This is a genomic window from Pseudomonas sp. WS 5503 (genome assembly GCF_012985385.1).
Lineage (GTDB): Bacteria > Pseudomonadota > Gammaproteobacteria > Pseudomonadales > Pseudomonadaceae > Aquipseudomonas > Aquipseudomonas paracarnis.
This window is the reverse complement of the sequence record NZ_JAAQWI010000001.1, coordinates 902,913-960,583: the sequence shown is the minus strand read 5'-3', so window position 1 is coordinate 960,583 and position 57,671 is coordinate 902,913. Positions and strand designations below refer to the sequence as shown.

Below are 57,671 nucleotides of genomic sequence, written 5' to 3'. Positions count from 1 at the left end.
GAGGGGTTGATCATTGACCAGCAAAGCACCTTTACCCCCAGACCGATGCTGGAGTTAGTCAATGAGATACTTATGGCCGACATCGCCCGGTACCGGACAGGAAAGCCGAATGCCAACAAGCCGATTTACGACGTACTGGCCGAGCGGCGCTATCCGTTCATGTTTCCGTATTACTACCCTCACCACCAATGCCGATTAGGGCTGGCCGAAAAGAAGCTTGAGTTGGGGGAGTTGAACTACCGTATCAGCTTGCAGTTGCCCATCAGCCAACGGGGCTTGAACGATTATGGCGCGGTGCAGAACACTGCAGCGCAAGCGCAACTGTTGATGTCGGGGTTAAGCCCACAGCAACAGCAACTGTTGATCGAACCTTCAATGTTCACCACGTTTTATCTATCGAAGGCTGAGCTGACGGCGGCCTGGGGAGGGCCGGGGACTTCCCATCTGAGCCCGCATTCGGCCATCAGGATTGCTTTACTGATATCCCCACAGTCAAGCCTGAAGTCTGTTGTGCCTCAGGCAGAAACCTTAGTCAACCAAGGGAATTTGACGAGCACGGCAACGATTGAATTCTCGGGGCCTGACGATGCTAAACGAGAGGGTCTTTTCTGGATTAATTCTGGGACGCCGTTATATGCGAACACGGCGAATATATGGACGCCTAATTATCTTCACCCCGCGAATACCTCAACAATCTGCACAGTTATCCGCTGGGGGGGAGAAGAACCGTTTCCGATCGAACCGGGCTATCGAGCCTCATTTACTGTCACCACCACCACGGGCACTACCGCTAGGCCAGTTTCACTGGCGGTACTCAGCTTCACCATTGTCCTGGATGAGTACGTGACATGGACGGCCGAGCAGCAGGAGTTTTTTCAGCGCAGTTACGGTCTCCAAGGTATTGGTCACGTTGACAACCCACTGGTGCAACTCGAGACCTTCATGCAACGGTCGGAGCTGGATGCCGAGCAGGTCGAGGCGCTTTTATCCCAGCGTCAGCATTTCCCCCGCGTGTCTCCCAATTGCCCCAGCGGCAACCCACAATGGACGGGGGGCGCGGGAGTCGGCAAGGCATACCCGCACGCCTCTCACTATGGCGCGTGTTATGTCAACGGTCATGGCAGTGAGCGTTATGACAGTGTTGTGCCTGCTACCGTTGTCTCGACGCGTGCGGACCAGTTCGACAATTCCATGGGCCTCAAGGAAACCACGCTCGGTAGCCGTACGGTCTGGTACCTGACTAAAACGTCCCCTCAACGGTTTGACCGCTTGCAACGCATGATTCGTCTGCAGCGCTGGCTGAAGAAAGACCTGGGTATGGACATGTCCTATGCCGAACTGGACACGCTGCTCATCTGCGCCATCCGCAGTGAGGGTGAACACAACCTGACCATGGACCTGAACAGCAATACCCTGCGGGTCCTGGGTGTTTATCGTTATTTCAGCCGACGTTATGGCATCAAGCCCGAAGAATTTGCGGCGTTCCTCCACGATCTCACGCCTTACGCCACGGGTGACAAGGTGCCGCTGTTTGACCAAGTCTTTAACCCTGCTGCGCTGTTCGATACGCCGTTGGAACTCAATAGAGCCGCCTTTAATATCAGTGGGACAGACGCTGCGAACAAAAAAATCGTCGCACAAATCTGTGCCGCGCTCGGCCTTGAGCCTACAGAGTCATCGCTTTCTCGCTTGGCCAACCAAACGAAGGATTTTGTTGGGCCGTTACTCCGCGACCTTGGCACCCTGTCCTCTCTCTACCGTCAGGCGCGTATTCCGCAAATGTTTGGCTTGTCGCCGGAGGAAGGCTGGGGCTTGGTGGATATGCTGGGGGGGCTGGAGTACCAGCGATTACTCTGTACCGGGCGCCTGCTACAACCCTCATTGTCGTCCCTCAGGCCATGGTCGTTGACTGCGCAGGGCGCCAGCGATATGAGCATCAGGCTGGTGCTGGTGGTTGATGCCGCGCATGAAGATACCTTATTGCGTCTGCTACCAGGTTCAGCCTTGTTTGTGCTGGCGGGGACCGACTTTGCATCAGCAACTGGCACGCGGGTGTTTACCCTGGAGCGGCAGCCCCAGCATTCAGACGAAGAAAACTTCGTGCGCAATCCTGACGGCAGCGCGCTTACGCTTGAACCGTTGAGCGCTGGTGGGACGTTGTCGCTCAGCGGCAAGCGCCTTTCAAGGACAGCTTGGGAGGTAATAACCAGCCAACCGTCTTCAATTCACCACCTGCAAGTAAAGTGCGGCTCGCTGCCTAAAAGACACCTACCGACCGTAGAGGCTTGGGAAGAGGATGCGATGGCGCCCGCGCCTGACGTTCTCGATGTGTTGATGCAGATGGATTGGGCCGTGAATTGGCTCAAGGACAGCAAGCAAAGTGTTACAGGGGTACGCCGCGCGTTGGGCCTGGAGCCTGGAGATTACCTGCCCCCCCAAGGCTTGGTGGACCGCTTGGGCATATTGGCCGCCGCGACGCGAGAGGTATTGATTACCGACGAGCAGATCTCGGCGCTGAATCTGCCTGTTTATGAACGACCCAAGTCCGCTGCCGCACGAGAGCCTATCAAATGGCGCGAAGTGCTGCAGTATTTGCTGGACCCGCAGGGGCTCGTGAGGCCTGTTCCGCTCACAGGTCTCGAAGACCCCCATCAGTACTTGCAAGAAGCGATTAACTATCGAGTGGGGCAGTTGAACCTCTTCCCAGATGAACGTGAGCAGAGCGTGGCGAAGCTTGTCGGCTTGTTACTGGCCGGGCATGACCGCCAACTGCGGCTGATCGAAGGTTTGGCACAAGAAATGATCAACCTGCCGATGGACCGCACCCAAGTTGTACTGCGTTGGGCACAAACCTCGGTACACGCCCTGTTGTCAGCGGTGTTGGGGCTGGCTACTGCAGCCGCCACTGACTCATTGATCAATCAACTCGAGCGTGTATTGCGTCATGGGACAGTGGTGATGGACCTGCGGTTGAGCACCAGTGCCTTGCGTGTGTTTTTGCTTAATCCGCAATGGCTGGGAGTTCCGGGTAGAAATCTGGAGTTGAACCTCAAGAGCTTCTACCTGCTGAGCCGCTACAGTCAGTGGTTTCATGGCCAAAGCCAGGCGGAGGAGGCATTGCTGGGTTATTTCATCGCGGCCAACCCCGGGAAAACAGCGCTCAAAAACAAAACATTGCGCGCTGCAGTCAGCGACCAGGCCGCTTCCGTTTTGGCCAGGCTGTTGGGGTGGCGGCAGGACGACGTGCATGAGCTTTTCCAACTGCTGGCGCAAAAGCGCGCCTGCTCCATGGCCGACATCGACTGGATCCTGCGCAGCCAAGCCACCTGTGCCGCCAGCGGGCTGGCTGCGGCGGACTTGCTCAGGGCCACAGCCCTGCACGGCGACAGTACGGGTGTGGCCTGGCAAGCGGTAGGCAATGCGGTCATGGCTGCCCGGCGCTGAGCGCCTGCGCACTTTTACGATGAATAAGGAGCGAGCATGTCCAGCTCAATCGATAGCCAGCTCAACGAAACCCTGCGCGATGCCCTGGTGGCCTACTATCTGGATGAGGTGGTACCGAACGCAGCGGAGTTTGTCGACGCCCAGTTGGGCGACAAAATCAAGACCGCCAACGACCTCTACCAATACAAGCTGCTGGATGTGCAGGTCAGCCAGGCCGTGCCCACCAGCCCGGTGGCCTCGGCCATCGCCAGTATTCAGCAGTACATCAATGCCGCGCTGATGGGCATGGAGCCGGGCTATGAAACCAAAGTGATGGAAGATCACCTGATCAGGCAGTGGCGCGAGATCGACTGCCAATACCCCATCTGGGCGGCCAACCAGCAGTTGAGCTATTACCCGGAACTGTATATCGACCCCTCGTTGCGCCTGACCAAATCCAAGTATTTCCAGCAACTGGAAAACGACCTCAATCAGAACAAGATCGAGATCGACACCACTCAGGAAGCGGTGCTGTCTTATCTGGCGAGCTTTGAGGAAGTGGCCAACCTGACGATTATCAATGGATACATCAATACCACTGATTTCAAGAATGGCATGTATTACTTTATCGGCAAGTCCCGGGCCGAGAGTGTGTACTACTGGCGCTCGGTGGATATGTCCCAGCGTACTTACATGAACCTCAACGGCACGGATCCCAACCGGCCAAAGTTCGATTATCCGCAGCCGGGGGCGTGGTCAGACTGGCACAAGGCTAACTTGCCGATTTCGGCCAGTGCGATTGAGCGCACCATCAGGCCAGTGTTGTTCAATAACCGCCTGTTTGTATTGTGGGTGGAGTGCGTGGATAACGACCCTGCTCAGATGACGGTTGAAGAAGGTTATCTCCCAGGTGGTACCCCCATACCGCCAGATCCGGGCTCACCGGTTATCAAAGTACACAGTAACCCGATGTTGCGTTTGAACATGGTCTACAAGAAGTACGACGACAGTTGGAGTATGCCGCAAACCGTCATTGAAGCCTGGAGTGGGTCACCGTTGTTCAAGACTATGGACTTGGCGGAGCAGGTTGAGAGCATTGCCGTGGCCGACAGTTCGACGATGCCGGAGTCGATGTTTGTGGCGATGTATATGGGGTATACCGCAGGTAATGCAACGGATGGTGCGGCGGATCAATATGCGTTTCTAAAAACGGCGATGATCGATAAGAACTTTAATGTAACGGCGCTGTTTCCCAATCGTGGGTATGTGCCCAGTATCGGAACTCGAAAGGAGATCAAGGCACCCCATGTCTTGAGGGTGGGAAGGTTATTTGCTCAGGATAATAAAGGGCGGTTTCAGTTCAAAGTGCCTGAGCTTAGTATAGCGCTGAAAAGTGTCGAGTCGCATCGGTCGCATCAAGAGCTGGATAACTGGAATTTTGAAGAGAGGCAGGTTTCGATTGTTAGCCCTTCCCGTGGAGATGATGTTACTTATGATAAGTCTACAGGGGAAGTGTTCTTTAAATCTAAAATATCAGCTGTATTTTCAAAGCCTCCTGATGTGACGTTTTCTATAACGGCTTTTGATTCGGAGACGCAAGATAGATATAAGCTTGAAATGGTTTTGCCCGCAAACCAAACGACGGGCTATGAGACGCTTTTGAACGGTTCTAGAATTCAAGTGTTGAGTGGTTCGCAGTTTAGTGGTGGGGGGAGGTGTAGGGTTAGTTTGATATCTTCTCGTACTAATGGATACGTTGGAAGCGGGTTATTGTCTTATTTCTTGCGTGACACATATGATGCTCATTATTGTACTCTTGGTCTGCCGGATGCAAATGGTTTTATATCAATATCTTCTAAGATTGCTGTGCTGGTGCGTGATTATTTGATGCACACCGGTTTAGTATTAAAAACAGTGCAGACGGATTGGCCTGCTGGATTCCGTCACGCTGAGGTCCAGGAGTTTATAAGGCCCCCTACTTATGTTTTTCAGCACGTTATTCTGCGACCTCTGAATCTGAGTGATCCGATGGCAGCTAATCCTGGCGCGGCGTCACTTTGGCACTCCGGTGGATTCGCAGTAATAAATCCACCCGACACCCATACATTAAAGCTCCCCATTAACCCTGAAACCCTGTTGCCTGACTGGCCGGGAGCCTGGCCCATCGGCTCAAAAAAAATTCCGATTATCCATGGTATCAAGGTGTTCAACGGTACCACCTGGCAGGTTTTGGGACATGCCCTGAAAATGACCTACGTAGAACTGGAGCTTGTCGCGCAAGTCACCACACCGCTGATCGCCCCTCGCATCAACACCCGTGCCAGCCCAACTCTGGGCATCGCCGAATTCATCGATTTCACCAACTCTGGCATCAAGCTAAACGATGCCGGCACCGCTCCACGCCAACCCATCCGCATGAATACATTGTTTGCACGCGAGTTGATCAACCGCGCCAATATCGCCCTGGAAAACCTGCTGTCCTGGGATACTCAGCTCCTTGAAGAGCCCCCTCTCAATCCACCAGCGGCCATTAACCAGATGGATTTTCACGGTGCCAACGGCTTGTATTTCTGGGAGTTGTTCCTGCACCTGCCTTTCATGGTCAGCCACCGTCTGAACCAGGAGCAAAACTTCGAAGGCGCCGAACAGTGGCTGGGCTTTATCTTCGACCCTTCGCGCAAAAAAGACGAGAAGGGCCGTCCGGCCTACTGGAACGTACGGCCTTTGATGGATGACCCGGTAGAAATGGACTACGTGTCGCGCAAACCCGCCGATCCGGACGGTATCGCTAGCAGCCACCCGGTGCGTTATCGCAAGGCGATCTACATGTTCTACATCAAGAACCTGCTGGACCGGGGTGACGCCGCCTACCGGCAACTGACCCCCGACAGCCTCGTAGCGGCCAAGCTGTGGTACGTGCGCGTGCTTGACCTGCTGGGGCCGCGCCCTGATATCAACGTGGTGGACCATTGGCAACCGATCCCCCTGAAAACCCTGAGCGACGCCACCAACTCAAAATTGCGCGAGTTCGAACAGCGCCTGATCCGGCAGGACCAACTACGCGAAGAGAGTGCCGCGGCCAACGATGGCGAGTCGCTCTACCACTTCGCCGAACCGCCGCTGTACCTGCGCACTTTCGCGCCCGACCCTACCCTGCTTGATCTGGATAACAGATACCTGCGCTTGCCCTTCAACCGTGAGTTGGTCCAGAACTGGGATACCGCCGAGGCGCGCCTGGACAACCTGCGCAACAACCGTACGCTGGACGGCAAGCCGCTGATGCTGCCCTTGTTTGCCGCCCCCTTGAACCCGCGCGATCTGCTGGCGGCGTTCGGTCAGGGCGCGGCCTCCGGTGGTGCCGCGCGGTTGTTGGCCCAGGAGGTGCCACCTTATCGCTACAGTGTGATGCACAACCGTGCAAGCAGTGCTGTGGAAACCCTGATCCAATTTGGCAATACGTTGTTGTCATTGATCGAGCGCAAGGAACAGGCGCAACTGCAGGAGCTGCAATACCACCAGGCTTGGGAGTTCGCCCAATTTGCGGTGGACCTTCAGCAGCAGGCACAAAAGATCGACCTTGAGCAGAAAAAAGCGCTGGAGGCGAGTAAGGCACTGGCTCAGGGACGCCTGGATTTCTACCGTAAGTTGGCCGATGAAGTGGTGAATGCCGGTGAAAAAGCTGCTGCAGCGCTGCACTTGGAAGGGCGGGTGTTGGACAACATCAGTCAGGTGGCCAATGCCGTTGGCAGTGGCCTGAAGGCCCCCCCCAATTCGGCTGGCGGCGGCGGCGGGGCTCACGCGGGTTTGACTAATGGTGCCGTTGCCGTAGCGTCCTCCGGGGGATGGCGCCTGGAGGGCGTCGCCGAAATGGTCAGTGCCTATTCTTCAGCCAGGGCCGCGATGCTCCATACCATTGCGGAGGCGACGGACCGCGCTGAAAACTTTCGCCGTCGCCACCAGGAATGGATGCAAGCCGGTGACCAAGCCACGCTGGAAATTGCCCAGATCGAGGCACAAATGCAAGTGCTTGAAGCACAGGCCCGCGCTACCACTCTGCAATTGAACCAGGCCCGCGTCGCCCAGGATCAGGCGTTGGCCAGCTATGATTTTCTGCGTACCCGTTTCAGCAATGCGCAACTCTATCAATGGCTCAACGGCCAGTTCGCGACCTTCTATTACCAGGCCTACGATGCCACCTTGGCGCTGTGCCTGGCCGCTGAAGCCTGTTGGCAATTTGAACTCGCCGACTTCAGCACGCGCTTTATCCAGGCGGGCGTCTGGAAGGACAGCTACCGAGGCTTGAGCGCCGGCGAGGCGTTGAAGTTGTCCTTATTGAAAATGGACTCGGCGTACCTGAGTCGCAATGAACGACGGTTGGAGATCACCAAGACGGTGTCCCTGCGCCAACTCAAGGACAAGGATCCGACCTCCGCCATCAATCAGGACTGGGACACCATCAAGCTTGGCCTGATAGACAACTGCCGCGTCGATTTCCAGCTGACGCAGCCCATGTTCGACAGCAATTACCCTGGGCATAGCGTGCGCCGGATCAAACGTATCAGCGTATCGTTGCCTGTGGTCCTGGGGCCCTACGAAGACATTCACGCCACCTTGACCCAAACCTACAGTGCCGTGCAGATAGGCGACACCCTCAAGGAAAACCTGCGGGCCAGCCAGCAAATCGTTTTGTCTGGCGGGGTGGATGACGATGGGCTGTTCACTTTCAGTTTCGATGATGAGCGTTATTTGCCCTTTGAGGGTACGGGCGCTATTTCAGGCTGGGCGTTGGAATTCACCTCTACTGACGTTGCGGCGCGAAACCGTCTGTTCGAATCGCTGACCGACATCATCCTGAAGCTGCATTACACGGCCAAGGCTGGCTAGGAGCAAGCATGGTGAACCATGACGAGTCGCTGCAAATCGCCGCGCCGTCCCTGCCCAAGGGCGGTGGCGCCATCCAGAGTATAGGCAATGGCCTGGGACCGGTCGGTATCAGCGGTAGTGCATCGTTCGAGTTGCCCTTGCCAATCTCCCCAGGGCGGGGTTTTGCCCCGGACCTGACGCTGGGTTACAGCAGCACCAACGGCAACAGCTCGTTCGGAATAGGCTGGGGCAAGACGCCCAATGCGATCACTCGACGAACGTCCACAGGGGTGCCGGCGTATACCGATGAAGACGTGATCCTGGGGCCGGATGGGGAGCCCTGGATGCCGGAGCGCAACCCGAGGACGGGTACAGAGGTTTCAAGGGTCGAGACGGCCTATAACGGCTTGCCGGTGGGGCCTTACACCGTTGTACGCTACTGGCCTCGCACCGAAGGCGCATTTGCACTGATCGAGCGTTGGTCCGATACCGACGACCCGGGGGGGTTCTGGCTGATTCACAGTGCGGACGGCAATCTGCACCTGTACGGCAAAACCGCTGCTTCACGACGTGCCGACCCGGATGTCGATGCGTGTGTGGGGGAATGGCTGCTCGAAGAAAGCCTCAACCCGCGTGGCGAGCACATTGTCTACCATTATCAGGCCGACGATCACGCAGGTGCCCAGCGTTACTTGAGCAAGGTGCTTTACGGCAATGCGCTCGCCGATGACCAGCTGTATGCGTGGCGCGTTGAGGCTGGGCAAGGTGTGCTATGGCATTTTCATCTGGTGTTCGACCATGGTGAGCGTCCTACTGCCCTCATGACCGCTCCTCCTTATGAGGCCACCCAGGCATGGCCTGGACGCAGCGATCCGTTCTCCAGCTATGCCTATGGTTTTGAGCTCAGGACGCGGCAACTGTGTCGGCAGGTGCTGATGTTCCACTACTTTCCCGATGAGCCAGACATGGGGCCGGCGCCCGTGCTGGTGCGCCGACTACTGCTTGAATATCGGCCATCGCCACTGGGTTATAGCCTGCTGCATGCTGCCCATGAACAAGCCATTGACCGGGCGGGGAAGGTACAGAGTCGGCCACCGTTGGAGTTCATCTATAACGCGTTCGAGCTCGCACCGGATCCACGGCGCTATCAGCCATTTGAAACAATGCCGGGTCTTGACGACGGCCAGCGTTATCAATTTGTCGACCTGTACGGCGAAGGTTTTCCGGGCATTTTGTATTCTGACGATAAAGCCTGGTATTACCGCGCACCTATGCGGGCCAAGGCGGCGAGCCACCCTGACGACGTGGCCTATGACGATTGGCATGAGTTGCCAGAGATTCCGATAGCCGACCGCCTGCAGGCACCCCGACAGTTTTTAAGCGACCTCACTGGTGATGGCTGCCTTGAATGGGTCGTAGCCCAGCCTGGGCTGTGTGGTTTTTTTACCTGCAACCCGGACCGCAGTTGGTCGAGCTTCGCGACCGTGGATGCCTTCCCTCACGAGTTTTTCCATCCTCAGGGGCAATTGGCCAATCTGATGGGGGGCGGCTTGTCTGACTTGGCGATGATCGGCCCGCGCAGCGTACGTTTGTATGCCAACCAGCGGCAAGCGGGGTTTGCCCCCGCCACCCAGGTTAAGCGCAAGGAAGGCGAGGATGATCTGCCGTTGATCAGTAACGCCGCCACCGAGTTGGTCGCCTTCAGTGACGTGCTCGGCAGCGGCCAGCAGCATCTGATCCGCATCCGCCACGACCGGCTTGAATGCTGGCCCAACCTGGGGCGAGGCCGCTTTGGTAAAGGGTTCAGGTTCAGCACGCTGGGTTTTGCTTATGACGAGTTCGATGCATCGCGGGTCTTGCTCGCGGATCTGGACGGCTCCGGTGCCGCAGACCTGATCTACTTGAAAGCCGAGTGCGCGCTGGTGTTCATGAACCGTTGTGGCAACGGCTTTGACGACGCCGTCGAGCTTCCTTGGCCCAAAGACGTTCGCTATGACAGATTTTGCCAGGTGAGTACCGCTGACCTGCAAGGGCTGGGCTGCTCCAGTCTGGTGTTGACGGTGCCGCATATGTCGCCCATGCATTGGCGGTATGACTTTGTCGCAGCCAAACCCTATTTGTTATGTGCAACCAATAACAACCAGGGCGCCGCCGCGAGCGTGAAATATCGCAGTTCGGCCCAGGAGTGGCTGGATGAAAAGCAGCAATTGCTCGCGAGCAATCAACCGGCCGTGTGTCGTTTACCTTTTCCCGTGCCGGTGGTGAGTGAGCAGGTTCAATGTGACGAAATCACGGGTAATCGGCTGACGCAACGGTTCGAATATCGAAAAGGCTTTTACGACGGACAGGTACGAACGTTTCGAGGTTTTGCCCTGCTCCTGGCGACTGATACCGACGCTGCTGCCGAGGCATCACCGGAGTCGGGTTTCAGTGAGCCGGTATTGCGCAAGACCTGGTTTCATGTCGGACAGGTGATCGACCCAGCGTGCGATGAGTATTTCAACGGTGATCGGGCTGCTCACCCCTTGGGAGCAACCTTGCTTAGCCATTATCACGAAGCCGACGGTGTCGATGAACTCGTCGTACCCCAGGCCGATGAGTTGCCTGGCATGCTCCAAGCACTGGCAGGCCAGGTATTGCGTGTGGAAACCTATGGAGGGCGCAACGCAGGTGACGTCCCCTATAGCGTCGAGCAAAACCGCTACCTGGTACGCGTGCTGGATCGGCCAGTAGGCGGTCAATTCGCACCTTACAAGGTGATGCTGGCGTTATCGTTGGAGTCGATCGCCTACCAGTACGAGCAACAGGTCGATGACCCGCAGTGCCAGCACGGGATCAACCTGCGCTGGGATGCCTTTGGCAGCCTGACCCATGGCGTCAGGGTCAGTTATGCCCGGCGCCTGACGGCCCAGGATGATCCGGCCTGCCAGGTGGACCCGAATGAAATCACACCGCAGAAACGCTGGTGGTGTGATGCCCATGATTCGGCGCAGCAGGTTTACTACCTGAGTGAAAGCCTGGCGCGGTTTATTCACCTGACACACCCACAGGGCTGGCGCCTGGCCCTGCCTTTTCAGCAACGTGACAACGCGCTGGTGCTGGGTAAGGGCTCTGGTCCCAACGGCTTGCAACCCGACGCGATCAGCTATGAAGCCTTTATCGCGCAAACCGCCGCAAACCCCTTGAATCCCCAAGCTCAGCGAACACTGGTGGGGCAGTCGGTGCAGCGCTACCGGGACTTGTCCGGGGTTCACCCCTTACCGGATGGAGAGGCCATGTTCCTGGCCTTGGCCGATGAGTTGGAAATTGCCGAGCTGGATGAGACAGCGCTCAAGGCGTACGACTTGCTGCGCAATGACGAGGGTGAAATGCCGTTTGACCTGGAGCAAAAACTCCTGGAGGTCGGGTACCACAAAATGCGCCTGGTTCTGCCGTCCATCGACGGGGCGCAAGCGCCATTGTGGTCGGTCAAGCGCGGTTTCAATACCTACGCCGGCCTCGCGGGTTTCTATAACGTCATCACCGTGCAGCAAACCCGCAGTCATGGTGTGACCCATCTGAGTTACGACCGCTATGGCTGCCTGAATACTCGGGTACGCCTACCTGACGGCTGTGAGACGCGTGTGGATTCGATTGACTATCGCTTGCTGCAACCGGCGCGCATTATCGACCCCAATCAAAACACTCAGGAGGTGCTTTACGGGGCATTCGGCCAGGTGATCGCCACCAGTTTTTTCGGCACCGAACGTGGTCAACCCGTGGGCTTTGCGTCGCTCGATGACTACCGTCCTCCACTCGGCGGCACACCTGGCCAAATCATTGATGCACCGGCCGCGGCGTTGCAGGATGCCGCCACTGCGCACTTTGCCGACCCGTTCAGTTGGATGGGCCGAGTGCCTGACGCCGACCTGCAGGATCGCCAATGGCTGGACGAATGCGTAGCGCAGGGCGACCTGCTACCCAGCGGGCATATTCGTGTGTCGGCCCGTTTGCTCTCGCCATCCCATGCATTGACGCCCGCGCGACAACGCCTGTTGAGCTTGATCCCTCAGGTGCGCCGCGAGCCTGTTCACGCCGTTACCTTGCAGGCTGATCGCTACCCGCTCGATCCGGAAAAACAAATCCGCGTCGCCTTGAGCTGTTGGGACGGTTTCGGTCGCGCCTTGCAGAGCAAGCAAAAGGTCGAGCGCGGTTATGCCTACCATGTACAGGAAGATGGCTCGTTGGCGCTTGACGGCAATTGTCGGCCGGTGACGGTACAGGATGTTGAGCGCTGGCGGGTCAGCGAGCGGGTCGAGTACAACAACAAGGGGCTGATTGTGCGCATCTACAGGCCCTATTTTGCCGATCATCATCGCTACATCAACGATGTCAGCTTCAGGCAACACGGTTACAGCGACCGACAATTCTATGACCCGTTGGGCCGTCCTACTCGTACCGTCCTCGCCAAGGAGGACTACCTGCGGCGTCATACCTACTGGCCTTGGTACAGCATTTACGAGGATGAAAACGACACCTATGAAGAGGTGATGGCGATGAAAGAGGCCCGGGGGAAGACATTGCAATGACCGCCCTTGCGCTGCACCGGCAGACCCCAGGCCTGAGTGTGAGCGACCCTCGCGGGCTGACGGTGCGCACGGTGCGCTATTGGCGTGAGAGTGGGCGGGAGCAGGCGCAGGCAAGGAGCAGTCGTAGTGGCTTCGACGGTGCGGGCCGAGTCGTGGCCGAGTGGGACCCGCGTTTGGTGGAGCGGGCCAACCTGACGCAGGTTTACTCGCTTGGCAGCAAGGTACTGGGCTCCCACAGCGTTGATGCAGGATGGCGTGTCAGCCTGTTCACGCAGGCGGCTGAACAGGTGCAAGCGTGGGACGCTCGCGGTAATGAGCGACAGGTTGAATACGATAGTTTGCTAAGGCCTGTGGCGGTGTTCGAGCAAGCTGCGTGCGTCGAACGTCATCACTACGCCGATGCGTCGCCGCACTATGCCGCGCACAACCAATGCGGCCAGTTGATCCGCCACGACACCCCGGCTGGAACGCAGCATTTCAATGAGTTCGGCTTGACCGGCGCGGTGCTGGAACAGCATCAACACTTTCTGCAAAGCCTGGATATGCCCGATTGGCCACTGCCCCTTGATGAGAGAGATGATTTGCTTGAACAAGCAGCCGGTGCTCGCAGCGCTTTGCTGCTCAACCCGTTGGGCGATGTGCTGGAGCAAACCGATGCGCGGGGCAATCGGCAGCGTTTCACTCACACCATCGACGGCCGATTGCGCGAGGCCTGGCTGCAGCTGAAAAACGCGACCGCCGCGCAGCGGCTGGTACATGACATTCACTACAACGCTCAAGGACAGATAGAACAGCAAACGGCAGGCAACCAGGTCACCAGTCGGTTTGATTACTGCCCGAAAGACGGGCGATTGAACCGTCTGAGCGCTGCCGGGCCTAGCGACGAACCGCTACAGGATTTGCACTACGTCTATGACCCGGTGGGCAATATCCTTAGCCTTGAAGACAAGGCACTGCCGGTGCGCTTCTTTGCCAACCAACGCATCGAGCCGATCAACCGCTATACCTACGACAGTCTTTACCAGTTGATCGAAGCCACCGGCTGGGAGGCCGGCAGCGCTAATCGCGGGCCTGCTCATCTCGAGGATCCGGCTGCCGTGGCTAACTATCGTCAAACCTATCGCTACGACGCTGGCGGCAATTTGCTCGAGCTGATCCACCACGGCCCACAGCAACATGGGCGTGTGTTGACGGCGGCCAAGCACAGTAATCGCTGCCTGCCCGAGGTGGGCGGGAGGCCACCGACCGAAGCGGAGATTGCCGAAGCCTTCGATGCCAACGGCAACCTGTTGATGTTGGACCGGGGCCGAACACTGAGTTGGGATGCACGTAACCAACTGAGCCATGTGCATATGGTGGAGCGCACGTTGCGCCTCAATGACACCGAGCGCTACGTCTACGGTGCCGACGGCATGCGCCAGCGCAAGGTGCGCACAGCACAAACCAACGCCCGCACGGTGATCAGCGAGACGTGCTATTTACCCGGTCTGGAAACCCGCACGATTGATGACGAAAAACTGTATGTCGTCACTGTTCAGGCCGGCCGCACCACGGTGCAGGTGTTGCACTGGGAGGGCGCGGTGCCGCGTCAACTGGCCAATGATCAATACCGCTACAACCTGAACGATCATTTGGGGTCCTGCTCGCTGGAGCTGGACAGTGAAGCGCGGATCATCAGCCGCGAGACTTATCATCCGTTTGGCAGTACGGCGTTCACTGAGAGGGGAGACTCGAGCGAGCAGAGTTATCGCACGTTGCGTTATTCGGGTAAGGAGCGGGATGCGACCGGCCTTTATTATTACGGTCTGCGCTATTACATGCCCAGGTTTCAGCGCTGGATTAACCCGGACCCCGTGGGTGTCAGTGATGGTTTAAATGTATTCGCCTTTCTAGGCGGTAATCCCATTGGTTATCGAGACGCTGTGGGTGAGAAGCGCGAGCCGGTGAATAAAGATATCCACTTGATATGGGTGGGCGAGTCAGCGGAAGCGTTGGCGGCGCATGTCAGCAATATTAATAATACTGTCGAGCAGGCGAGCGGGTATAAAGTTCATCTTTATCTTGAGTCAGGTAACGAGGATGCATTTGCGAATGTCCTACAGGATCTTAAAGCTCATAATGTTGTCTATTTGAGAGAGGAGAAACTCTTCAGGAAATTCAAAAAAAGTCCAGTGGGGGCTATTTATAAAGACTTCAGGTCGGGAGATCCAAAAAACTTTGCGTTTGCGGTGGATACGCTACGGCCCTATTTGGTTCGCAAGAAAGGAGGGCTCTACTCCGATGTCGATGACCAGTATCTCGGTGCTGAGAGTGAAGGGCACGAGCGCCTGGGCGACACGACGCTTTATGCAAGACCCGACGAAATAATCACAAACTCACCTGTTCGGGTGCCTTGGGAAAATAGGGGCTCCAGAAATGCGGTGCTGATAAACAATAGCTCGTTTGCCGCGCATGCTGGAAACAAAACACTGAAGCATATCGAGAAAGAAATGGTCGTGCGTTATAAAGAAGTTGTTAAGTCTGAAGAGTATACGGATGGTCACGGTCGCATCGGAGCCGGGATACTCGAGTTGGAAACACCTGAGCGAATAAAGTTAATGAGTTCGATGGTAGGTCCAAAGGTGTTTAGCTCGATCATAAGAGAATATGATAGTGAGGCTAATGATATCGTTCGTCAGGCTATATTGGTCGAGTCGGGAGGCGACGTTCAGGGCTTTAATGATCGTAGAAATGAAAAGATGCCGCTTAGACGCTTCATTAAGGTAGGTAGTGCAAACTCTTGGAAATAAAATCCCCATGAGCGCTATTAACCACGAACTTCGAACGGAGATGGCCGGTGTGAAATGAATTTTATGTCGGCAATCCTCAAGTAGAGAGACTCAGCCATGCTCAGCTTGAATAGCCATACCCCCACATTGACTGTTACCGATCCGAGAAGTCTACCCGTTCGCTCGGTGAAGTATTTACGATCGACTGCCGGCCAAGCGGCACAGGCACACATCGACCGCACTGCGCATGACGCGGTAGGCAGAGCGACAGCGCGCTGGGACCCGCGTCTGCAGTCGGTGCAAAAAGACGACCCGCAGGTGCCTGCCAACCTGAATATCCTTCACTCGCTTGGCGGCCAAGTATTGTTGATTCAAAGCGTCGATGCGGGTTGGGATGTTCAACTGTTCGGTGAGGCTGGGCAGGGTGTGCAGTTCTGGAATGGGCGCGGTAGTCAACGCCGCGTAGTATTCGATGCGCTACTGCGACCTGTGGCGATTATTGAAAATTCAGCCTGCACCGAGCGCTTTGCATACGGGATGGCTGAGCCGACTGCGGCTGAACGTAATCAATGTGGGCGGGTGGTGCGCCAAGATGACCCGGCCGGTACTCGTCATTTCGACTACTACGGGGTAGGTGGCGAGCCGATAGCGCAAACCCAGCGTTATCTGCAAAGCCTGGATATGCCTGATTGGCCACTGCCCCTTAATGAGCGGGATGATTTGCTTGAGCAAGCAGCCGGTGCTCGCAGTACTTTGCAGTTCAACCCGGTGGGCAATGTGCTGGAGCAAACCGATGCGCAGGGTAATCGGCAGCGTTTCAATCACACCATCGACGGCCGATTGCGCGAGGCCTGGCTGCAGCTGAAAAACGCGACCGCCGCGCAGCGGCTGGTACATGACATTCACTACAACGCTCAAGGACAGATAGAACAGCAAACGGCAGGCAACCAGGTCACCAGTCGGTTTGATTACTGCCCGAAAGACGGGCGATTGAACCGTCTGAGCGCTGCCGGGCCTAGCGACGAACCGCTACAGGATTTGCACTACGTCTATGACCCGGTGGGCAATATCCTTAGCCTTGAAGACAAGGCACTGCCGGTGCGCTTCTTTGCCAACCAACGCATCGAGCCGATCAACCGCTATACCTACGACAGTCTTTACCAGTTGATCGAAGCCACCGGCTGGGAGGCCGGCAGCGCTAATCGCGGGCCTGCTCATCTCGAGGATCCGGCTGCCGTGGCTAACTATCGTCAAACCTATCGTTATGACGCCGCAGGTAATCTGTTGGAGCTGATCCACCACGGCCCACAGCAACATGGGCGTGTGTTGACGGCGGCCAAGCACAGTAATCGCTGCCTGCCCGAGGTGGGCGGGAGGCCACCGACCGAAGCTGAGATTGCCGAAGCCTTCGATGCCAGCGGCAACCTGTTGATGTTGGACCGGGGCCGAACACTGAGTTGGGATGCACGTAACCAACTGAGCCATGTGCATATGGTGGAGCGCACGTTGCGCCTCAATGACACCGAGCGCTACGTCTACGGTGCCGACGGCATGCGCCAGCGCAAGGTGCGCACGACGCAAACCAACGCCCGCACCTTGGTCAGTGAGACCCGATATCTACCAGGGCTGGAAACGCGCGATGGGGATGGCGAGAAACTGCACGTCGTCACCGTCCAGGCCGGCCGCACCACGGTGCAGGTGTTGCATTGGGAAGGCGCGGCGCCGCAGCAACTGGCGAATGATCAATACCGTTACACCCTTAGCGATCATCTGGGCTCTTGTTCGCTGGAACTGGACAGTGAAGCGCGGATCATCACTCGCGAGACGTATCATCCGTTTGGTACGACGGCCTTCACGCAGAAGGGTGATTCGAGCGAAGAGAGTTATCGCACGTTGCGTTATTCGGGCAAGGAGCGGGATGCGACGGGGCTCTACTACTATGGGTTCAGGTACTACGTGCCGTGGTTACAGCGATGGAGTAATCCCGACCCTGCAGGTGAAGTGGATGGGCTTAATCGCTATGAGATGGTGCGCAATAACCCAGTGACGTTCACAGATATCCTTGGGCTTTCACCCACCGTGTGGTTTACCTATGTTGATGGTCAAGAGCGGGCGTTAAGTGATAATGAACTGAGAGCTGCGTTTAGCGATGGGACACCTAAGATCATATTCTCGGGGGATGGCCACGCCAGTCCCTCATTTGCTTACGCCTCGGATATACCTGATGTAATGGCTGCAAACAGAAACGGTGCGCTAAGTTTGTATGTGGAAGCCACTCCAACTGACGCAGCCATTAAGGTTGAAAAATTCATTCCTGAATTTATCGACAAAAATAAAAGCGCGGTGATTGGGTGGGAACCAGAAGAACTCTCGACTTCGATGCTAGAGCTCTTTATCATCGCGATGGAACATTCTGAGTCGAGTGTAATCTCGTCGGGCGCGGTTTTGGATGATGTCGAGATGCTTGGAGCGAAAGTTACCAGCCAGTTATTTATGCAGGCTGAAGAGTTAGCCAAGGAGTTTTCATTGGTTATTTCAGACTTTACAAAGCCGGAAGGTTATCCCGAGAGTACCGTTGAGCGATTAAGAACTATCACCTCGTCGGTTTGGAGGGATGAATTCATTAACCCGTATCTGGCGGAAAAAGTCGGGGTTGAGGCGAGTGCAAATAATGACCGTACATTTATGGTTTCAGTAGGGTTTGCCCACCTGGATGTTCGCTACAATCCGGTTCAGCAGATATTGAACGAAATAAGAGAGACTCATGGCTTTCAACAACGAATCTTTTTTAATCGATCCAACAACCCTATAGTAGTTAAAGCAGAGCAATAATTTTTTAATCAATAAAGGGTGTTTGCACTCAGTAAAAGCGTTCCCGCCACTAGCGATGGATCAGTGGTGTGCTGTCTGCCGACATCATGAGCCCACAAAGTTTTTCCGTAATCTATGGGGGCCGTCAAGCTGTGAAAAGGGCTCCCGAAGAAGACTGAACAGGCACTGCAAAGCCTAAATAAAAAGCCCCCACCCAACCCACTCATAGCTGACATGGATCTTCTGAAAAAGAAGGGATCCTATGAATCACTGAGGCCGTCAAACCTCATCACGAATGCGTCGTGGTAGGCGCAAGGGTCGGCAAGATGAGGGTAAGGGTCAACGTAGGTCATTGCACCCGACGATGTGGGAACCGGTTTGAATAACTTGCCACACAGTTTGCGCAAGGAGGCTTGGTTGATCAACGACGGAACCCAACGTTGCACTTATACAATGTGAGTTTTTTATGAATATTTCAGACGCCGCTGTAAGCCTGTCCACCCCTCTCAGCGTGTCCGCACCAGCGGAGGCCTCCAGCCAGGCAGGACACGTGCAAGCGAGTGCCGCCCCCCTCGAATCGCGCTCGGGGCCGCGTATGCAAAGTATGGGGCTTACGAGCTTGCGGCAAACTGTGCTGCAAGGCCTCGGCGATACAATTCGTTCGCATGTTTTGCCATCCTCAGTACTTCATAGCACCGACAGTTCGAAAGACAAAGCCTATGGGGCCGGGTTGACGTTCGTTGGCGGGATGGCGAAGGTGGCCGGCAGGAAGATGGCAAGCTCAGGTGGCCTTTCCTCGAAAGTCGCAGGTTCGGCGCTGATGTGGGGGGGTAAAGCGGCGGAGAAAATCGGCAAGAACACGTATAAAAATGCTGAACCCAAGGAGGACGGCAATTACAACGCGTTTGCACCGCGTAACTGGGTTCGTTAAAAACAGGCCTGACATCCTGCGAGGAGCTGTCTGTCTGTTTTGATGGTCATTGAACCGAAAAGCCCCCACCCAACCCACTGCGGATAGGGGACGCAATGGGCTGGGCGAGGGCTTCTTGTACGACTGTTTTACTGCGCGATAGTTTTCACCGATACACCACGTTCAACCGGTGTCGAGCGACCGTAGATATCTTCGAAGCGCTCGATATCGTCCTCACCCAAATAGCTGCCCGATTGCACTTCGATGATCTCCAACGGGATCTTGCCCGGGTTGCGCAGGCGGTGCACCGAGGCGATCGGGATGTAGGTGGACTGGTTTTCGCAGAGCAGGAACACGTTGTCGTCACAGGTGACTTCGGCGGTGCCGCTGACCACGATCCAGTGTTCGGCGCGGTGGTGGTGCATCTGCAGCGACAGGCACGCGCCCGGCTTGACCGAGATGTGCTTGACCTGGAAGCGGCCGCCCATGTCCACCGAGTCGTAGGAGCCCCACGGGCGGTAGACTTCGCAGTGGTTCTGGGTCTCGCTGCGGCCTTGCTCGTTGAGGGTGTTGACCATCTGCTTGACGCCCTGGACCTTGTCCTTGTGGGCAATCATCATCGCGTCCTTGGTTTCCACCACCACGATGTTGTCCAGGCCGATCACCGATACCAGTTTGCCGTTGCCATGCACCATGCAGTTGCGGCTGTCCTGGATCACTACATCGCCCTTGCTCACGTTACCGTTGGCGTCTTTATCGTTGACCGCCCACAGCGAGGCCCAGCAGCCCACGTCGCTCCAACCGGCTGCCAGCGGGACTACGCAGGCGCGCTGGGTTTTTTCCATCACGGCGTAGTCGATGGAGTTGTCCGGGCAGCACGCGAACGTGGAGTCGTCAAAGGTCACGGTGTCGGCGGTCTGCTCGCTGCGTTCCAGGGTCAGCACGCAGGTGTCATAGATATCCGGGTCGTGCTTTTTCAGCTCTTCGAGGAAGCGGCTGGCGCGGAACAGGAACATGCCGCTGTTCCAGAAGTAGCCACCGCTTTTGACGAACTCGACCGCACGTTTTTCATCGGGTTTCTCCACGAACTGCTGCACGCGGCTCACGCCTTCAGGCAGCAGCGAGTCGTTGGTGGACTTGATGTAGCCGTAGCCGGTTTCCGGGCGGGTGGCCGGCACGCCGAACAGCACCATCTCGCCACGCTCGGCGGCCACGGTGGCCAGGGCCAGTGCGCGTTGCAGTGCTTTCTGGTCGTCGATCACGTGGTCGGCGGGCAGTACCAGCATCAGCTCGTCACGGCCTTCGTTGACCAGCATCATCGCGGTCAGGGCCACGGCCGGCGCAGTGTTGCGGCCGAAGGGTTCCATCAGGATGCGCTGGCAGTCGAGCTTGCGTGCGCTCAGTTGCTCGTTGACGATGAAACGGTGATCTTTGTTGCAGACCACGATGGGGGCGTCCATGCCTTCGAACACCAGGCGCTCCAGGGTTTGCTGGAACAAGGTGTGCTCGCCGGTCAGGGCCAGGAACTGCTTGGGGAACTGTTTACGGGAAAGCGGCCAAAGACGTGAGCCGCTACCACCGGAAAGGATTACTGGGATCATGGTGTTTCTCCTTGAATCGATATGGGTCAGAGCTACGAAGGTTTGTCGTTTCACTCTTGTTTTTGTCTCGGTCCTGAGTTGAAACCCGGTCAGTGTGGGAGCTGGCTTGCCTGCGATGGCGCCTACAAGACCGCCATCGCAGGCAAGCCAGCTCCCACAAGGGGGCATGTCAACTCAGGGAAATCGTCAGCGGGTCGACACTGGGCGTTTCACCCACACTGGCGACAGGCTCGAGCCCGAGCCGGTGACATACAGCACCGCCGCTTCACCGCGTTCCAACGCAACCGGCTTCACATCGCCGACTTTCTTGTCACCGTCATACAACGCCAGGCTCACTTTCACGGGGTTGATCTCACGTTCGCCACGGCCCTTGGCAGCCACCGACTTGACCACATCGGTCTTGCCATCGGCGGTTTTCAGGGTCAGGGCCTTGTCGCTGAGGTTCTGCACGCGCACCAGGGATTTCTGCTTGTTCTTGAACGGCGGTTCTTCGATCAGTTGCGGCTGGCCGCTGCCACTGTTGACCAGGGTGTAGTAGTGGTCGGCAGCCAGTTTGACCGGCAGGGTCTGGCTGCCGACCTTGGCGCTGTAGTCGCCGCCCGGCATGAAGCTGAAGTCGCTGCTGGCCAGTGGCGCAACGTCGCTGAGGTTGGTGCTGCCGACGGTGGCGCTGACTTCCTGGTTGCTGGCGTTGTAGATACGTACAAAGCTGGAGCCTTTTGGTGCGGTCGGGCCGTACAGGGCGGCATCACCGGCAGCGAAGGCCGACAGGGATACGAAGCTCAAGCCTGCTGCGATAGCCAGGGTTTTAGCGAGACGACGAGGAGTAGTAGTGAAAGTCATTGTGAGTTACCTCTCTTTCAGTTTTGCGCCCGGTCGGGCGTCTCGGATTTAGATGTGTTGATTGCCATGTTCTGTTGGCGCGAACCGGCTTGTTTAAGCTGCGCAACCCAGGCTGGGTCGGCATCACCGATTTCGTTGTTAACGGGCAGATAGCGTTCAGGAAACTCCCAGATCAGCACCTGGGGCGAGCTGTTCTTGAAGTCATCACTTTTGAGATAGCTGAGCATCGGCAGGATCGGGCCATGGCCGTCTTCGGCGTAGCTGACCACGTCGCTGTGCAAGGCTTGCTTGAGCGCACCGACGAAGTTCCAGTTGGGGTTGGCGCTGTAGCTGGTGCCGACCAGTGCCACCGGGGTTTCGCTGTCGCTGAACAGCGCGTCATCACCTTTCTCTTCGGCCAGGTGGGTGACGCGTTTTTCCAGCGGCTCTTTGGGCGGCATCAGGTTTTCGAACAGCGGGTCCAGAGGCAGGAACAAACGCAGGTCGCCTTTATGCGGTTCGGTTTTCTCGGCCTCGGTGACAAAACGCTGCGGCTCGCCGCTCAGTGGGGTCTTGTCGGCAATCGCCTTGGCCAATTGCTTGGCGGCGACTTCGGCACCGTCCGGGGTCCAGTGGGTATCGGTACGCAGGAACACCTGCTTGCCGGCGAGCTTGGCCTGTTGCAGGGGGCCGAGCAGGTCTGGCGCCGGGATGTTGTCTGCCGCCACGCGGGCGTGGAAGTCCTGGTACAGGTTGGCGTGGATGCTCGCCGGTTTCACCTCACCCAAGTGCTCCGGGTACAGGCGTACCTTGGCCGGCACGATCGCCATCACCAGTTGGATGCCCTGGGCCTTGAGCTTCTGGCGTACGCCTTCGACCAGCGCGTAGTTGCCTTGCAGGTTCTGGTCTTCGTTGACGGCGGGGTTGAATTCCTCGTCGCTGTACAACCAGTGATCACGGCCCAGCACCACGCCAGGGCGGCCTTCATTGAACAGCTTGTAGTCCAGCGCTGCCCACAGGTTGGTGCCCAGGCGCTTGATCGGGAACTCGTCGTCGTAGTGAGTCTCGACGGCTTTGGTCCAGCGACCGTTAAGCACCGTGGCATCGGCGTTGGTGCTGAAGCCAAAGAAGCTGCGCAGTGACCAGGCGCCCAGTGCCAGCAGCAGCACCAGGAACAGACTTATGTAGAGGACGCGTAATGAACGGGTCATGGTCGGCTCCCTCAGAATTGGAAGTAAAGGAACGGCGAGAAACTCTGCGCCGACAGTTTGAGAATCGACGCCACGAACAGCAGCAGCACCGCAGCGCGCATGGCGTAGCGTGGCCAGTCAGCCGTCCAGTAGGCCGGTTGCACGGCAGCGTCGCGGCCCACGCTGAAACCGGGCTCGTGGATGCTGCCAGGGTTGTCGCCGGGTACGGCCTTGATCAGGCTCGGGTCGGCTGGCTTGGACTTGTCGGCAGGGCGGTTGGTGTAGAAGTCGCGCAGGCCGAAGAACGCCAGCGTTGCGTAGGCCACCACCAGGGTTGCCACTTGCAGGCCGGTAAGGTTGGCGCGGTTGAGTTCAGACAGCGACCACTCGCCAAAGCTGAACATCGCACCGTACATACGACCGGCAACGTGCAGGTTTTCGGCGCGGAAAATGACCCAGCCCATCACCACCAGCAGGAAGGTAAAGGCCCAGCGCAGCACATTGAAACTGCGCGGCGCGGTGTTCAGGCCGATGGCTTTTTCAATCGCCAGCCACATGCCGTGCCAGGCGCCCCACACGATGTAGGTGATGTTGGCGCCGTGCCACAGGCCACCGAGCAGCATGGTCAGGAACAGGTTGCGGTAAGTGGTCAGGGTGCCTTTGCGGTTGCCGCCCAGGGTGATGTACAGGTAGTCACGCAGCCAGGTGGACAGGCTGATGTGCCAGCGCCGCCAGAACTCGGTGATCGACTGGCTGATGTACGGCTGCTTGAAGTTTTCCATGAAGCGGAAACCCATCATCAAGCCCAAGCCAATGGCCATGTCGCTGTAGCCGGAGAAGTCGAAGTACAGCTGCGCGGTGTAGGCCAGCGCGCCGAGCCAGGCATCGCCTGTAGTGGGGTTTTGCAGGGCGAAGCAATGGTCGGCCACCACCGCCAGGGTGTCGGCAATAAAGACCTTCTTGATGAAACCCTGCATGAACCGCGTGCAGCCCTCGGAGAATTTATCCAGGGTGTGGGTGCGGTTGTTGAACTGGTCGGCCAGGTCACGAAAGCGCAGCACGGGACCGGCGATCAGGTGCGGGAAGATCGCCACGAACGCCGCAAAGTCGATGAGGTTGCGAGTCGCCGGAGTGTCGCCACGGTACACGTCGATGATGTAGCTGATGGACTCGAAGATGTAGAACGAGATCCCGATCGGCAACAGCACGTGGGTGAGGATGAACGGCTCCAGTCCCGCGGACTTCATCATCACATTGATGCTGTCGACGCCGAAGTTGGCGTACTTGAAGTAGCCGAGGATGCACAGGTCGACCGCCACGCCGAGCAACAGCCAGCGCTGCGCCGGCTTGGTGCGCACACCGGCGGCACCGACCTTGAGGCCGATCCAGTAGTTCCACAGCGTGACGGCCGCGAACAGCGCCAGGAAGTCCACTCGCCACCAGGCGTAGAACACGTAGCTGGCAATCAGCAGCAGCAGGTTGCGATAGCGTTGCCCGCTCAAATAGTACAAGCCGAGGAAGATCGGCAAGAACAGAAACAGGAACACATTGGACGAGAAAACCATCCCGATCTCTCCATGTTTAACCAACAGTCAAGGGCCGGAGCCCCCCCAAACCCCCCACGATTTCGGGGGAGGTTGTGATCGTTCCCACGCTCTGCGTGGGAATGCCTCTTGTGACGCTCTGCGTCACGCTTTGGGACGCAGAGCGTCCCGTGCTGCATTCCCACGCAGAGCGTGGGAACGATCAGCGACTAGCTGCCTTTGTTGCCTTTTTCATGCGCCGGGTCGTAGACCTTGGTCAGGTCGCCGCCCAGGCGGAAGGTCTTGAACGGTTGCATGCCATGCTTGCGTTCGATCACGTCCGGGGCGCAGGTGTAGAGGGTGCAGAAGGGCTCAAGCCAGGCAAATTTCATGTCTTCCTTGAGGTCCTTCATGTCCTGCTCTTTGCCGTTCTTCTGCTCGAAGATGTCCGGGTCTTTCACGCCGGCCAGCACCTTGTCGCCCAGGCGTTTGAGCGCGCTGTTGTTTTCCTGGCGCAGGTCCACGCCGTTGACCAAGGCAAAGCTGGCGATCATCGACAGCGGCGGCAGGGCGTAGTTGTGGTACGACAGGGCGCGTTGCTGGCGCTTCAATTCGTTCGGCAGGAAACCCTGGTCATCGACCTGGTTCACGCCGACCTTGTATTCCTTCACCGCCCAATCAAACAGGTCGCGGCGGTTGGTAGCGATGGACGTTGCCATCACCGACCAGGCTGCCCAGTAAGAGTGGTTGTTGGTTTTTTCCAGGGGCAGGTTGTCCCAGTCGCTCACCACCTGGTCGGCCAGCTTGTTGAACCAGGCTTCGATTTGCTGGGCTTCCTGCGGGTGCTTGGCCAGCGGCTGCGACTCGGAGAACTTCAAGCGCACATAGGCCGAGGCCATGCTGCCCAATGCCCATTTGCGCATGGACTTGCCGGTGTGGTTGAAGTCCTTGGACATCAACGCATCGGCCTTGGCCCACGACACCAGCCAGTTGAGCGTGCATTCGAGTTGCTGCGGGCGACCGTCACGCATGAACTGCATCACGCGCTTGCTGGTGTCTTTTTCCAGCTTGGTGATGTCGGCGGTGCTGTCGCGAAAGGCTTTTTCCGACTGCACATTCAGGGTCGAACGGGCCTTGTCGGAGCCTTCGTACTTGCTGCGAAACTGCAATGGCCCGGTGTAGGGCGTTGGCATGCTGTCGCAATCATTCTTGAAGTCGCCGGTCTTGAACGCTTCGATCGGTGCGAAATAGCCCTGGGGCGGGCGCAACGGCGCGGCCGCATTCACGGAGCCGGCAAACACGGCCAGGCCCAGCAGGGTAGGGAGCAATAACTTTTGCATAAGTAACCTCACTTCCCGAGTTGGGCGGTCTGCTGACCACCGCTTGGGAATACGTTGCGTGTGCAAATTTTCGCTTCAACCTTCTGCGCCGCAGCGCCCGCTTCGGGGCCCTGCACTTCCACGGCCAGCAAGTTCTGCGAGGCCCAGTCTTCATCGGTGCGCAGTTCAAAGGCGAAACGCCCGTCTGTATCGGATGTTTCGGGTTTCTCGATCTTGATGTCCTCGTGGCGCCCGTTCATGTACCAGAGGGTGGCTTGCAAGGTTTTCACCGACGGATCGGCGAAGCGGATATCGACCTGATGGTTGGCGTTGCGCAGGTCTTTGTTCGCGCTGTTGACCATCAGTTCGTTTTTGCCCGGTTTGAGCGTGGTGCTGGCCGACATCTGCGCGGTCTTGCCTTCGCAGCCGTTGTCCAGCAGCGCCATCATCTGGCGGTAGATGGTTTCCTGGTCGAGGCGGTACAGCGGCGAGAATTCCCAGATCAGGATCTTCGGTGGGCTCTTCTGGAATTCATCGCTGCCCAGGTACTGCAGCATCGAGCCTTCCAGGCCACCGCCGGGGAAGGCGACGTTGAGGATGTCAGCGCCAATTTCTTCTTCCAGGAAGCCGGCGAAGTTGTAGTTCTTGCCGCTGTGGCTGGTGCCCACCAGGGTGATCTGCGGGTTGCCCGAATCGCCGAACAGGTCGCCGTCACCGGCTTCGCCCTTGGGCTCGGTGGTGAACTGGTCCATGTACTGGATCGCATAGCTGGTGCCGCACAGTTGCCCGGCCATGTTGTGCAGGGTGCCGGTCTTGCCCATGCGGCCCGAGCGCTTGGTCTCGAATTCACGCTTGGGAATCTCGGCATATTCCGGCATCTGCTTGACCTTGGCCGCGACGATTTTCGCGGTGCGCTGGGCGCCGTATGGGGTCCAGTGCTGGTCGCCACGGAAGTAGAAATCGTGGGCCGGCAACTCATCCGGCAGTTGCTCGTTGGTCAGCGGCGACAAGTCTGGCACCACGTAGCCCATCTTGGCGAAACGACCGAGCATGGTCTTGTAGTTGGTCAGGGCCTTGTCGAAATCGTACTTGGCCTTTTCCTCAGGGTTGAGCTTGTTGCGGTTCACCAGGCCACGGGTCGGCTGGTAGACCACCACCAGTTCCACGCCCTTGCTCTTGAACGCATCGTGCAACTGCTGCATGCGCTTGTAGCCGGCCGGGGTGGTGTCGAACTCGGTGCGCAGGTCTTCCTGGGTACGGAACAGCCAGTCGCCCTGGGCTTGCACCAAGGTGGTGAAGTTCTGCTGGTAGCGCGTGGTGTAGTTCTTCGCGTCATGGGCGGCCGGGCACAGGCTGCAGCACGGTTCGGCGGTGAAGGTCGGAGCTTTGACTTCATCGGCGCGTACGCCCTGGCTGGCCGCGAGCAGGCCGAGGGTCAGACCCGAGAGGCTCAGCAGTTTGATCATGTGTGGGTGCATAAGGGTCATCCTCAGTCCTGCAATTCGGTCTGGCGTTCGACGGGGTCGATCAGCACGGCTTTCTGCTGGCGCACCAGCAGGTCGAGAATTTCTTCCTGGCGGTCACCCAGGATGCCGGAGAAGCTGATACCGCTGGATTTGGTCGGCGCCAGCATCGACACGCGATACAGCTCGATACTCAACGGCGAGTCGATAGACAGCGGCCCGCTGCCGTTACCCGCCAGTTCACCGCCAACCACGATCAGCGACACCTTGGCATCGAACGGGTCGAGGGCGATGTCGCGGTCGGTGTCGGTCAAGTCCTTGATGTGGCCATACACGCCGGTTAGCCCGTTGGCCATCGAGGTGTTTTCGTAGAGCTTGATGTTCACGCTGTTACGCACGCGGATCCCGTGGCGACGGTTGCTGATCACCTTGTTGCCCCACAGCAGGTTGTCGCCGCTCTCATAGAGGGTGATGCCGTCGGTGTGGTTGCGGTAGATCTCGTTGTCGGCGATCAGGTTGTTCACGCTGTTACGGTCGATCACTAGGCCCGAAAGCTTGTTGTCATAGCTGCGGTTGTTGAAGATGAAGCTGTCGTTCACTTCCCGGGAAATGATGATGCCGTGCTTCTTCTTGGTGCCGTACACGGTGTTGTCCGCGATGATCAGGCCGTGGGAACGGTCATGGGGGTCAATGCCGTAGACGATGTTGTCTTTGTAGGTATTGCCCTTGATCACAAAGCCTGTGGTCTCGTAGCAGTAGAAGCCGTACCACATGTCCGAGAACTCGGAGTCGATGATCCAACCGGTCGGCTCGGGGCGCTTGAGCACCTTGGCCATGTTCGGCGTGTACTGGGAAATACTCACCCCGTACGACTTACTGTTGGCGTAGCCGAAGCTGGCCATCTTGGTCTTGGAGATATAGGTCTCGGTGCCGCCCCAGGCCAGCAGGAACGGGCGGAATTCCTTGGCCGACTTGAACAGCGCCGGGCCGTTGGTTTTTTCATCCCAGCCGGTGACCTTGGTGTCACGCACGAACAGCTGGCCGTCATTGATCAAAAATGAGCCGGCTTGCTGGGACAGGCGCAGTTCCTGGGTGTTTTTGTCGATATCGAGGATGCCTTTACGGCCCACCACGATCGGCAACTTGGCCAGGAACACGCCCGGCGACGTTTCGCTGAAGTACTGCTTGGGCACCTTGCCCAGCAGGTCCTTGAGGTTCATGTAGCCGTCGTCGACAAAGATCGCCTGGGGAATGCCGTGTTGGCGCACTACCCATTCGGCCATCTTGTTATCGCCGCCGATAAAGTCCTTGAGTGCGTCTTCCTGCATCATGCGGCGGATGCTGATTTTGCCGGCTTTGGCCTTGACGATTTTCTTTTCCATCGCCTGCGCGGTGTAGCCCGACAGGTCGGGCAGCGCCGGCTTGGCCATTTCCAGCGGCGCGGTGGGCGGGCTGGAGATGGTGTAGGTTTTGGCCTGTTGCAGTTCCTTGGCGATGATCGGCGCCTTGGCCGCCGTATCGGCGAACGCTGTGGCGCTGGCCATCAGCATTGCCGCGACGAGTAGGCTTTGAGCATTCATGGCGCAGGCTCCCATCAGAATTTCCAGACCACGTCGACAAACGCGCGGTGCATGTAGGAGTCGACCTGGCTGCCATAGGCATCGCCGGGCTTGAACACACCGGCACGCAAACGCACCAGGGCTGAAGGCTCGTCGATCGACTGGCTCAGCGCGGCTGGCAGCAAGCCTTTCTTGAAGTACTTGGTGACCACCAGGTCCATTTCTTGGCCGAGGTCTTTCTTGCCGTCTTCCAACGGCAGGGAGGTGCTGGAGAGGATCGCGCCGGTGACGTCATCGGTGTTGTTCTGCACCGCGTCGATACCGTTGCTGCCCACTGGCTTGTTGCCGTCCACGCGCCAGAACTTGTGGTACACCAGGCTGGCGTCATAGTCCTCGCGCAGTTGCCAGGAACCGAACAGGCTCATGGACTGCATGTTGTTCATCTCGCCGCGAAACGCTTCACCGAAGCGATGCACGCGGGACTGGGTGCCGGTCCAGTTCGAACGGTTGCTTTGCAGGCCGTTCTGTTCGTACTCGGCACTGGCGCGCGAGTACGCGGCACCCACTTGCCACTGCGGATCCAGGCGCAGGCGCACGCCGATATCGGTGGCCCAGCCGCTCAGGTCATCGCTGCGCTTGGCGCTGGTGGGGCGTGTGCCGTCGGCGTTCAAGGCGTTGACCTTGTCGCGGTCGCCGCGCATGCCGGTGATGCTTGCCCAGTAGTTGACGGTGTTGGTGTTGCGCCAGTTGTAGGCGTCGCTGTTGGCTTTGATGCCCAGCCAGGTCAGGTCGCCGTTTTCGCGCTTGTCCAACGGGTCGTTGGCGACACCCGGTTCGGCGTAGTCGAGCTTGCCGTCGTCATGGGTGTGGTGGCCGCGCACACCGATCCACTGGCCCGGCGTCCACTGGTAGGCAGCGTCGGCGTAGAAGTGCTGGCGGTCCTTGTCGACCGGCGACAGTTCCTTGAGGTCGGTGCGGTATTCGCTGAAACGTTCGGCAGCGCCGACATTGGCCTTGAGCAAGGTGGTGTCAAAGGTCCAATTCAGCGCTTCGATGTTGGTGTCGCGCCATTGGCCGTCGTCATTGCGCAGGCGCTGGCGGCCGAACTTGAGGATCTCGCCGGGGTAGGGCGTGAAGCCGCTGTAGCCGACCCAGAACTCACGCAGGGCCAGATAGTTTTTCTTGGCCTTGCGGTCGTCGTTGCTCGACTGCTGCTCGGTGGTGTCATCGGCCGACTGTTGCAGGGTGTCGGTCTCGATGATATCGCTGGAAACCACTGCCTGGCCCATGGCGTAGGCGCTCCATGCGCCGCTTTCGCCGTAGATCCAGGGGCGCAGGTCGAGGCCGATGCCGTTGACGTCGCCGCCTTTCTGGGTGCCGAGGTCGCGGTCATCTTCAGACTGCGCGGTGGCTTTGACTTCCAGGCCGAAGTTCTTGGCTTCGGTGAGCGCGGCCAGGGTCGGGCACGACCACAGCAGGGCGAAGGTCAGGCCGATACCGGCCTTGACGAATGGGTTGAGCTTCATAGGGATTCCTCGCCGTCTTCTTCTTGCAGGGCGTGCAGTTGCAGCGTGCTTTGGGCCAGGGTGCCGCGGGCGGCCAGTTCCTGTTGCACCAGGCGTTGGCCTTCGGCGCGTTGCTCAGGCGTCAGCGGCGCTTCGAGCTGGGTGGCCAGGTCATTGGCCTCTGGCGTGTCCTGGGCCTTGGCCAGTTGGCTGAAGACATAGGCGTTCAACGGGTCGGGCTTGGTGCCCTTGCCTTGGGAAAACAGTTGGGCAATGGCGAAGTCGGCGCTGTTCTGGCCGTTGCGCGCTGCGGTCAGCAGGTGGTCGAGGGCTTTTTGCGGGTAGACCTTGCCCAGGTAGCCACGGCGGTAAATCTGGCCGAGGTAGTAATCGGCGGCCACTTCACGGCCCACGGCTTTCTCGAAATGCGCCTCGGCAGCCTTGGCATCGGCCGGCACCCACTTGCCTTCGTAGTAGAGCTTGCCCAGCAGCAATTCGGCGCGTGGCTGGTCGGCGGCACGGCCGTTGTCGAGGTACTTCATCATCTGGTCGACATCGCCCAGTTCGGGGAAGTCGTAGAGCAGTTGCGCCAGGCTGACCCAGGACGCCGGGTAGCCAGGGGCGATTTTTTCCAGCAATGCCTGGGCAGTTTTTTCGTCCGGGGTACCGAGGGTGGCATCGCCGAGTACGCGGGCCACGCTGTCGACGCGCTGCGCAGTCACGGTGTCACGGCTTACGCCTGCTTCCATTTGCTTGAGCAGTTCGGCCTGTTGTTCCGGCTGCTGTTTTTTCTGATAGACCGTGGCCAGTTCGACGTAGCAGATATCGGTGGTGTTTAGCGCGGCTTTGCAGATGCGCTCCACATCATCCAGGTGCTGGTCGTAGGTACCCTGGGTGCGATACAGCAGCACCTGGGCCAGGCCGGCCTCCGGGTAACCCGCCGCCTGCCATTGGCTGATCTGCTGTTGGGCATTCACGTTGGGAAAGCTGTGTGGGTATTGCAGGTACAGCATTGCCAGCGGGATCAAGGTATTGCCTTCACCATTGGCAAAGGCTTTTTTCAGCAGGCTTTCGGCTTCATGGTGTTCGGCCTCAGTGGCGCCGGGCTTGGCCGCCAACAGGCGACCCAGGCGTGCCTGGGCACGCGGCGACGTATCTGCCGCCGCACGGTAGGTGGCTTCGGCCTGTTTGATTTGCGCGGGGTCACGGGTGCCGACCTGGATATCGGCCAGGCCCACCTGGGCCTCGCTGTAGCCCAGGTCTGCCAGTTGCTGGTAATTCTGCTGCGCGGTGACGGTGTCGCCGCGCTTGAGGGCTTCGTTGGCCAGGCGCTGGTCGGGCAGGCCGGCGCAACCGGCCAGGCTGATTGCTAGGGCGATCAACGCTACCGAACCAATGTGGGCACTGCCTTTGTGGCGAGGGAGCTTGCTCCCGCTGGGGTGCGCAGCGCCCCCAAAAGCCGGCTCCAGCTGCGCTGTCGAGCGGGAGCAAGCTCCCTCGCCACAGCAAGCCCGCTCCCACAGGGATTGTGGTGTTTTTGAGAGAGTCATCACAGGCATGTCCTCGCTTACAGACCGTGAGCCATGGCTTTGTCGATCAGCCAGTTCAGCGATGGGCCACGGTCGCTGGTGACTTCCACCGGGCGGCCGGCGTAGGTGCTGTCCAGCGGTGCATCAGGCTTGATCTGCACGCGGATGTCGGAGGACAGGTCGGCGCTGTTCAGGCTGGTGCTGCTGACGATGGTGCCGGTGCGAACCTGTTCTTCATCGGCGACCTGAAAGCTCACCGGCGTACCTGGGCGTACATCGCCAAACTGGCGGTAGGTGAAGCGGGCTTCAACGTTAGCCTGGCTGCCACGCGGCACCAGTTGGAAGATCACATCGCCCTTGCTGGCGTACTGGCCGTCGGCGACCAGTTGCTGGGCCACCACGCAATCGCACGGCGAAGTCAGGGTGCCGGTCATTTGCTTGCCGAACAGTTCTTCGACCTTGGCCGGTTGCAACTGGTCTTCGTCCAGGTGGCCCTTGAGCACGTCGAGCATGCTGGTGCTGAATGTCGCCAGCGGCGCGCCCTTGGCTGCTACCGAATCACCCTTGAGCAGGCTTTGCACGGTGCCGTCACGGGGCATGGTCACGTTCATGCCCGGTACGCTGACGAGGCCTGCCTGGGCGTGGCTGACGAAGTACATGCCGTAGAGCGACTTGACCACAAAGCCGAAGGCCGCCAGGCCGACCAAAAAGATCGCCAGGCTGAATGTCACGGCGCGCAGGCGACCGAACGCAGTCATGCCGCTGCCGCCGTCCTTGACCTTGCGTGCCTTGGTGAAGTTGTCGCGTTGCAGGGTCGCGAGTACGTCGCCCATGGTCACGATGTCACCGGACAGGTGCGAGGTGATCAGGTGGCGCAGGGTGGAAATATCCTGGGCATCGAGGTTCTGGAACTGGCAACCGGTGCGGCCGGTCTGGCGGTCGTAGGAGCGAATCTGCAGCTCCACGTCCATGGCCAGGCCGAGGTTATCGATCACGAACTGCAGGCGGCCCTTGTGCACTTGGCCGATGGTGAGCGGCTGGGTGGCGGTGAAAGCCAGGCCGCCGGCGGACAGGTCGATAACCTTTGCTTCGGTCGGCGTGCGGTCGCTGTTGAAGAAGCGCAGCTTGGCCGGGATTTTCACCCGGGCGTGTTGGCGCTGGGCTTCGGATTCGTGGACAACGTTGGCGTTTACTTGGCTATTCATCGGGTGTAATTCCTAGGTTAATTCAGGCTTGGCAGGGTCAGACCATCATCAGCAACACGGCAACGAAGATGCTGCCGGCGGAGAAGGTCATGGTCCGAGACGACCAGGTGTTGAACCAACGTTGAAAGCTGGCCAAATCGCGGGTCAGTTTGGTGTCCTGGCGGGTCCAGGACTGTTGATCAAGGCGGAAGAACACGTAGATCTTCACCAACGCGCCCATGATCTGGTTGTAATAGAGAATCAGCGGGTAGGCCGGGCCGATCTTGTGGCCGGAGCACGACAGCAGCAGGGTGAGGATCAGGCGGGTGATGCCGATCCACAGCAGGTAGGCGAGGATGAACGCGCCGCCGTACTTGAAGGTGGCGATCATGGCCACGGTCAGGCCGAGCAGGGAGGTCCACATCGATACGCGTTGGTCGAACAGCACCACGCTGGTGAACAGGCCGAGGCGACGCACGCCCAGGCCCAAGGCACGGGAGTTCTGGCGCAGGTTGTTGCCGTACCAGCGGAACATCAGCTTGCGGCTGGCCTTGATAAAGCTCTTTTCCGGCGGGTGTTCCACGGTGTTGATGGCGGCGTCCGGCACGTAGAAGGTGTCGTAGCCCAGGCGCATCAGGCTGAACCAGCTGGACTTGTCATCCCCGGTGAGGAACTTGAAGCGGCCCAGGCGCCAGTGTTGCAGCGAGTCGCTTTCCACGTCGGCGATAAAGCCCGGGTCAGTCACTACGCTGGCGCGGAATACCGACATGCGCCCGGTCATGGTCAGCACGCGCTTGGACAGGGCCATGGAGCACATGTTGATGTGGCGTTGGGCGAAGCGCAGTTTGTGCCATTCGCTCATGATGTAGCCGCCGCGCACTTCGCAGAATTCGTTGGTGGTCAGGCCGCCGACATTGCCGAACAGCTGGAACCACGGCACGGTCTTGCGCACTACGCCTTCGGCCAGCACGGTGTCGCCATCGATCACGGCAACCACGGCGCGGTCGTCCGGCAGGTGACGCGAGATGGCGCGAAAACCGAAGGCCAGGCCGTCACGCTTGCCGGTACCGGCGATACGCACGAAGTCGAGCTTGACGTGAGCCGGCGGGTTCATCTTTTCCCAGAGGCTTTTCACCAGCAGCTCATCGGACATTTCCACCAGCGAGCACACCACGGTGGTGGGGAAGCCGCAGTCGATGGCTTCGCGAATCACAGAGCTGTAGACCTGTGCGGTGGTCAGCGCATCGATACGAAAACTGGTGACCATCAGGAACACATGGGACGGGTCGGCGGCCTTGCCCAGCTTGCGCACTTTGCGGCGCAGGTGCGGGTACACCACGTACAGGAACAGCATGCCGCGAAAGAAATGCGTCGCGCCCATCGAGTAGCGCCAGATACCCACGGCACCAATCAGGAAAATAAAATTCTTCGATTGCGAATCGAAGGTGCTGGCTGGCAGAGCCAGAGCTAGAAGCGCTAAAAGCCCCAGAAATAGTAGCCAGCCAGTCGCTTGGTTTAACCGTTGCATATTCGCGTCCGTCACAGAGAAGTCGGGCGGCAAGCCACAAGCTACAAGCCGAAAACCAGCGCTTCTAACTTGCAGCTTGCCGCTTGAAACTAGCCGCTGCTCCTTACCAACAAATACCTTCGGTACGGCCGCTCACGCTGGTGGCCTTGGACATGAAGCCCACCAGGTCGACCACTTGCTTGCCGTGCGGGGCTTCGTGCGCCAGGGCGCGGAACTTCTCGTCACGGTTACCGAGGATGATCACGTCGGAGTTGTTGATCACTTCGTCGAAGTCCGAGTTGAGCAGGGACGACACGTGCGGGATCTTGCCTTCGATGTAGTCCTTGTTCGCGCCGTGCATACGGGCGTACTCGACGTTGCTGTCATAGATGCTCAGGTCGTAGCCCTTGCCGATCAGCATTTCTGCCAGTTCTACCAATGGGCTTTCACGCAGGTCATCGGTACCGGCCTTGAAGCTCAGGCCCAGCAGGGCGACTTTGCGCTTGTCGTGGCTGGAGACGATGTCGAAGGCGTTCTGCACCTGGGATTCGTTGCTGCGCATCAGCGAGTTGAGCAACGGTGCTTCCACGTCCAGGGAGCCGGCGCGGTAGGTCAGGGCACGCACGTCTTTTGGCAGGCACGAACCGCCGAAAGCGAAGCCTGGGCGCATGTAGTACTGGGACAGGTTGAGGGTCTTGTCCTGGCAGACCACTTCCATCACTTCACGACCGTCAACGCCGACGGCCTTGGCGATGTTGCCGATCTCGTTGGCGAAGGTGACTTTGGTGGCGTGCCATACGTTGCAGGTGTACTTGATCATCTCGGCAACGGCGATGTCCTTGCGGATGATCGGCGCGTCGAGTTCTTCGTACAGCGACTGCAGGACGTCGCCGGAGGCTTTGTCGAACTCGCCGATAACGGTCATCGGTGGCAGGTCGTAGTCGGCGATGGCGGTGGATTCACGCAGGAATTCCGGGTTGACCGCGACGCCGAAATCAACACCGGCTTTCTTGCCGGAGCAGTCTTCGAGGATCGGGATTACCACGTTGGCCACGGTGCCCGGCAGTACGGTGCTGCGCACCACGACGGTGTGGCGGGTGGTCTTGTCACGCAGTACAAAACCGATCTCGCGGCATACCGACTCGATGTAGTTCAGTTCCAGGTCGCCGTTCTTCTTGCTCGGCGTACCGACGCAGATCATCGAAAGGTCGGTGTCGCGGATGGCTTCGGCGAAGTTGGTGGTACCGCGCAGTCGACCGGTTGCGATGCCTTGGCTCAACAGTTCGCCCAGACCCGGTTCAACGATGGGGGATTTACCCGCATTGATCAGGTCGATCTTGTCCTTGGAGATGTCTACGCCGACCACTTCATGGCCACGGGCAGACAGGCAACCGGCACACACGGCGCCAACGTAACCCAAACCAAATATGCTGATGCGCATCGCAATTACCTCTATGTTTAAATCATGCCATTAGATGGCCGGAGTTCATGTTTGCAAGCGTCACTGATGCCGCGAAAGTTAGGCGAATAGACGCCGACTTACCGCGTGCAGGCATGTTAAATAGCGAGTGACTAACTATTGCACTCAAGTTGTGCGCAACGTGGCCTTGTTATTGGGGCTTGCCCTGAAATGCAGCCGGTTTTCCATGGCGGAAGGGTCCGGCGCCAGTGCCACAGGGCTTTGATACGGGCGAGAAGCCTTTTGATATCAATGCCTTGGGTGTTAACACTGGCTCATTTAGGTCAGCGCTGCCTTGGCCTTTAGGGGGTTGGCAATGAGTCCTTATCGCCGCCCTCAACTCAATCAGTTGATGATATGACCCTCGAGCCAAAGTGCTTTATGACAACTTGGCTACTTCCATTGGTCGGTATGTAAGTCATCTCTTACGTAAACAGAGAATTTCGTTACCGGTGGTATGAGCGGTGCTTCAGGACGAAGTTCCGGGCCGCTCATCCCCTTTCCGGAAATTTTTTGAAATATTAGAAAAGATGGCACTAGTACTATATTGATAGCACTTGCTATTTAGGCCAGTAGTTGTGGGGAGTTGGTGCGAGAGGATAGTTTTGTGCCACTACCGTTAAAAAAAAGTGGTGCCACTACGAAAAAAACCGACGAGTGTCGAGTGAAGAAATTGTTAGAGATGTGTCTTGATATTTTTTGACGTCAAATAAATGACGAATGGTGGGGTGAAATGCAGGCAAAAAATGTGGGAGCTGGCTTGCCTGCGATAGCGGTGTATCAGCGACATGTGAGTCGGCTGACCCTCCGCTATCGCAGGCAAGCCAGCTCCCACAGTTGATGTTGGTGGCTGTACAGGCCTTATTCCGGTGCGTGATCGCGCAAAAACACCAGGTTATCCGGCTTGGACTGCTCCGCATTGAAGCGATAGCCCTGTACATCGAACTGCTTGAGCTGGGCGGGATCGTTAATGCGTTCTTCAATCACAAACCGGCTCATCATGCCCCGAGCTTTTTTCGCGTAGAAGCTGATGATCTTGTACTGGCCGTTCTTCAGGTCCTTGAACTCGGTATTGATGATCCGCGCGTTCAAGGCCGTGCGCTTGACCGCCGAAAAATACTCATTGGACGCCAGGTTGAGCAGCACATCGTCGCCTTGCTCGGCCAGGGCTTCATTCAACCATTCGCTGATGCGTGTGCCCCAGAACGCGTAAAGGTCCTTGCCGCGGGCGTTGGCCAGCTTGGTGCCCATCTCCAGGCGATACGGCATCATCAGGTCCAGCGGACGCAGCAGGCCGTACAGGCCCGAGAGCATACGCAGATGGTCCTGGGCATAGCTGAAATCGGCCTCGCTGAAAGTCTCGGCATTCAGGCCGGTATACACATCGCCCTTGAACGCCAGCAGCGCCTGCTTGGCGTTGGCCGGAGTGAAGGCCGGCGTCCAACTGCCGAAACGCGCGGCGTTGAGGCCACCGATCTTGTCGGAGACGTGCATCAACTCACTGATTTGCGCCGGGCTCAGTTCGCGCAGTTGCTCGATCAGTTCCTGGGAGTGGTCCAGGTACTGCGGCTGGGTGAAGCGCGCAGTGACCGGCTTGGACTCGAAGTCGAGGGTTTTGGCGGGGGAAATCACCATCAGCATGAAGTTGGCTCCTGGAATCGTGGGGGGATTCTAGGGGGTTGGAGCGTTCGACTCCACCTATCAAGCCGATAGGCCCCGGTTTTTGTAGGAGCGAGCTTGCTCGCGAAAGTCGTCAACGAGAATGCTGGCAGACTGAATAGACGCGGTGCCCGGACGTTTTTCGCGAGCGAGCTCGCTCCTACACAAAAAGGGCGGACCAGTCCGCTATGATGGGCGGTAACTCTGTAGAGGGAGACCTCGTGTGCGATTAGCGCTTTTATTGTCCGCTTGCCTGCTGTGCCTGAATGCCCACGCCGCGCCGGTGGATGTCGCCAGCCTGGACCGTGGTACCTGGCCGGAAAAACTCGCCAGCCCGGCGCTGTTCGATGTGGCTTCGCGTGCGGAGATCCTGATGTTCGCCCACGGCCTGCTCGCCAGCGAAGCCCTGGACGACGCGGCGCTCAAGCAACGCCTGGGGCTGAAGATCATCAACCTGGCCGCCATCGGCGATCTGCGTCGCCAGCTCTGGCAACGGCTGTTGGAGAACTACACATTCGCCCAGCAGAGCTGCGAAGAAGACGCCTCGTTCTGCTACCTGGTGGAAAACATGGACGACCTGCGTGAGCAGGCCGGCAAGTTCGAGGTCAGTGACAACTCTTTCTATATAGGCTGGGCCGCCCCCAGCCGGCACTTCCACGAACGCTATCTGGACGAGTTGTTGCGCAAGGCCGCGCTGTTTCCGCAGATCAGCAGTGAAGTGGCGCGCTTTGGCGATCATGAGCGCAACGGTGATGAACTCAATGACCGGATGTTTTTACTGACCTTCGACGGTGGCCCTGCACCTGTCAGCGGCAATACCGACTGGCTCACCGATTACCTGCGCAAGCAAAAGATGAACGCGACGTTCTTTGTCCTTGGCAGCAGCTTGCAAACCCGTGTGGAGCGCAGTTCCGCCGCCGATGTGCAGGCGCTGTACCAAGGGCAGTGCGTGGGGCTTCAGGGCTGGCAGTACCGCTCCCACAGCCATTGGGTCGACTGGCAAAGCTCCATCACCCGCAGTGCCGGGCTGGTACAGAACCTGATGCCGGAAAACTATGTGCCCTTGTTCCGCCCGCCGTATGGGCAGCGCCGCGCGGACAGCCAGGGATTCTTCCAGCAACAGGGCCTGCAAGTGGCGTTATGGGACATCGACTCCCAGGACGAGCCGGGCAAGCTCAAGGCCGATGAGTCGGCGCAACGGGTGCTGACATTGATGCTGCTGTGGCGCAAAGGCGTGATCGTGTTTCACGACACCCAGGACAAGGCGCGGGTGGCATTGCCGGTGGTGTTGCAGGCTACGGCGCAGAGTGGCTTGGGTTGGCAGGAGTGTCGCGAGGCATTTCGATGAAGTGCCCGGCTTTGCTGGGGGTGGGGTGTTTTCGGGGCGATTTGCTGCGACATTTCGATGCAGGCGGACTTCCGACTTTAACGGGGTACATGGCACTCGGCTAGTGCTATTCGTCATCCTGAAAAATAAACTTCAAAAAAGCGTCAAAGTGCCTTTTCCTGTCATGGGTTTTGCGGTATTACGAAGTCAGACCGCCGAAACCTGCAACACAGGTGGCGTCTTCCAAGACTCCGCATGTGGGCATTGCACTTGACGTCCCTCAGGTGCACTCGGTGGTCGAATCGAGGCGCAGCACCGCCCAGGTATTGCGTCGAATGGCTCCCACAAAGGTGACCGAGTATGGATGATCATGGACGTAACCCTTCTTCCGACCAGCCAATCCTTTATGTGCTTGATACCAACGTATTGATCCACGATCCAAACGCACTGCTGAACTTCGAAGAACACCACGTCGCCATCCCAATGATCGTGCTTGAGGAGCTCGACAAACTCAAAAGCGGCCACCACAGCGTTGCCGCCGAATGCCGCCAGGCCATCCGTCTGATCGACAAGACCCTGGGTGAAGCTTCGCCCGAGGACGTTGAAGTCGGCGTGCCCATCCAGCGTGGCAAGAGCGGGCCCAAGGGTTTGCTGTCGATCCTGATGAGCAAGCGCAGCGAGCCCAACAGCCTGCTGCCGGAAAACCTGAACGACAACAAAATCATCAACCAATTGATTGACCTGCACGCCCGCGACAAGGACCTGCGCGTGGTGCTGGTGACCAAAGACATCAATATGCGCCTCAAGGCACGAGCGTGTGGGATCGCTGCCGAGGACTACAGCACCGACCAACTGGTCGACGACGTGTCGATGCTCTCGCGTGGTTATCACATGATGACCGGCTCGTTCTGGGACCGTGTCAGCAAGGTCGAAACCCGTCAGGACCACGGCCGCACCTGGCACCAGGTACAGCTGATCGACAACCTGCCGGCCGTGCATATCAATGAGTTCATTGTCGACGAACAGGGCTTCGTGGGCTGGATCAAAGAGATCCAGGTCGACAAGCTGCTGATTCTCGACCTGCATCAGGAACCCCTGTTGCACCAGGAAGCCTGGGGCCTGAAACCGCGTGATATCTACCAGAGCCTGGCGCTGTATGCGCTACTTGACCCGGACATTCACCTGGTCAACCTGACGGGCGCCGCAGGTTCGGGGAAAACCATCCTCGCCCTGGCCGCCGCCATCGAACAGACCATGGTGACCAAACGCTATCGCCGCATCATCGCCACCCGCAGCGTGCAGGGCCTGGACCAGGAAATCGGTTTCCTGCCCGGTACCGAGGCGGAAAAAATGGAGCCGTGGCTGGGGGCTATTACCGACAACCTCGAAGCCTTGCACATGGATGACGAAAACACCCATGGCAGCGTCGACTACATCCTCAGCAAAGTGCCGTTGCAGTTCAAATCCCTCAACTACATCCGAGGTCGCAGCTTCCAGCAGAGCCTGATTCTGATTGATGAATGCCAGAACCTTACGCCGCACCAGATGAAAACCATCATCACCCGTGCCGGCGCCGGTTCCAAAGTGGTGTGCCTGGGCAACCTGGCGCAGATCGACACCCCTTACCTGTCCGCGACCAGCTCCGGGCTGACTTACCTGACGGAACGCTTCAAAGACTTCCCGAACGGCGTGCACATTGCGCTGCAAGGGGTACCGCGTTCGATTCTGGCTGAATACGCCGAGTCCCATCTGTAACTGCAGCGAACCTGCGACGAAAAGCCCCGGATTTTTCACGAAGTCCGGGGTTTTTGTTTTGTGCGACATTTGCCTGCGTTAACGCGTCCCGGGTGCTTGTGGTCTCTGTAATTATTTTGTTACATTTTTTCTTGCGATAAAAACCATAAGAACACTGCAAGACCCCGTCGGAACACCACCTCCTTGATTCGACGAACGTTTAGAAAACCTGTCCAGGGTTTTCACCGTGACCCTGCCTATTACAAAAGCCCGAAACACCGCTCATTGATGACGCACATATCCAAAGGGAAAGGAAAATGGACGTAGCAGGTAATGGCTTCATTGTGTCGCAACGCAATCGCACCCCCCGTTTCAAGACCACACCCCTCACACCCATAGCACTCGGCCTGGCCTTATGGCTGGGCCACGGTTCCGTGGCCAGGGCAGACGACAACCCCTACACCCCGCAGGTATTGGAATCGGCGTTCAGGACAGCCGTCGCCTCATTCGGTCCTGAGACTGCCGTGTACAAAAACCTCAGGTTTGCCTACGCGGATATTGTCGATCTTGCGGCCAAGGACTTCGCGGCCCAGTCCGGCAAGTTCGATTCGGCCCTCAAGCAAAACTATGAGCTGCAACCCGAGAACCTGACCATTGGCGCCATGCTCGGCGACACCCGTCGGCCACTGGACTACGCTTCGCGCCTGGATTACTACCGCAGCCGGCTGTTCAGCAACAGCGGCCGCTACACCACCAATATTCTGGACTTCTCCAAGGCCATTATCGCCAACCTGCCGGCCGCCAAGCCTTTCACCTACGTCGAGCCGGGCGTGAGCAGCAACCTGAGCGGGCAATTGAACGCAGGCCAGTCCTGGGCTGGCGCAACCCGTGACTGGAGTGCCAACGCGCAAACCTGGAAGACCCCGGAAGCTCAGGTCAATTCCGGCCTGGACCGCACCAACGCGTATTACGCCTATGCCTTGGGCATCACCGGCAAGGGGGTGAATGTCGGCGTACTCGACTCGGGCATCCTCACCGAACACTCCGAGTTCCAGGGCAAAAATGCCCAGGGCCAGGACCGGGTGCAGGCGGTGACCTCCACGGGCGAGTACTACGCCACCCATCCGCGCTACCGCCTTGAAGTACCCAGCGGCGAGTTCAAGCAGGGGGAGCCTTTCAGTATCCCTGGGGAATACGACCCGGAGTTCAACGACGGGCATGGCACGGAAATGTCCGGGGTGCTGGCTGCCAACCGCAACGGCACTGGTATGCACGGCATTGCCTTCGACGCCAATCTTTTTGTCGCCAACACTGGCGGCAGCGACAACGACCGCTACCAAGGCTCCAACGACCTCGACTACAACGCATTCATGGCCAGCTACAACGCCCTGGCGGCGAAGAACGTAGCGATCGTCAACCAAAGTTGGGGGCAGAGCTCGCGCGATGACGTGGAGAACCACTTCGGCAACGTCGGCGACAGCGCCGCGCAAAACCTGCAGGACATGACCGCCGCCTATCGCCCATTCTGGGACAAGGCCCACGCCGGGCACAAAACCTGGATGGACGCCATGGCCGATGCGGCCCGGCAAAACACGTTCATCCAGATCATCTCGGCGGGCAACGACAGCCACGGTGCCAACCCGGACACCAATGCGAACCTGCCGTTTTTCAAGCCGGATATCGAAGGCAGGTTCCTCTCCATCACGGGCTACGACGAAACTAGCGCCCAGGTCTACAACCGTTGCGGTACCTCCAAGTGGTGGTGCGTGATGGGCGTGTCGGGCATTCCGTCTGCCGGCCCCGAGGGCGAAATTATCCCGAATGCCAACGGCACCTCGGCCGCCGCGCCGAGCGTTTCCGGAGCCCTGGCGTTGGTTATGCAGCGCTTCCCCTATATGACGCCCAGCCAGGCGCGGGACGTGTTGCTGACCACCTCCAGCCTGCAGGCGCCGGATGGCCCGGACACGCCGGTTGGCGAGCTGACCGGAGGCCGCACCTATGACAACCTGCAACCGGTGCATGATGCCGCGCCGGGTGCCCCGCAAGTACCAGGTGTGGTCAGTGGCTGGGGCTTGCCCAACCTGCAAAAAGCTATGCAAGGGCCGGGGCAGTTCCTCGGTGCGGTAGCAGTGGCGTTGCCCAGCGGTACCCGCGATATCTGGGCCAACCCGATTTCCGATGAGGCCATTCGCGCCCGTCGCGTAGAAGACGCTGCCGAACAGGCGACCTGGGCCGCCACCAAGCAGCAAAAAGGCTGGCTCAATGGCCTGCCCGCCAATGCCTCGGCCGACGATCAGTTTGAATACGACATCGGTCATGCCCGGGAGCAGGCAACACTCACCCGCGGCCAGGACGTGCTCACCGGCAGCACCTACGTCGGTAGCCTGGTCAAGTCCGGGGATGGCGAGTTGGTGCTGGAAGGCCAGAACAGCTATTCGGGCAGTACCTGGGTACGCGGAGGCAAATTGTCGGTGGACGGCGCATTGACCTCTGCCGTGACGGTAGATAGCAGTGCCGTGGGCACGCGTAATGCCGATAACCGCGTGATGACCACACTGGGCGGCACCCTGGCCGGCAACGGCACGGTGGGCGCCTTGACCGTCAACAACGGTGGGCGAGTGGCCCCGGGGCATTCGATTGGCACATTGCGCACCGGCGACGTCACATTCAACCCGGGTTCGGTGTATGTCGTCGAAGTCGGGGCCGATGGCCGCAGCGACCAGTTGCAGAGCAGCGGGGTGGCGACCCTCAATGGCGGTGTGGTGAGCGTGTCCCTGGAGAACAGCCCCAACCTGTTGACCGCCACCGAGGCGCGCAGCTTGCTGGGCCAGCAGTTCAATATCCTCAGCGCCAGTCAAGGTATCCAGGGGCAGTTTGCAGCGTTCGCCCCCAACTACCTGTTTATTGGCACTGCGCTCAACTATCAACCGAATCAGTTGACCCTGGCGATAGCTCGCAACCAGACGACCTTCGCCAGTGTCGCGCAAACCCGCAACGAGCGTGCGGTGGCGACGGTGGCCGAGACATTGGGCACTGGCAGCCCGGTCTACGAAAGCCTGCTGTCATCGGATTCCGCCGCCCAGGCGCGGGAGGGCTTCAAGCAACTTTCAGGGCAATTGCATTCGGACGTGGCCGCAGCGCAAATGGCCGACAGCCGCTACCTGCGTGAAGCGGTCAACGCTCGCCTGCAACAGGCGCAGGCACTGGACTCCAACGCGCAGATCGACAGCCGTGACAACGGCGGCTGGGTACAGCTACTCGGTGGACGCAACAACGTCAGTGGTGACAACAACGCCAGCGGTTACTCCTCGTCCACCAGCGGCGTACTGCTGGGCCTGGACACCGAGGTGAACGACGGCTGGCGCGTGGGCGCGGCGACCGGTTATACCCAAAGCCACCTCAACGGCCAGTCGGCGTCGGCGGACAGCGACAACTATCACCTGTCGGTCTATGGTGGCAAACGCTTCGAGGCGATTGCCCTGCGCCTGGGAGGTGCCAGCACCTGGCACCGCCTGGACACTTCGCGACGGGTGGCCTATGCCAATCAGTCGGACCATGCCAAGGCCGACTACAACGCGCGTACCGACCAAGTGTTTGCCGAGATCGGTTACACCCAATGGACCGTGTTTGAACCCTTCGCCAACCTCACGTACCTGAACTATCAAAGCGACTCGTTCAAGGAAAAAGGCGTTGCCGCAGCCTTGCATGCCAGCCAGCAAAGCCAGGACGCGACACTCTCCACCCTGGGCGTGCGTGGCCATACCCAGCTGCCGCTCACGTCCACCTCGGCGGTGACCCTGCGCGGTGAGCTGGGTTGGGAGCACCAGTTTGGTGATACCGATCGTGAAGCTTCTCTGAAGTTTGCCGGCAGTGACACGGCCTTCGCCGTCAACAGCGTGCCTGTGGCCAGGGATGGCGCGGTGATCAAGGCCAGTGCGCAAATGGCGTTGACCAAGGACACCCTGGTGTCGTTGAACTACAGCGGTTTGCTCTCCAACCGGGGTAACAACAACGGGATCAATGCCGGGTTTACCTTCCGGTTCTAACCTTGAATGTAGGAGCGAGCTTGCTCGCGAAAAACGTCAACGATAACGCGTGCACCCTGGGTAAACGCGGCGCCTGAGAGTTTTTCGCGTTCAAGCTCGCTCCTACAGGATGGGATAAACAGCCCTGCGCAAATTTTGACCCACAGGTTTACAATCGCTGCTCCTGATCAGGAGTATCCCTGTGCTGACTCATCTCGATTCCCAAGGTCGCGCCCATATGGTCGACGTCACCGAAAAAGCCGTGACGTTCCGTGAGGCGGTGGCCGAAGCGCGGGTGCGCATGTTGCCCGCCACTTTGCAAATGATTGTTGACGGCGCCCACCCCAAGGGCGACGTGTTTGCCGTGGCCCGCATTGCCGGGATTCAGGCGGCGAAAAAAACCAGCGACTTGATCCCCCTATGCCATCCGTTGATGCTGACCGGCGTCAAGGTGGAGCTGCGCGCCGACGGCGTGGACGCTGTGCATATCCTCGCGCGCTGCAAGCTCTCCGGCCAGACCGGCGTTGAGATGGAAGCCCTGACTGCCGCCAGCGTCGCGGCACTGACGATCTACGACATGTGCAAGGCGGTGGACCGCGGCATGACCATTGAGAGTATTCGCCTGCTGGAAAAGCTGGGCGGTAAGAGCGGGCATTTCAAGGCGGATGAACAATGAGTATCAACGTACTGTTTTTTGCGCGCTACGCCGAAGCGGTGGGTTTCGATTCGCTGGAGATGGAAGGTGAGTTTGCCAGCGTTGATGCCGTGCGCCTCGCGCTGGCTGCTGACCCGGAATTCGCCGTGCTCAACGAAGCGAGCCTGATGTGTGCGCGCAACGAGGAGTTGTGCAGCCTGGACGAGCCGGTGCAAGCCGGCGATGAAGTCGCCTTCTTCCCACCCGTGACCGGAGGCTGACCATGGCCATTCGTGTGCAGGTCGAAGCCTTTGATCCCGGTGCCGAAGTCAACGCCATGCACGCGGCCAACGTGGGCGTGGGCGCGGTGGTGAGCTTTGTCGGCTATGTACGCGACTTCAATGACGGGCGCGAGGTGTCGGGGATGTTTTTGGAACACTACCCCGGCATGACCGAGAAGGCCCTGGCCAAGATCGCCGTTGAGGCTGAGCAGCGCTGGCCGTTGCTCAAGCTGGAGGTGCTGCACCGTATCGGCGCGCTGGAACCGGGCGAGCCGATTGTGTTTGTCGGCGCGGCCAGTGCGCATCGGCAGGCAGCGTTTGATGCCTGTGCATTTGTGATGGATTACTTGAAGACGCGGGCGCCGTTCTGGAAGAAGGAAAACACCAGTGAGGGGCCGCGTTGGGTAGAAGGGCGCAGCAGTGACCACGCCGCAGCGGATCGCTGGAAGTAGCCAGCCAGACGCTGAAACCCATGTGGGAGCTGGCTTGCCTGCGATAGCATCACCTCGGCGTGACTGAAAAACCGAGGTGTCTGCATCGCAGGCAAGCCAGCTCCCACACAAGCCCGCTCCCACATTTTTTATCGCATTCCCGTATCAGGGGCGTTTGCGTTCTACAGCCCGCAACAAATGCGTCGGCGGCGTTTCACAGCTGATCTTGCGCCCCAGCAACGCCTCGATGGACGGCAACTGGTACGAGTCATCCTCGCCCGCAAAGCTGATGGACACACCCGCAGCCCCAGCACGCCCGGTACGGCCGATGCGGTGCACGTAGTCGTCCGGTACTTCCGGCAGGGTGAAGTTGATCACGTGGCTGATGCCGTCGATATGAATACCGCGACCGGCTACATCGGTAGCCACCAGCACACGGATCTTGCCTTCGCGGAAGCCTTCCAGGGTCTTGATGCGCTTGTGCTGCGGCACATCCCCCGACAGTTGCGCGGCGTTGACGCCGTCGCGCACCAGGCGTTCTTCGATGCGGCGCACTTCGTCCTTGCGGTTGGCGAATACCATCACGCGCTCCCAACCGTTGTCGTTGACCAGGTTGTAGAGCAGCTTGTACTTGTCGGCACCGGCGACGGCGTAGATATGCTGCTCGACGTTTTCGCTGGCAACGTTGAGTGCTTCGATCTCGACGATGGATGGGTCGGTGGTCCACTGCTTGGCGAGGTTCATCACGTCTTCGGTGAAAGTCGCGGAGAACAGCAGGGTCTGGCGCTCGGTTTTCGGCGGCGTCTGACGAATGATCTGGCGTACTTGCGGGATAAAGCCCATGTCGAGCATGCGGTCGGCTTCGTCCAGCACCATCACTTCGACCATGTCCAGGTGCACGTCGCCACGCTGATTGAAGTCGAGCAGGCGGCCCGGGGTGGCGACGAGGATGTCGCAATGACGGGCTTCGAGGTGCTTGAGTTGCTTGTCGAAGTCCATGCCGCCCACAAACGTCATCACGTTGAGGCCGGTGTACTTGGTCAGGTCGGCGGCGTCCTTGGCGATCTGCACCACCAGCTCCCGGGTCGGGGCGATGATCAGCGCGCGCGGTTCACCCATGTAGCGTTCCTTGGGCGGCGGCGTTTGCAACAGCTGGGTGATGATCGAGATCAGGAACGCGGCGGTCTTGCCGGTGCCGGTCTGGGCACGGCCGATGGCGTCTTTGCCCGCGAGGGTGAAGCCCAGCACTTGCGCCTGGATGGGCGTGCAGTACGGGAAACCCAGGTCCTGGATGGCGTGCATCAGTTCCGGGGCCAGTTTGAAATCGTGGAAGCGGGTTTTGCCTTCCTGGGGTTCGACGACGAAGTCTTCGAGTTTCCAGGGGGTCACGGGCGGTTTGGGCGCACGTTCGCGACGGGGCTTGGCCACAGGCGCCGGGGCGGGTGCGGCAGGCTTTACCTGTTCAGGCGGCGTCACCGTGGTTTTGTTCGGTGAGGCGGCGGGCGCGTTCCGGCCGGGCTGTTGACCGTCATTGCGGTTGCCGGGCTTGGGGGCAGGAGCACTGGGAACAGGCGCGAGCGGCTCAGCCTCGCTTTTGCCGAACATCTTCTTGAGTGCTTTGAGCACGGTCATCTCATTAATTGATTAAGGAATGTACGCCGGCCAGTGTAATGCAAGAATCGGGCGCGGCGTAGTGCGTCTGTCATACGGCTACATAAACACGGGATTCAGCGTAGGCGTTCAGTCAGCCAGGTGCCTATATCGTGTATCTCTTGGGGTAACACTTCGTGGCCCATTGGGTATTCCTGCCATGTCACGGTGACACCACGGCCCTTCAAATGCTCGTAGGCGCTGCGGCCCATGGCGTTCTGCACCACATCGTCGTACTGGCCATGCAGGCAGAGCGTGGGAATGCGTTGCTGGCTGGCGGATAATTCCAGGTCATTATCGAAGGTTGGCGCATAGGTGGAGAGGGCGATCACACCGCCCAAGGGCCCCTCCCATTTCTTGAACGCGGTGTGGAAAACCACCGCGCCACCTTGAGAAAAACCGGCGAGGAAAATTCGCGAGGTGTCTATTCCGGTTCTCTGTTGCGCCTCAATCAGGTCTGTGACCATTTTTGCCGACGCTTCCAGTTCTTCCAGGCTGATCGAACGGGCCGGGCTCATGGCCTTGATGTCGTACCAGCTCGGCATCTCGTAGCCACCGTTAATCGTCACCGGACGCGTGGGCGCCTGGGGCAAAACGAAGCGGGTGGTCAGCAGGGTTTCCTGCAGGGCTTCGGCCACCGGCAGGAAGTCGTAGCGATCGGCGCCCAGGCCATGCAACCAGATAACGCAGGCGTCTGCGGGCTTGGCGGGCTGAAGAATCAAGGGTTCGGTCATGTCTGCTCCATAGATGTGCGGGCGCTCCGATGAGGTGCGTCGGAACGGTGCGCGACAGGTTGATCTGTTAAGAGAATGTCGCAAGGTTGAATCTTTTGCCATCGAAGCGCAGTTACAGCCACTCGGCCAAGACTCTGGTACGCGCCTTGCTATGTGTAGCTCGATGTCAGAACTCTCCCAGGGCGGTAACACTATCAGTGACTGCCGCTCGTGGGAAAGCAACTGGAATTACCGCAAAAACCTCATGCTGCTTGGCCCCAAAAAAAACCAACACGGGTCGATATCGCCTCATAAGGGTGCGCTGAGGTTGGAGCTCCGACACAACAAGAGCAATTGGAGGTTTGTAATGAAGGTATTGAAATCCACCCTGGCCATCGTCTCTGCGGCGGCTGTACTGGGTGTCAGTGGTTTTGCCCAGGCGGGCGCCACCCTGGACGCCGTGCAGAAGAAAGGCTTTGTGCAGTGCGGTGTGAGTGACGGCCTGCCGGGTTTCTCGGTGCCGGATGCCAGCGGCAAGATCCTCGGGATCGACGCTGACTATTGCCGCGCTGTGGCGGCTGCCGTATTTGGCGATGCCACCAAGGTCAAGTTCAGCCAGTTGAACGCCAAGGAGCGTTTCACCGCGCTTCAGTCAGGCGAAGTCGACATCTTGTCGCGCAACACCACCATGACCAGCTCCCGCGATGCGGGCATGGGCCTGAAATTCCCGGGCTTCATTACCTACTACGACGGCATCGGCTTTCTGGTGAACAACAAGCTGGGCGTCAAGAGCGCCAAGGAACTGGACGGTGCAACCATCTGCATCCAGGCCGGTACCACCACCGAGCTGAACGTTTCCGACTATTTCCGCGCCAACAACCTCAAATACACCCCGATCACCTTCGACACCTCCGATGAAAGCGCCAAGTCGCTGGAGTCCGGGCGTTGCGACGTGCTGACGTCCGACAAATCCCAGCTGTTCGCCCAGCGCAGCAAGCTGGCTTCGCCGAAAGACTACGTGGTGCTGCCGGAAACCATTTCCAAGGAGCCCCTGGGCCCGGTCGTGCGTAACGGTGATGATGAGTGGCTGGCCATCGTGCGCTGGGTGGGCTACGCCATGCTCAACGCTGAAGAGGCCGGTGTGACCTCCAAGAACGTCGAAGCTGAAGCCAAGGCCACCAAGAACCCGGACGTTGCGCGTCTGCTCGGTGCCGACGGCGAATACGGTAAAGACCTGAAAGTGAAGAAGGACTGGGTGGTACAGATCGTCAAGCAAGTGGGTAACTACGGCGAGATGTTCGAGCGCAACCTGGGCAAGAGCACGCCGCTGGAAATCGACCGTGGCCTGAACGCCCTGTGGAACAACGGCGGCATTCAATACGCACCCCCTGTGCGCTGATCGCTGATGGTTCTGTCACCCGGTAGGCCAACTGCCGGGTGATGTTCTGTTCCATTATTTTCGGGGCACTTCATGCAAAATCAAATCGGCGCACACAAGCAGAAGCTCAGCTTCAGCGACCCCAAAGTGCGTGCGTGGCTGTTCCAGATCATTACGATCGTGGCGGTGGTCTCGCTGGGCTGGTACCTGTTCCATAACACCCAGACCAACCTGCAACACCGGGGCATCACCTCGGGTTTCGACTTTCTTGAGCGCAGTGCCGGTTTCGGCATCGCGCAGCACTTGATCGACTACACCGAATCGGACAGCTATGCCCGGGTGTTTGTCATTGGCCTGCTCAACACTTTGCTGGTGACCGTCATCGGTGTGGTGCTGGCAACCCTGCTCGGCTTCATCATCGGCGTGGCACGCTTGTCGCCCAACTGGATGATCAACAAGCTGGCGACGGTGTACGTGGAGGTATTCCGCAACATTCCGCCGCTGTTGCAAATCCTGTTCTGGTACTTCGCGGTGTTCCTGACCATGCCAGGGCCGCGCAACAGCCATAACTTCGGTGACACCTTCTTTGTCAGCAGCCGTGGCTTGAACATGCCGGCAGCGCTGGCGTCCGACGGGTTCTGGCCGTTTGTCACCAGCCTGGTGGTCGCTATCGTTGCCATCGTGCTGATGACCCGCTGGGCCAACAAGCGCTTTGAAGCGACGGGGGTTCCTTTCCATAAATTCTGGGCGGGCCTGGCGCTGCTGGTGGTGATCCCGGCGTTATGCGTGTTGATCTTCGGTACGCCATTGCATTGGGAAATGCCCAAGCTTGCGGGCTTCAACTTTGTCGGTGGCTGGGTACTGATCCCAGAGCTGTTGGCGTTGACCTTGGCGCTGACGGTGTACACGGCGGCATTTATTGCCGAGATCGTGCGCTCGGGCATCAAGTCCGTCAGCCATGGCCAGACCGAAGCGGCACGTTCACTGGGCCTGCGCCCGGGGCCGACGCTGCGCAAGGTCATCATCCCGCAAGCGTTGCGCGTGATCATTCCGCCGCTGACCAGCCAATACCTGAACCTGGCGAAAAACTCGTCGTTGGCCGCCGGTATCGGTTATCCGGAAATGGTTTCGCTGTTTGCCGGCACGGTGCTCAACCAGACCGGCCAAGCCATTGAAGTCATTGCCATCACCATGAGCGTGTACCTGGCGATCAGCATCAGCATTTCTCTGCTGATGAACTGGTACAACAAGCGCATTGCGCTGATCGAGCGGTGAGGACACACCCATGACTACGCATACGTTCAAACCTGATATGCCGCCGCCGAGCAAAGTCTTCGGGCCGGTGGCCTGGATGCGCGCCAACTTGTTCTCGAGCTGGCTCAATACACTGCTGACCCTGCTGGCGATCTACCTTGTGTACCTGGTGGTGCCACCGATCCTGCACTGGGCCATCCTCGATGCCAACTGGGTGGGCACCACCCGCGCCGACTGCACCAAGGAGGGCGCCTGCTGGGTGTTTATCCAACAGCGCTTCGGGCAGTTCATGTATGGCTACTACCCCGTCGACCTGCGCTGGCGCGTGGACATGACGGTGTGGCTGGCCATCGTGGGCGTGGCGCCGTTATTCATCTCGCGTTTCCCACGCAAGGCGATCTATGGCCTGGGCTTTTTGGTGCTGTACCCGATCATTGCCTACTGCTTGCTGCATGGCGGCGTGTTCGGGCTGAGCAACGTGGCGACCAGCCAATGGGGCGGCTTGATGCTGACCCTGGTTATCGCCACGGTGGGCATCGCCGGCGCCTTGCCGCTGGGCATTGTGCTGGCGCTGGGGCGGCGTTCGAACATGCCGGCCATTCGGGTGGTCTGCGTGACCTTCATCGAGTTCTGGCGCGGCGTGCCGTTGATCACCGTGCTGTTCATGTCTTCGGTAATGCTGCCGCTGTTCCTGCCTGAAGGCATGAACTTCGACAAGCTGCTGCGGGCGCTGATCGGTGTGATCCTGTTCCAGTCGGCCTATGTGGCCGAAGTGGTGCGCGGTGGTTTGCAGGCGATTCCCAAGGGCCAATATGAAGCCGCTGCGGCGATGGGTTTGGGCTACTGGCGCAGCATGGGCCTGGTGATCCTGCCGCAAGCCTTGAAGATGGTGATCCCTGGGATCGTCAACACCTTCATTGCCCTGTTCAAGGACACCAGCCTTGTGATCATCATCGGCCTGTTCGACCTGCTCAACAGCGTCAAGCAAGCCGCCGCCGACCCCAAATGGCTGGGCATGGCTACCGAAGGCTATGTGTTCGCCGCCCTGGTGTTCTGGATTTTCTGTTTTGGTATGTCGCGCTATTCCATGCATCTGGAACGCAAGCTCGACACTGGCCACAAGCGTTAGGAGTTTTTTGATGAGCGAAGCAATCAAACAGCCTGTGAGCCCTGAAGGCATTATCCAGATGCAGGGCGTCAACAAGTGGTACGGCCAGTTCCACGTGTTGAAAGACATCAACCTCAACGTCAAGCAGGGCGAGCGTATCGTGCTGTGCGGCCCGTCGGGCTCGGGCAAGTCCACCACCATCCGCTGCCTCAACCGCCTGGAAGAGCACCAGCAAGGCCGCATTGTGGTCGATGGTGTGGAACTGACCAATGACCTCAAGCAGATCGAAGCGATCCGCCGCGAAGTCGGTATGGTGTTCCAGCACTTCAATCTGTTCCCGCATTTGACCATCCTGCAAAACTGCACGCTGGCGCCGATGTGGGTGCGCAAGATGCCCAAGCGCAAGGCCGAGGAAATCGCCATGCACTACCTGGAGCGTGTGCGCATTCCGGAGCAGGCCCACAAGTTTCCCGGGCAGCTTTCAGGTGGACAGCAACAGCGTGTGGCGATTGCCCGCGCGCTGTGCATGAAGCCCAAAATCATGTTGTTCGATGAGCCGACATCGGCGCTGGACCCGGAGATGGTCAAAGAGGTACTGGACACCATGATCGGCCTGGCCGAAGACGGCATGACCATGTTGTGCGTGACCCACGAAATGGGCTTTGCCCGCACAGTGGCCAATCGCGTGATCTTCATGGACAAGGGCGAGATCGTCGAGCAGGCGGCGCCGAATGACTTCTTTGATAACCCGCAGAATGAGCGGACCAAGTTGTTCTTGAGCCAGATACTGCATTGATGGAAGGTTAAAAAACAAACCCGGCCTGGAGCCGGGTTTGTTTTTTGCCTGTTGATCTGCATCAGGATGCTTGTGCCGCACGTTGTTGCTCATCTTTTGCTATGAGCAGGCGATTGAGGTCTTCTCCGACATTGAGCGCCTCGATCTCGGCCAGCAGATGCGGATGCTTATCCAGTAGGCGCATGAGTGTAAATAATGGTTCAGGAGGGAAAACCTCAGCCCTTTCGTAGCGAGAAAATGAGTTTTGCCCGCGCACAGTCAACAGCTTCACTGCCTCCTTCTGAGTGAGGTGCAGTTTGCGACGGATTCGCTTCATTTCAGCCGCGATGACTTTTCTGCCATCAATCAATAATTGGTCACTGGCATCGGAATAACGCTCTGCGCTGTCATCGTCATGATCGAATTCGATTTCCTTACAAACCTGGCATTCCCAGCCCGCGATGTTTGGAATGTCGCGCATCATGCCGCGTGTGTTGATGGTGAAGGTGCGACCTGCGAAATACTGCATTCCATCATGGGTTCCGCAATTCACGCATTGTTGGGTTTTCATAAGGTTTTCTCCTTGAAGGAGATTACGGGAGCTTCGCCGCCTGGGCTGTGAGTCACCTTGATGTAAATCTCCGTACTGTACATCTTGATCAGATAGACGTCCTGCCATATCCGGTGGTCTACATAGGTGTCATCGATTTGTACAACATTCGCGTTTCAAGGGCGCAGACCGCCAACCGCATCTGGCCGATGCTCAATTCAAGTTGACGAGCGCTCTCCCGCGCAGTTGCCGTAAAGGCTCTGTGGCCCAGCCGGATGACTTGCGCCTTGATCAAGGCCAGATCGTAATGAGGTGTGTACTTTTCCATAAGACACCTGAGTCCAATAATTACCCTCTGAGGGTGATTTTACCAATCGAAAATACTGCTCTTTTCCCTGCCTAAAAACCCTAGTGCGTTGCCTTTGTAGGCGACTCCTAATAGGCTGTAGGAAAATTCATCCTATGATTGGACGAAAGCGTAAAGCCCATGACAGACATCGCCCCGCTGATCAAACGCTCCCTGGTTGACCAGGCGCTGGAACAACTACGTCTGCGCATTGCCCAGGGTGTGTGGGCCGTTGGCGAACGCCTGCCCACCGAGCCCGAACTGTGCGCCGAGCTGGGGATCAGCCGTAACACCGTGCGCGAAGCCATGCGCGTGTTGGCATTCTCCGGGTTGATCGAAATCCGTCAGGGCGACGGCAGTTATCTGCGCTCGATGACCGACCCGTTGGGCACGATGCGTGCGTTGTCTCATTGCACCCTGGGGCAGGCGCAGGAGACGCGGCAGATTCTGGAAGTGGAAGCCATCGGCCTTGCTGCGCAACGCCGTACTGCAAGTGACCTGCGAGCATTGCGCACAGCGCTGGATACCAGCGCCGCGCTGTATCAGGGCGACCTCGAGGCCTATATCAGCGCTGACCTGGCGTTTCACCAACGCTTGGTGGACGCCGCACACAACCCGGCCTTGAGCGAGCTGTATCAGTATTTCTCCGCCATCGTCGGCGCGCAGTTGCGTCAGACCCTGAACCTTTCACCGCGTCGCCAGGCCGTGTTCGACTTGCACGTTGCCCTGCTTGACGCCGTGGAGCAGCAAGACCCCGAACGTGCCAAATCCCTCTGCCGGCAGTTGATCAATGAACCCTGAAACCCAACGCACGCCCGAACTTGAAGAGTTGTTGATTGACGCCGAGGCCGATGACGACGAGGTGCAGCACAGCCACCCGCGGGTGAGCCGGCCCTGGTTGCTGTTGCTGGGCCTGATCCTGGTGGCGCTCAACTTGCGCCCGGCCTTGTCGAGCCTGTCGCCGCTGTTGGCCGACGTCTCCAGCAGCCTGGGCCTGTCGGCCGCCCAAGCCGGTTTACTGACCACCCTGCCGGTGTTGTGCCTGGGCCTGTTCGCGCCCATGGCGCCGATCCTGGCCCGACGCTTTGGGGCTGAGCGGGTGGTGTTCGGCATCTTGCTGACCCTGGCTGGCGGGATCATCCTGCGCAGTTCATTCGGGGAAGTGGGCCTGTTTGTCGGCAGCCTGATCGCCGGCGCCAGCATTGGCATCATCGGCGTATTGCTGCCGGGTATCGTCAAGCGCGACTTCGCCGCACGCGCGGGCGCCATGACCGGCGTCTACACCATGGCCCTGTGCCTGGGCGCCGCATTGGCGGCAGGGGCCACGGTACCCTTGAGTCATTACTTCGGCGACAGTTGGCCCCTTGGCCTGGGGTTCTGGATTCTGCCAGCGCTATTGGCGGCGTTGTTCTGGTTGCCGCAAGTCGGGCAGAAGCACGGCGCCCATCGCGTCGCCTACCGCGTGAAGGGGCTACTGCGTGACCCGCTGGCCTGGCAAGTGACCTTGTACATGGGCCTGCAATCGTCCCTGGCCTACATCGTGTTCGGCTGGTTGCCGTCGATCCTGATCGGCCGTGGCCTGAGTGCCACAGAGGCGGGATTGGCGTTGTCCGGCTCGATCATTGTGCAGTTGTTCAGTTCCCTGGCCGCGCCATGGCTGGCTACCCGTGGCAAGGACCAGCGCCTGGCGATCGTGGTGGTGATGCTGCTGACCCTCGGCGGCCTGTTTGGCTGCCTGTATGCGCCGCTGGACGGTTTGTGGGGTTGGGCGATTCTGCTCGGTCTGGGGCAGGGCGGTACCTTCAGCCTGGCGCTGACCTTGATTGTGCTGCGCTCGCGTGACTCTCACGTAGCCGCCAACCTGTCGAGCATGGCCCAGGGGATCGGTTATACCCTGGCGTCCCTTGGCCCTTTCGCTGTGGGCGTGGTGCATGACTGGACCGGCGGCTGGACGGCCATCGGCTGGATCTTCGCAGTGATCGGCCTCGGCGCCATCGTGGCGGGCCTGGGCGCCGGACGTGCGCGCTACGTGCGCGTCACCTGTGAGAAGGTCTAGAGATAAACCACTTCCAGCGTGGCCGAACCGTCAATCGGGGTTTGCGTGCTCAAGTCCAGATTCTTGCGAGCATTGATCACGGTCTGCACCGTGACGTGGCTGCCTATTATGCCAATGGCGGTGGGGCCGCTGACGCTGCCCTCGATCGACGTAAAGCCCAGGTAGCTGCGGGAACCGATGTCGATGGGGTTGAGGTTGGACGTGCGCCATGCCAGGCCCCCGGTGGTGGATTCGGTGCCGTAGAGCTGCCCGTTGTTGCTGGCCTGGGTCTGCCGAGGATCGAAGGTCATGGAGTAGACGCCCAGGGGCGTGCCGTTGCTGTCGAATCCCAGCCCGTAGTAAATCTCGCTTTCGACCAGGGTCGAGTCGCTGCGGTTGTCTTGCATGCGCAGGGCATAACGTACCGGGCCGGTACACGCCATGCCGAAGAACAGGGTCTTGGCGGGTAGACGGGTGCGAGTTTCCAGGTTCAAGTCTTGTTGAGATATTTTGCCGTAGTCAATCAGGCCGCCGTTTGACAGTTGCGGCAGGCACGCGGCGGGCGTGACCAGCCCCTGGACGCTGAGGTCCACCGTCGAGGCCGCCAGCGCCGCCTGGGTGCTGGTCAATAATAGAAGGCTGCAAAGGGCAGGAATTTTCATGGTACGCACTCCTACAAGTAAATGATTTCGAGGGTGCCGGACCCATTGATACGCACGACGTCGCGCAGGTCCAGCGATTGGATGGGGGCCAGGTACGTCTTGATGCGCATCGTGCCGGTCAGGACCTGTATGGCGAGCGGGCCCGTAGTCACGCCGGTCTTGTCGGTAAAGCCCATGAGGCTGTTGGCAGCCATGGGGATCTGCCGCGCAGTGGAACTGCTCCAGGCTGCGCCATTGCTGGTGGAGTCGGTGCGGTACAGCGTGGACACGCTGTCGGCGCTGAATTCCGCTGGGTCGACCGTCAGGTAGAAACGTCCGATTTTGTTGTTGCTGGCGTCCAGGTCCAGGCCATAGGCCGTTTCATCGGTGCCGCCGGTGGCCGAGCCATCGCGGTTGTCTTTCATGCGCAGGCCGAAGCGGGCCGGAGCATCGCAGGTCACGCTCAGGCGTACGGTGCGCGTCGGTAGCGGTGTTTCGTGGGTGGCACTCAGATCCTTGGCGTACAGCGTGCCGTAGTCCACTACGCCCTGGTCCGACAGTGTCGGTTGGCAGGCGGTCGGCGCGAAGTGGGCGCGCAACGTGAGGTCGCGGTAACGCCCGCTTGCGCTGTGGTACATCATCCCGCTGACTTCCCAGGTGGTGGCGTCGCGCACCTGGGTGGCGGCCGGGTCGGCCCAGGCGCGCAGAGTCAACTGCAACGCCAGGGTTTTCCCCTGCAATACCGTGCCTTGGTGCAGCGGCGCGATGCCATGGTCGGGCCGCCATTCCAGCACGCTGGCGCTGCTCACCGGCGCCTGGCCTGCGCCGGGCAACAAGCCCAGTTCCACCGCCCGGCCGTCGAGCACGGCGTTGCCGACTTCTATGGCATAGCTGCCGTTGGGAGTGAATTGCAGGCGTTGCGCGGAGGCGGCGGTGCCGCGATAAAACAGGCTCAGGTCCTGGGCCTGGGGGCAGGTGAACGTCAGGCTCAAACGGCGCTCGCCGAGCAGGCGTTGCGGCGCGCTGTCGCTTTGCGCCAGGCGACTCATCAAGCCCAAATCCACCAGCGGTTCGCTGAGGTTGAATTGGCATTCCTCAAAGGCTTGAGCAGTGCCGGCAAACGCGA

36 protein-coding genes and 1 pseudogene (2 of these 37 cut by a window edge) are annotated in these 57,671 nt (G+C 59.0%); 18 read left to right on the top strand and 19 right to left on the bottom strand.

Annotation, left to right across the window (positions count from 1 at the left end; translation table 11 throughout):
* The 6 genes from HBO10_RS04515 to HBO10_RS04490 all read left to right on the top strand — a co-directional run.
* On the top strand, window positions 1–3,444 hold the 3' portion of the coding sequence (locus HBO10_RS04515; protein ID WP_169921936.1) for a Tc toxin subunit A. Its footprint begins 741 nt before the window's first position; only the last 3,444 of its 4,185 coding nucleotides appear in the window; its start codon lies beyond the left edge, outside the window; it ends in the stop codon at window positions 3,442–3,444.
* 36 nt (window positions 3,445–3,480) lie between these two features.
* A complete protein-coding gene (locus HBO10_RS04510) occupies window positions 3,481–8,307 on the top strand; it encodes a neuraminidase-like domain-containing protein (RefSeq protein ID WP_034126363.1) in 4,827 nt (1,608 codons plus the stop codon).
* Between the two features lie 8 nt (window positions 8,308–8,315).
* Window positions 8,316–12,854 (top strand): SpvB/TcaC N-terminal domain-containing protein, encoded by a 4,539-nt coding sequence (locus HBO10_RS04505; RefSeq protein WP_186353305.1) that lies wholly within the window; start codon window positions 8,316–8,318, stop codon window positions 12,852–12,854.
* Complete coding sequence (locus HBO10_RS04500) at window positions 12,851–15,643, top strand: RHS repeat protein (RefSeq protein ID WP_169921935.1); 2,793 nt, start codon at window positions 12,851–12,853, stop codon at window positions 15,641–15,643. Before HBO10_RS04505 ends, HBO10_RS04500 begins: the two co-directional genes overlap by 4 nt.
* Before the next feature lie 96 nt (window positions 15,644–15,739).
* Window positions 15,740–18,454 (top strand): RHS repeat-associated core domain-containing protein, encoded by a 2,715-nt coding sequence (locus HBO10_RS04495; RefSeq protein ID WP_169921934.1) that lies wholly within the window; start codon window positions 15,740–15,742, stop codon window positions 18,452–18,454.
* Between the two features lie 445 nt (window positions 18,455–18,899).
* Window positions 18,900–19,364, top strand: a complete 465-nt coding sequence (locus HBO10_RS04490; protein ID WP_034128770.1) for a hypothetical protein — start codon at window positions 18,900–18,902, stop codon at window positions 19,362–19,364.
* A 128-nt stretch (window positions 19,365–19,492) separates the two neighbouring features.
* Here the strand turns inward: HBO10_RS04490 and HBO10_RS04485 are convergent, their stop codons facing one another.
* From HBO10_RS04485 to yaaA, 13 genes are all read right to left on the bottom strand, one after another.
* The gene (locus HBO10_RS04485; RefSeq protein WP_034128771.1) at window positions 19,493–20,944 is read right to left on the bottom strand and encodes a mannose-1-phosphate guanylyltransferase/mannose-6-phosphate isomerase; all 1,452 of its coding nucleotides are present in this window, start codon (window positions 20,942–20,944) and stop codon (window positions 19,493–19,495) included.
* Window positions 20,945–21,130: 186 nt separating this feature from the next.
* The gene (locus HBO10_RS04480) at window positions 21,131–21,787 is read right to left on the bottom strand and encodes an alginate O-acetyltransferase AlgF (protein ID WP_032893493.1); all 657 of its coding nucleotides are present in this window, start codon (window positions 21,785–21,787) and stop codon (window positions 21,131–21,133) included.
* Window positions 21,788–21,804: 17 nt separating this feature from the next.
* Window positions 21,805–22,977 (bottom strand): alginate O-acetyltransferase, encoded by a 1,173-nt coding sequence (locus HBO10_RS04475; RefSeq protein ID WP_034128772.1) that lies wholly within the window; start codon window positions 22,975–22,977, stop codon window positions 21,805–21,807.
* An 11-nt stretch (window positions 22,978–22,988) separates the two neighbouring features.
* On the bottom strand, window positions 22,989–24,521 hold the full coding sequence (locus tag HBO10_RS04470) for an MBOAT family protein (protein WP_034128773.1): 1,533 nt from the start codon (window positions 24,519–24,521) through the stop codon (window positions 22,989–22,991).
* Between the two features lie 188 nt (window positions 24,522–24,709).
* Window positions 24,710–25,819 carry a mannuronate-specific alginate lyase gene (locus HBO10_RS04465; protein ID WP_054898941.1) on the bottom strand — a complete coding sequence of 370 codons (1,110 nt, stop codon included), beginning with the start codon at window positions 25,817–25,819 and terminating at the stop codon, window positions 24,710–24,712.
* Window positions 25,820–25,827: 8 nt separating this feature from the next.
* Window positions 25,828–27,276 carry an alginate O-acetyltransferase gene (locus HBO10_RS04460; protein ID WP_034128799.1) on the bottom strand — a complete coding sequence of 483 codons (1,449 nt, stop codon included), beginning with the start codon at window positions 27,274–27,276 and terminating at the stop codon, window positions 25,828–25,830.
* An 11-nt stretch (window positions 27,277–27,287) separates the two neighbouring features.
* Window positions 27,288–28,856 (bottom strand): mannuronan 5-epimerase AlgG, encoded by a 1,569-nt coding sequence (algG, locus tag HBO10_RS04455; protein ID WP_034128775.1) that lies wholly within the window; start codon window positions 28,854–28,856, stop codon window positions 27,288–27,290.
* Window positions 28,856–30,346 carry an alginate export family protein gene (locus tag HBO10_RS04450; protein ID WP_169921933.1) on the bottom strand — a complete coding sequence of 497 codons (1,491 nt, stop codon included), beginning with the start codon at window positions 30,344–30,346 and terminating at the stop codon, window positions 28,856–28,858. Before HBO10_RS04450 ends, algG begins: the two co-directional genes overlap by 1 nt.
* Window positions 30,343–31,884 (bottom strand): alginate biosynthesis TPR repeat lipoprotein AlgK, encoded by a 1,542-nt coding sequence (algK, locus tag HBO10_RS04445; RefSeq protein WP_235368746.1) that lies wholly within the window; start codon window positions 31,882–31,884, stop codon window positions 30,343–30,345. Before algK ends, HBO10_RS04450 begins: the two co-directional genes overlap by 4 nt.
* A gap of 8 nt (window positions 31,885–31,892) precedes the next feature.
* The gene (locus tag HBO10_RS04440; protein WP_034128707.1) at window positions 31,893–33,059 is read right to left on the bottom strand and encodes an alginate biosynthesis protein Alg44; all 1,167 of its coding nucleotides are present in this window, start codon (window positions 33,057–33,059) and stop codon (window positions 31,893–31,895) included.
* Window positions 33,060–33,096: 37 nt separating this feature from the next.
* Window positions 33,097–34,566 (bottom strand): mannuronan synthase, encoded by a 1,470-nt coding sequence (gene alg8, locus HBO10_RS04435; protein WP_034128706.1) that lies wholly within the window; start codon window positions 34,564–34,566, stop codon window positions 33,097–33,099.
* A 103-nt stretch (window positions 34,567–34,669) separates the two neighbouring features.
* On the bottom strand, window positions 34,670–35,986 hold the full coding sequence (locus HBO10_RS04430; protein WP_034128705.1) for a nucleotide sugar dehydrogenase: 1,317 nt from the start codon (window positions 35,984–35,986) through the stop codon (window positions 34,670–34,672).
* Window positions 35,987–36,865: 879 nt separating this feature from the next.
* The gene (gene yaaA, locus HBO10_RS04425; RefSeq protein WP_034128704.1) at window positions 36,866–37,645 is read right to left on the bottom strand and encodes a peroxide stress protein YaaA; all 780 of its coding nucleotides are present in this window, start codon (window positions 37,643–37,645) and stop codon (window positions 36,866–36,868) included.
* 241 nt (window positions 37,646–37,886) lie between these two features.
* On the opposite strand from yaaA, the gene HBO10_RS04420 reads away from it, so the two are divergent.
* From HBO10_RS04420 to moaE, 6 genes are all read left to right on the top strand, one after another.
* The gene (locus HBO10_RS04420) at window positions 37,887–39,011 is read left to right on the top strand and encodes a polysaccharide deacetylase family protein (protein ID WP_034128703.1); all 1,125 of its coding nucleotides are present in this window, start codon (window positions 37,887–37,889) and stop codon (window positions 39,009–39,011) included.
* A gap of 339 nt (window positions 39,012–39,350) precedes the next feature.
* A complete protein-coding gene (locus HBO10_RS04415; protein ID WP_005785025.1) occupies window positions 39,351–40,745 on the top strand; it encodes a PhoH family protein in 1,395 nt (464 codons plus the stop codon).
* 296 nt (window positions 40,746–41,041) lie between these two features.
* Window positions 41,042–44,770: an autotransporter serine protease gene (locus HBO10_RS04410; protein ID WP_034128702.1), complete on the top strand. Its 3,729-nt coding sequence runs from the start codon at window positions 41,042–41,044 to the stop codon at window positions 44,768–44,770.
* A 181-nt stretch (window positions 44,771–44,951) separates the two neighbouring features.
* Window positions 44,952–45,425 carry a cyclic pyranopterin monophosphate synthase MoaC gene (moaC, locus tag HBO10_RS04405; protein WP_034128701.1) on the top strand — a complete coding sequence of 158 codons (474 nt, stop codon included), beginning with the start codon at window positions 44,952–44,954 and terminating at the stop codon, window positions 45,423–45,425.
* Window positions 45,422–45,664 (top strand): molybdopterin converting factor subunit 1, encoded by a 243-nt coding sequence (moaD, locus tag HBO10_RS04400; protein ID WP_032903342.1) that lies wholly within the window; start codon window positions 45,422–45,424, stop codon window positions 45,662–45,664. Before moaC ends, moaD begins: the two co-directional genes overlap by 4 nt.
* Before the next feature lie 2 nt (window positions 45,665–45,666).
* Complete coding sequence (gene moaE / locus HBO10_RS04395; protein WP_034128700.1) at window positions 45,667–46,116, top strand: molybdopterin synthase catalytic subunit MoaE; 450 nt, start codon at window positions 45,667–45,669, stop codon at window positions 46,114–46,116.
* 144 nt (window positions 46,117–46,260) lie between these two features.
* On the opposite strand, the gene rhlB is transcribed toward moaE, so the two are convergent.
* Both rhlB and HBO10_RS04385 read right to left on the bottom strand, forming a co-directional pair.
* A complete protein-coding gene (rhlB, locus tag HBO10_RS04390) occupies window positions 46,261–47,727 on the bottom strand; it encodes an ATP-dependent RNA helicase RhlB (RefSeq protein WP_034128699.1) in 1,467 nt (488 codons plus the stop codon).
* A 95-nt stretch (window positions 47,728–47,822) separates the two neighbouring features.
* Complete coding sequence (locus HBO10_RS04385; RefSeq protein WP_034128698.1) at window positions 47,823–48,479, bottom strand: alpha/beta hydrolase; 657 nt, start codon at window positions 48,477–48,479, stop codon at window positions 47,823–47,825.
* A gap of 346 nt (window positions 48,480–48,825) precedes the next feature.
* On the opposite strand from HBO10_RS04385, the gene HBO10_RS04380 reads away from it, so the two are divergent.
* The 4 genes from HBO10_RS04380 (at window position 48,826) to HBO10_RS04365 (ending at window position 52,994) form a co-directional block, all read left to right on the top strand.
* Window positions 48,826–49,857 (top strand): amino acid ABC transporter substrate-binding protein, encoded by a 1,032-nt coding sequence (locus tag HBO10_RS04380; protein WP_034128697.1) that lies wholly within the window; start codon window positions 48,826–48,828, stop codon window positions 49,855–49,857.
* A 72-nt stretch (window positions 49,858–49,929) separates the two neighbouring features.
* Window positions 49,930–51,111: an amino acid ABC transporter permease gene (locus tag HBO10_RS04375; RefSeq protein WP_034128696.1), complete on the top strand. Its 1,182-nt coding sequence runs from the start codon at window positions 49,930–49,932 to the stop codon at window positions 51,109–51,111.
* A 10-nt stretch (window positions 51,112–51,121) separates the two neighbouring features.
* Entirely contained in the window at window positions 51,122–52,219 is a 1,098-nt protein-coding gene (locus HBO10_RS04370) for an amino acid ABC transporter permease (protein WP_014717022.1), read from the top strand.
* Between the two features lie 10 nt (window positions 52,220–52,229).
* Entirely contained in the window at window positions 52,230–52,994 is a 765-nt protein-coding gene (locus HBO10_RS04365; RefSeq protein ID WP_010444394.1) for an amino acid ABC transporter ATP-binding protein, read from the top strand.
* A gap of 61 nt (window positions 52,995–53,055) precedes the next feature.
* Here the strand turns inward: HBO10_RS04365 and HBO10_RS04360 are convergent, their stop codons facing one another.
* Both HBO10_RS04360 and HBO10_RS04355 read right to left on the bottom strand, forming a co-directional pair.
* On the bottom strand, window positions 53,056–53,544 hold the full coding sequence (locus HBO10_RS04360) for a type II toxin-antitoxin system MqsA family antitoxin (protein ID WP_034128695.1): 489 nt from the start codon (window positions 53,542–53,544) through the stop codon (window positions 53,056–53,058).
* Window positions 53,541–53,851: pseudogene (locus tag HBO10_RS04355) on the bottom strand (type II toxin-antitoxin system MqsR family toxin). Before HBO10_RS04355 ends, HBO10_RS04360 begins: the two are co-directional and overlap by 4 nt.
* A 159-nt stretch (window positions 53,852–54,010) precedes the next feature.
* On the opposite strand from HBO10_RS04355, the gene HBO10_RS04350 reads away from it, so the two are divergent.
* Both HBO10_RS04350 and HBO10_RS04345 read left to right on the top strand, forming a co-directional pair.
* Window positions 54,011–54,670 (top strand): FadR/GntR family transcriptional regulator, encoded by a 660-nt coding sequence (locus HBO10_RS04350; protein ID WP_034128694.1) that lies wholly within the window; start codon window positions 54,011–54,013, stop codon window positions 54,668–54,670.
* Window positions 54,660–55,925: a CynX/NimT family MFS transporter gene (locus tag HBO10_RS04345; protein ID WP_034128693.1), complete on the top strand. Its 1,266-nt coding sequence runs from the start codon at window positions 54,660–54,662 to the stop codon at window positions 55,923–55,925. Before HBO10_RS04350 ends, HBO10_RS04345 begins: the two co-directional genes overlap by 11 nt.
* Here the strand turns inward: HBO10_RS04345 and HBO10_RS04340 are convergent.
* Window positions 55,922–56,566 (bottom strand): DUF1120 domain-containing protein, encoded by a 645-nt coding sequence (locus HBO10_RS04340; protein ID WP_034128692.1) that lies wholly within the window; start codon window positions 56,564–56,566, stop codon window positions 55,922–55,924. The two genes, HBO10_RS04345 and HBO10_RS04340, sit on opposite strands and share 4 nt — an antisense overlap.
* A gap of 11 nt (window positions 56,567–56,577) precedes the next feature.
* Window positions 56,578–57,671: the 3' portion of a DUF1120 domain-containing protein gene (locus HBO10_RS04335; RefSeq protein WP_052199999.1), read on the bottom strand. It continues 46 nt past the right edge of the window; 1,094 of the gene's 1,140 nt are visible here — the last part of the coding sequence; its start codon lies off the right edge, out of view — the gene reads right to left on this strand; it ends in the stop codon at window positions 56,578–56,580.

Bases quoted from the DNA above. Each gene is read 5' to 3' on its own strand.
- HBO10_RS04510 (WP_034126363.1), top strand. From the start codon at position 3,481: ATGTCCAGCTCAATCGATAGCCAGCTCAACGAAACCCTGCGCGATGCC.
- HBO10_RS04505 (WP_186353305.1), top strand. From the start codon at position 8,316: ATGGTGAACCATGACGAGTCGCTGCAAATCGCCGCGCCGTCCCTGCCC.
- HBO10_RS04500 (WP_169921935.1), top strand. From the start codon at position 12,851: ATGACCGCCCTTGCGCTGCACCGGCAGACCCCAGGCCTGAGTGTGAGC.
- HBO10_RS04495 (WP_169921934.1), top strand. From the start codon at position 15,740: ATGCTCAGCTTGAATAGCCATACCCCCACATTGACTGTTACCGATCCG.
- HBO10_RS04490 (WP_034128770.1), top strand. From the start codon at position 18,900: ATGAATATTTCAGACGCCGCTGTAAGCCTGTCCACCCCTCTCAGCGTG.
- HBO10_RS04485 (WP_034128771.1), bottom strand. From the start codon at position 20,944: ATGATCCCAGTAATCCTTTCCGGTGGTAGCGGCTCACGTCTTTGGCCG.
- HBO10_RS04480 (WP_032893493.1), bottom strand. From the start codon at position 21,787: ATGACTTTCACTACTACTCCTCGTCGTCTCGCTAAAACCCTGGCTATC.
- HBO10_RS04475 (WP_034128772.1), bottom strand. From the start codon at position 22,977: ATGACCCGTTCATTACGCGTCCTCTACATAAGTCTGTTCCTGGTGCTG.
- HBO10_RS04470 (WP_034128773.1), bottom strand. From the start codon at position 24,521: ATGGTTTTCTCGTCCAATGTGTTCCTGTTTCTGTTCTTGCCGATCTTC.
- HBO10_RS04465 (WP_054898941.1), bottom strand. From the start codon at position 25,819: ATGCAAAAGTTATTGCTCCCTACCCTGCTGGGCCTGGCCGTGTTTGCC.
- HBO10_RS04460 (WP_034128799.1), bottom strand. From the start codon at position 27,276: ATGCACCCACACATGATCAAACTGCTGAGCCTCTCGGGTCTGACCCTC.
- algG (WP_034128775.1), bottom strand. From the start codon at position 28,856: ATGGGAGCCTGCGCCATGAATGCTCAAAGCCTACTCGTCGCGGCAATG.
- HBO10_RS04450 (WP_169921933.1), bottom strand. From the start codon at position 30,346: ATGAAGCTCAACCCATTCGTCAAGGCCGGTATCGGCCTGACCTTCGCC.
- algK (WP_235368746.1), bottom strand. From the start codon at position 31,884: ATGCCTGTGATGACTCTCTCAAAAACACCACAATCCCTGTGGGAGCGG.
- HBO10_RS04440 (WP_034128707.1), bottom strand. From the start codon at position 33,059: ATGAATAGCCAAGTAAACGCCAACGTTGTCCACGAATCCGAAGCCCAG.
- alg8 (WP_034128706.1), bottom strand. From the start codon at position 34,566: ATGCAACGGTTAAACCAAGCGACTGGCTGGCTACTATTTCTGGGGCTT.
- HBO10_RS04430 (WP_034128705.1), bottom strand. From the start codon at position 35,986: ATGCGCATCAGCATATTTGGTTTGGGTTACGTTGGCGCCGTGTGTGCC.
- yaaA (WP_034128704.1), bottom strand. From the start codon at position 37,645: ATGCTGATGGTGATTTCCCCCGCCAAAACCCTCGACTTCGAGTCCAAG.
- HBO10_RS04415 (WP_005785025.1), top strand. From the start codon at position 39,351: ATGGATGATCATGGACGTAACCCTTCTTCCGACCAGCCAATCCTTTAT.
- HBO10_RS04410 (WP_034128702.1), top strand. From the start codon at position 41,042: ATGGACGTAGCAGGTAATGGCTTCATTGTGTCGCAACGCAATCGCACC.
- moaD (WP_032903342.1), top strand. From the start codon at position 45,422: ATGAGTATCAACGTACTGTTTTTTGCGCGCTACGCCGAAGCGGTGGGT.
- moaE (WP_034128700.1), top strand. From the start codon at position 45,667: ATGGCCATTCGTGTGCAGGTCGAAGCCTTTGATCCCGGTGCCGAAGTC.
- rhlB (WP_034128699.1), bottom strand. From the start codon at position 47,727: ATGACCGTGCTCAAAGCACTCAAGAAGATGTTCGGCAAAAGCGAGGCT.
- HBO10_RS04385 (WP_034128698.1), bottom strand. From the start codon at position 48,479: ATGACCGAACCCTTGATTCTTCAGCCCGCCAAGCCCGCAGACGCCTGC.
- HBO10_RS04380 (WP_034128697.1), top strand. From the start codon at position 48,826: ATGAAGGTATTGAAATCCACCCTGGCCATCGTCTCTGCGGCGGCTGTA.
- HBO10_RS04375 (WP_034128696.1), top strand. From the start codon at position 49,930: ATGCAAAATCAAATCGGCGCACACAAGCAGAAGCTCAGCTTCAGCGAC.
- HBO10_RS04370 (WP_014717022.1), top strand. From the start codon at position 51,122: ATGACTACGCATACGTTCAAACCTGATATGCCGCCGCCGAGCAAAGTC.
- HBO10_RS04365 (WP_010444394.1), top strand. From the start codon at position 52,230: ATGAGCGAAGCAATCAAACAGCCTGTGAGCCCTGAAGGCATTATCCAG.
- HBO10_RS04360 (WP_034128695.1), bottom strand. From the start codon at position 53,544: ATGAAAACCCAACAATGCGTGAATTGCGGAACCCATGATGGAATGCAG.
- HBO10_RS04350 (WP_034128694.1), top strand. From the start codon at position 54,011: ATGACAGACATCGCCCCGCTGATCAAACGCTCCCTGGTTGACCAGGCG.
- HBO10_RS04345 (WP_034128693.1), top strand. From the start codon at position 54,660: ATGAACCCTGAAACCCAACGCACGCCCGAACTTGAAGAGTTGTTGATT.
- HBO10_RS04340 (WP_034128692.1), bottom strand. From the start codon at position 56,566: ATGAAAATTCCTGCCCTTTGCAGCCTTCTATTATTGACCAGCACCCAG.